This window comes from Candidatus Endomicrobiellum agilis (assembly GCF_020328115.1).
Lineage (GTDB): Bacteria > Elusimicrobiota > Endomicrobiia > Endomicrobiales > Endomicrobiaceae > Endomicrobiellum > Endomicrobiellum agilis.
In genome coordinates, this window is the sequence record NZ_JAIXMW010000005.1 from 61,843 (window position 1) to 119,513 (window position 57,671).

Annotated in this window: 60 protein-coding genes (1 of these 60 running past the window's edge); 26 read left to right on the forward strand and 34 right to left on the reverse strand. The window is 33.4% G+C overall.

Annotated features, from left to right (window positions below):
- Nucleotides 1–675 precede the first annotated feature (675 nt).
- The 22 genes from LE179_RS03980 to LE179_RS04085 all read left to right on the forward strand — a co-directional run bounded on the left by LE179_RS03980 (nucleotide 676) and on the right by LE179_RS04085 (nucleotide 21,431).
- Complete coding sequence (locus LE179_RS03980) at nucleotides 676–966, forward strand: hypothetical protein (RefSeq protein ID WP_374129073.1); 291 nt, start codon at nucleotides 676–678, stop codon at nucleotides 964–966.
- Between the two features lie 128 nt (nucleotides 967–1,094).
- The gene (locus tag LE179_RS03985) at nucleotides 1,095–1,490 is read left to right on the forward strand and encodes a hypothetical protein (RefSeq protein ID WP_374129074.1); all 396 of its coding nucleotides are present in this window, start codon (nucleotides 1,095–1,097) and stop codon (nucleotides 1,488–1,490) included.
- A 119-nt stretch (nucleotides 1,491–1,609) separates the two neighbouring features.
- The gene (locus tag LE179_RS03990; RefSeq protein WP_374129075.1) at nucleotides 1,610–2,065 is read left to right on the forward strand and encodes a hypothetical protein; all 456 of its coding nucleotides are present in this window, start codon (nucleotides 1,610–1,612) and stop codon (nucleotides 2,063–2,065) included.
- 419 nt (nucleotides 2,066–2,484) lie between these two features.
- Nucleotides 2,485–3,654: a site-specific DNA-methyltransferase gene (locus LE179_RS03995; RefSeq protein WP_374129076.1), complete on the forward strand. Its 1,170-nt coding sequence runs from the start codon at nucleotides 2,485–2,487 to the stop codon at nucleotides 3,652–3,654.
- Nucleotides 3,641–4,510, forward strand: a complete 870-nt coding sequence (locus tag LE179_RS04000) for a CfrBI family restriction endonuclease (protein WP_374129077.1) — start codon at nucleotides 3,641–3,643, stop codon at nucleotides 4,508–4,510. The genes LE179_RS03995 and LE179_RS04000 overlap by 14 nt, the downstream gene beginning before the upstream one ends.
- A 115-nt stretch (nucleotides 4,511–4,625) precedes the next feature.
- On the forward strand, nucleotides 4,626–5,198 hold the full coding sequence (dcd, locus tag LE179_RS04005) for a dCTP deaminase (protein WP_374129078.1): 573 nt from the start codon (nucleotides 4,626–4,628) through the stop codon (nucleotides 5,196–5,198).
- 42 nt (nucleotides 5,199–5,240) lie between these two features.
- Complete coding sequence (locus LE179_RS04010; RefSeq protein WP_374129079.1) at nucleotides 5,241–5,600, forward strand: DUF805 domain-containing protein; 360 nt, start codon at nucleotides 5,241–5,243, stop codon at nucleotides 5,598–5,600.
- Between the two features lie 20 nt (nucleotides 5,601–5,620).
- A complete protein-coding gene (gene guaA / locus LE179_RS04015) occupies nucleotides 5,621–7,150 on the forward strand; it encodes a glutamine-hydrolyzing GMP synthase (RefSeq protein WP_374129080.1) in 1,530 nt (509 codons plus the stop codon).
- On the forward strand, nucleotides 7,150–8,022 hold the full coding sequence (locus LE179_RS04020; RefSeq protein WP_374129081.1) for a phosphate ABC transporter substrate-binding protein: 873 nt from the start codon (nucleotides 7,150–7,152) through the stop codon (nucleotides 8,020–8,022). The genes guaA and LE179_RS04020 overlap by 1 nt, the downstream gene beginning before the upstream one ends.
- Nucleotides 8,023–8,293: 271 nt before the next feature.
- A complete protein-coding gene (gene pstC, locus LE179_RS04025) occupies nucleotides 8,294–9,163 on the forward strand; it encodes a phosphate ABC transporter permease subunit PstC (RefSeq protein WP_374129082.1) in 870 nt (289 codons plus the stop codon).
- On the forward strand, nucleotides 9,160–10,014 hold the full coding sequence (pstA, locus tag LE179_RS04030; protein ID WP_374129083.1) for a phosphate ABC transporter permease PstA: 855 nt from the start codon (nucleotides 9,160–9,162) through the stop codon (nucleotides 10,012–10,014). Before pstC ends, pstA begins: the two co-directional genes overlap by 4 nt.
- Nucleotides 10,008–10,760 carry a phosphate ABC transporter ATP-binding protein gene (locus LE179_RS04035; protein ID WP_374129084.1) on the forward strand — a complete coding sequence of 251 codons (753 nt, stop codon included), beginning with the start codon at nucleotides 10,008–10,010 and terminating at the stop codon, nucleotides 10,758–10,760. Before pstA ends, LE179_RS04035 begins: the two co-directional genes overlap by 7 nt.
- 114 nt (nucleotides 10,761–10,874) lie before the next feature.
- Complete coding sequence (gene pstB / locus LE179_RS04040; RefSeq protein WP_374129085.1) at nucleotides 10,875–11,630, forward strand: phosphate ABC transporter ATP-binding protein PstB; 756 nt, start codon at nucleotides 10,875–10,877, stop codon at nucleotides 11,628–11,630.
- Nucleotides 11,631–11,700: 70 nt separating this feature from the next.
- A complete protein-coding gene (gene phoU, locus LE179_RS04045; protein WP_374129086.1) occupies nucleotides 11,701–13,980 on the forward strand; it encodes a phosphate signaling complex protein PhoU in 2,280 nt (759 codons plus the stop codon).
- 51 nt (nucleotides 13,981–14,031) lie between these two features.
- The gene (locus tag LE179_RS04050; RefSeq protein ID WP_374129087.1) at nucleotides 14,032–14,646 is read left to right on the forward strand and encodes an HAD family hydrolase; all 615 of its coding nucleotides are present in this window, start codon (nucleotides 14,032–14,034) and stop codon (nucleotides 14,644–14,646) included.
- The gene (locus tag LE179_RS04055) at nucleotides 14,643–15,053 is read left to right on the forward strand and encodes a peptide chain release factor-like protein (RefSeq protein WP_374129088.1); all 411 of its coding nucleotides are present in this window, start codon (nucleotides 14,643–14,645) and stop codon (nucleotides 15,051–15,053) included. Before LE179_RS04050 ends, LE179_RS04055 begins: the two co-directional genes overlap by 4 nt.
- Nucleotides 15,053–15,742 carry a DNA repair protein RadC gene (gene radC / locus LE179_RS04060; RefSeq protein WP_374129089.1) on the forward strand — a complete coding sequence of 230 codons (690 nt, stop codon included), beginning with the start codon at nucleotides 15,053–15,055 and terminating at the stop codon, nucleotides 15,740–15,742. Before LE179_RS04055 ends, radC begins: the two co-directional genes overlap by 1 nt.
- Nucleotides 15,743–16,241: 499 nt before the next feature.
- Nucleotides 16,242–16,757, forward strand: a complete 516-nt coding sequence (locus LE179_RS04065) for a cob(I)yrinic acid a,c-diamide adenosyltransferase (RefSeq protein ID WP_374129090.1) — start codon at nucleotides 16,242–16,244, stop codon at nucleotides 16,755–16,757.
- Between the two features lie 227 nt (nucleotides 16,758–16,984).
- On the forward strand, nucleotides 16,985–17,767 hold the full coding sequence (locus LE179_RS04070; RefSeq protein ID WP_374129091.1) for an ABC transporter substrate-binding protein: 783 nt from the start codon (nucleotides 16,985–16,987) through the stop codon (nucleotides 17,765–17,767).
- A complete protein-coding gene (locus LE179_RS04075) occupies nucleotides 17,757–18,749 on the forward strand; it encodes a FecCD family ABC transporter permease (protein ID WP_374129092.1) in 993 nt (330 codons plus the stop codon). The genes LE179_RS04070 and LE179_RS04075 overlap by 11 nt, the downstream gene beginning before the upstream one ends.
- 56 nt (nucleotides 18,750–18,805) lie before the next feature.
- Entirely contained in the window at nucleotides 18,806–19,591 is a 786-nt protein-coding gene (locus tag LE179_RS04080) for an ABC transporter ATP-binding protein (RefSeq protein WP_374129093.1), read from the forward strand.
- Between the two features lie 10 nt (nucleotides 19,592–19,601).
- On the forward strand, nucleotides 19,602–21,431 hold the full coding sequence (locus tag LE179_RS04085) for a TonB-dependent receptor plug domain-containing protein (protein ID WP_374129094.1): 1,830 nt from the start codon (nucleotides 19,602–19,604) through the stop codon (nucleotides 21,429–21,431).
- 214 nt (nucleotides 21,432–21,645) lie between these two features.
- On the opposite strand, the gene LE179_RS04090 is transcribed toward LE179_RS04085, so the two are convergent.
- Nucleotides 21,646–22,014 carry a phosphatase PAP2 family protein gene (locus LE179_RS04090; protein WP_374129095.1) on the reverse strand — a complete coding sequence of 123 codons (369 nt, stop codon included), beginning with the start codon at nucleotides 22,012–22,014 and terminating at the stop codon, nucleotides 21,646–21,648.
- Complete coding sequence (locus tag LE179_RS04095; protein ID WP_374129096.1) at nucleotides 22,002–22,265, reverse strand: hypothetical protein; 264 nt, start codon at nucleotides 22,263–22,265, stop codon at nucleotides 22,002–22,004. Before LE179_RS04095 ends, LE179_RS04090 begins: the two co-directional genes overlap by 13 nt.
- A 1,050-nt stretch (nucleotides 22,266–23,315) precedes the next feature.
- Here LE179_RS04095 and LE179_RS04100 point away from each other — a divergent pair.
- From LE179_RS04100 to LE179_RS04110, 3 genes are all read left to right on the forward strand, one after another.
- Entirely contained in the window at nucleotides 23,316–23,603 is a 288-nt protein-coding gene (locus LE179_RS04100; protein ID WP_374129097.1) for a YunC family protein, read from the forward strand.
- A 120-nt stretch (nucleotides 23,604–23,723) separates the two neighbouring features.
- On the forward strand, nucleotides 23,724–24,830 hold the full coding sequence (gene nspC, locus LE179_RS04105; RefSeq protein ID WP_374129098.1) for a carboxynorspermidine decarboxylase: 1,107 nt from the start codon (nucleotides 23,724–23,726) through the stop codon (nucleotides 24,828–24,830).
- Between the two features lie 33 nt (nucleotides 24,831–24,863).
- Complete coding sequence (locus LE179_RS04110) at nucleotides 24,864–26,075, forward strand: saccharopine dehydrogenase C-terminal domain-containing protein (RefSeq protein WP_374129099.1); 1,212 nt, start codon at nucleotides 24,864–24,866, stop codon at nucleotides 26,073–26,075.
- Between the two features lie 655 nt (nucleotides 26,076–26,730).
- Here the strand turns inward: LE179_RS04110 and LE179_RS04115 are convergent.
- The 25 genes from LE179_RS04115 to LE179_RS04235 all read right to left on the reverse strand — a co-directional run bounded on the left by LE179_RS04115 (nucleotide 26,731) and on the right by LE179_RS04235 (nucleotide 51,523).
- Nucleotides 26,731–27,750 (reverse strand): aspartate-semialdehyde dehydrogenase, encoded by a 1,020-nt coding sequence (locus tag LE179_RS04115; protein WP_374129100.1) that lies wholly within the window; start codon nucleotides 27,748–27,750, stop codon nucleotides 26,731–26,733.
- 110 nt (nucleotides 27,751–27,860) lie between these two features.
- Nucleotides 27,861–28,922 carry a 3-isopropylmalate dehydrogenase gene (locus tag LE179_RS04120; protein ID WP_374129101.1) on the reverse strand — a complete coding sequence of 354 codons (1,062 nt, stop codon included), beginning with the start codon at nucleotides 28,920–28,922 and terminating at the stop codon, nucleotides 27,861–27,863.
- A 39-nt stretch (nucleotides 28,923–28,961) separates the two neighbouring features.
- Entirely contained in the window at nucleotides 28,962–29,462 is a 501-nt protein-coding gene (gene leuD / locus LE179_RS04125) for a 3-isopropylmalate dehydratase small subunit (protein WP_374129135.1), read from the reverse strand.
- A 175-nt stretch (nucleotides 29,463–29,637) separates the two neighbouring features.
- Complete coding sequence (gene leuC, locus LE179_RS04130) at nucleotides 29,638–30,900, reverse strand: 3-isopropylmalate dehydratase large subunit (protein WP_374129102.1); 1,263 nt, start codon at nucleotides 30,898–30,900, stop codon at nucleotides 29,638–29,640.
- Nucleotides 30,901–32,457 (reverse strand): 2-isopropylmalate synthase, encoded by a 1,557-nt coding sequence (locus LE179_RS04135; RefSeq protein WP_374129103.1) that lies wholly within the window; start codon nucleotides 32,455–32,457, stop codon nucleotides 30,901–30,903.
- A gap of 1,149 nt (nucleotides 32,458–33,606) precedes the next feature.
- Nucleotides 33,607–33,747, reverse strand: a complete 141-nt coding sequence (locus LE179_RS04140; RefSeq protein WP_374129104.1) for a hypothetical protein — start codon at nucleotides 33,745–33,747, stop codon at nucleotides 33,607–33,609.
- A 305-nt stretch (nucleotides 33,748–34,052) separates the two neighbouring features.
- A complete protein-coding gene (gene queA / locus LE179_RS04145) occupies nucleotides 34,053–35,126 on the reverse strand; it encodes a tRNA preQ1(34) S-adenosylmethionine ribosyltransferase-isomerase QueA (protein ID WP_374129105.1) in 1,074 nt (357 codons plus the stop codon).
- Complete coding sequence (locus LE179_RS04150; protein WP_374129106.1) at nucleotides 35,123–36,253, reverse strand: SpoIID/LytB domain-containing protein; 1,131 nt, start codon at nucleotides 36,251–36,253, stop codon at nucleotides 35,123–35,125. The genes queA and LE179_RS04150 overlap by 4 nt, the downstream gene beginning before the upstream one ends.
- A 78-nt stretch (nucleotides 36,254–36,331) precedes the next feature.
- Complete coding sequence (locus tag LE179_RS04155) at nucleotides 36,332–36,874, reverse strand: epoxyqueuosine reductase QueH (protein WP_374129107.1); 543 nt, start codon at nucleotides 36,872–36,874, stop codon at nucleotides 36,332–36,334.
- Nucleotides 36,871–37,887, reverse strand: a complete 1,017-nt coding sequence (ruvB, locus tag LE179_RS04160; RefSeq protein ID WP_374129108.1) for a Holliday junction branch migration DNA helicase RuvB — start codon at nucleotides 37,885–37,887, stop codon at nucleotides 36,871–36,873. Before ruvB ends, LE179_RS04155 begins: the two co-directional genes overlap by 4 nt.
- Nucleotides 37,888–37,932: 45 nt before the next feature.
- Entirely contained in the window at nucleotides 37,933–40,158 is a 2,226-nt protein-coding gene (locus LE179_RS04165) for a DNA methyltransferase (protein WP_374129109.1), read from the reverse strand.
- Nucleotides 40,159–40,226: 68 nt separating this feature from the next.
- Nucleotides 40,227–40,841, reverse strand: a complete 615-nt coding sequence (gene ruvA, locus LE179_RS04170) for a Holliday junction branch migration protein RuvA (RefSeq protein ID WP_374129110.1) — start codon at nucleotides 40,839–40,841, stop codon at nucleotides 40,227–40,229.
- A gap of 77 nt (nucleotides 40,842–40,918) precedes the next feature.
- The gene (gene ruvC, locus LE179_RS04175) at nucleotides 40,919–41,422 is read right to left on the reverse strand and encodes a crossover junction endodeoxyribonuclease RuvC (protein WP_374129111.1); all 504 of its coding nucleotides are present in this window, start codon (nucleotides 41,420–41,422) and stop codon (nucleotides 40,919–40,921) included.
- 17 nt (nucleotides 41,423–41,439) lie between these two features.
- Nucleotides 41,440–42,195 carry a YebC/PmpR family DNA-binding transcriptional regulator gene (locus LE179_RS04180; protein ID WP_374129112.1) on the reverse strand — a complete coding sequence of 252 codons (756 nt, stop codon included), beginning with the start codon at nucleotides 42,193–42,195 and terminating at the stop codon, nucleotides 41,440–41,442.
- 74 nt (nucleotides 42,196–42,269) lie between these two features.
- Entirely contained in the window at nucleotides 42,270–42,686 is a 417-nt protein-coding gene (atpC, locus tag LE179_RS04185; RefSeq protein WP_374129113.1) for an ATP synthase F1 subunit epsilon, read from the reverse strand.
- A 32-nt stretch (nucleotides 42,687–42,718) separates the two neighbouring features.
- Nucleotides 42,719–44,131 carry a F0F1 ATP synthase subunit beta gene (atpD, locus tag LE179_RS04190; RefSeq protein WP_374129114.1) on the reverse strand — a complete coding sequence of 471 codons (1,413 nt, stop codon included), beginning with the start codon at nucleotides 44,129–44,131 and terminating at the stop codon, nucleotides 42,719–42,721.
- Between the two features lies 1 nt (nucleotide 44,132).
- The gene (atpG, locus tag LE179_RS04195) at nucleotides 44,133–44,978 is read right to left on the reverse strand and encodes an ATP synthase F1 subunit gamma (protein ID WP_374129115.1); all 846 of its coding nucleotides are present in this window, start codon (nucleotides 44,976–44,978) and stop codon (nucleotides 44,133–44,135) included.
- Complete coding sequence (gene atpA / locus LE179_RS04200; protein WP_374129116.1) at nucleotides 44,953–46,494, reverse strand: F0F1 ATP synthase subunit alpha; 1,542 nt, start codon at nucleotides 46,492–46,494, stop codon at nucleotides 44,953–44,955. Before atpA ends, atpG begins: the two co-directional genes overlap by 26 nt.
- Nucleotides 46,491–46,847 carry a hypothetical protein gene (locus LE179_RS04205; protein ID WP_374129117.1) on the reverse strand — a complete coding sequence of 119 codons (357 nt, stop codon included), beginning with the start codon at nucleotides 46,845–46,847 and terminating at the stop codon, nucleotides 46,491–46,493. Before LE179_RS04205 ends, atpA begins: the two co-directional genes overlap by 4 nt.
- Nucleotides 46,828–47,337 carry a F0F1 ATP synthase subunit B gene (gene atpF, locus LE179_RS04210; protein ID WP_374129118.1) on the reverse strand — a complete coding sequence of 170 codons (510 nt, stop codon included), beginning with the start codon at nucleotides 47,335–47,337 and terminating at the stop codon, nucleotides 46,828–46,830. The genes LE179_RS04205 and atpF overlap by 20 nt, the downstream gene beginning before the upstream one ends.
- A gap of 22 nt (nucleotides 47,338–47,359) precedes the next feature.
- On the reverse strand, nucleotides 47,360–47,566 hold the full coding sequence (atpE, locus tag LE179_RS04215; RefSeq protein WP_374129119.1) for an ATP synthase F0 subunit C: 207 nt from the start codon (nucleotides 47,564–47,566) through the stop codon (nucleotides 47,360–47,362).
- A gap of 31 nt (nucleotides 47,567–47,597) precedes the next feature.
- Nucleotides 47,598–48,323, reverse strand: a complete 726-nt coding sequence (locus LE179_RS04220) for a F0F1 ATP synthase subunit A (protein ID WP_374129120.1) — start codon at nucleotides 48,321–48,323, stop codon at nucleotides 47,598–47,600.
- Between the two features lie 836 nt (nucleotides 48,324–49,159).
- Entirely contained in the window at nucleotides 49,160–49,816 is a 657-nt protein-coding gene (locus tag LE179_RS04225; protein ID WP_374129121.1) for a biotin/lipoate A/B protein ligase family protein, read from the reverse strand.
- Entirely contained in the window at nucleotides 49,800–50,123 is a 324-nt protein-coding gene (locus LE179_RS04230; RefSeq protein ID WP_374129122.1) for a methylated-DNA--[protein]-cysteine S-methyltransferase, read from the reverse strand. Before LE179_RS04230 ends, LE179_RS04225 begins: the two co-directional genes overlap by 17 nt.
- A gap of 101 nt (nucleotides 50,124–50,224) precedes the next feature.
- A complete protein-coding gene (locus LE179_RS04235; RefSeq protein WP_374129123.1) occupies nucleotides 50,225–51,523 on the reverse strand; it encodes a GIY-YIG nuclease family protein in 1,299 nt (432 codons plus the stop codon).
- Nucleotides 51,524–51,582: 59 nt separating this feature from the next.
- Here LE179_RS04235 and LE179_RS04240 point away from each other — a divergent pair, with 59 nt between their 5' ends.
- Nucleotides 51,583–51,921, forward strand: a complete 339-nt coding sequence (locus LE179_RS04240) for a hypothetical protein (RefSeq protein WP_374129137.1) — start codon at nucleotides 51,583–51,585, stop codon at nucleotides 51,919–51,921.
- On the opposite strand, the gene LE179_RS04245 is transcribed toward LE179_RS04240, so the two are convergent.
- The 7 genes from LE179_RS04245 to LE179_RS04275 form a co-directional block, all read right to left on the reverse strand.
- Nucleotides 51,862–52,116 (reverse strand): lipid II flippase MurJ, encoded by a 255-nt coding sequence (locus LE179_RS04245; protein ID WP_374129124.1) that lies wholly within the window; start codon nucleotides 52,114–52,116, stop codon nucleotides 51,862–51,864. The two genes, LE179_RS04240 and LE179_RS04245, sit on opposite strands and share 60 nt — an antisense overlap.
- A 219-nt stretch (nucleotides 52,117–52,335) precedes the next feature.
- Nucleotides 52,336–53,508, reverse strand: a complete 1,173-nt coding sequence (locus tag LE179_RS04250) for a UvrD-helicase domain-containing protein (RefSeq protein ID WP_374129125.1) — start codon at nucleotides 53,506–53,508, stop codon at nucleotides 52,336–52,338.
- Nucleotides 53,505–55,121 carry an ATP-dependent endonuclease gene (locus LE179_RS04255; RefSeq protein ID WP_374129126.1) on the reverse strand — a complete coding sequence of 539 codons (1,617 nt, stop codon included), beginning with the start codon at nucleotides 55,119–55,121 and terminating at the stop codon, nucleotides 53,505–53,507. The genes LE179_RS04250 and LE179_RS04255 overlap by 4 nt, the downstream gene beginning before the upstream one ends.
- 365 nt (nucleotides 55,122–55,486) lie before the next feature.
- The gene (locus LE179_RS04260; RefSeq protein ID WP_374129136.1) at nucleotides 55,487–56,374 is read right to left on the reverse strand and encodes an AAA family ATPase; all 888 of its coding nucleotides are present in this window, start codon (nucleotides 56,372–56,374) and stop codon (nucleotides 55,487–55,489) included.
- Nucleotides 56,349–56,615 carry a hypothetical protein gene (locus tag LE179_RS04265; protein WP_374129127.1) on the reverse strand — a complete coding sequence of 89 codons (267 nt, stop codon included), beginning with the start codon at nucleotides 56,613–56,615 and terminating at the stop codon, nucleotides 56,349–56,351. The genes LE179_RS04260 and LE179_RS04265 overlap by 26 nt, the downstream gene beginning before the upstream one ends.
- Before the next feature lie 80 nt (nucleotides 56,616–56,695).
- Nucleotides 56,696–57,082, reverse strand: coding sequence for a hypothetical protein (locus LE179_RS04270; RefSeq protein WP_374129128.1), 387 nt, complete (start codon nucleotides 57,080–57,082; stop codon nucleotides 56,696–56,698).
- A 444-nt stretch (nucleotides 57,083–57,526) separates the two neighbouring features.
- A protein-coding gene (locus tag LE179_RS04275; protein WP_374129129.1) for a DnaB-like helicase C-terminal domain-containing protein crosses the window boundary here: on the reverse strand, nucleotides 57,527–57,671 show its 3' end. It continues 683 nt past the right edge of the window; the window shows 145 of its 828 coding nt (coding positions 684–828); its start codon lies beyond the right edge, outside the window; the stop codon is at nucleotides 57,527–57,529.

Genomic DNA, 57,671 nt, shown 5'->3' on the forward strand with positions numbered 1-57,671 from the left:
TTAAAAGAATTTTTGGAAATAAAACTACTTGGGATGCACTATTTGATTTCTATTTTAAAAAATTTTATTCAAGATGGTAATAAAGCTATATTTTTAAATAGTTAGAGTAATGTTGTTAATAACCCTGATGTCTTTAACTTAGAATTAAATGCCGACCACTAGTTTATATTGACACTCCTTATGTTTCATCAAATTTTTTAGAGGGAATAACTATGATCAATGGGAAAATTTAATTGATGAGAAATCTCAACATAAGAAAATAAAAAGCATGATGAAAAACGTATGATGTAGTGAGAAGATATTCAGAACGCTTTTGGTGCAATTTTTAGGAAATTCAAGAAGTCAATTAGAGTTCTTTCTTATTGGGATGATGGAATTCCAACGATTAATAATCTGATACAAATGTTGTCAAAATACAAAAGAAAAATAAGAGTTAATAAACTAGATTATAAATATGTTTTAAGTAATAGATTTTTAAAAGAAGTTTTAATCATTGCTCAATAAAAGGATGTCAATTTTAAAATAGCTCGTGCGTTGGTGGTATAAAAAACATTTTTGTAAGGAATGTTAGTAACGATATGACAGAAGAAGAATTTTTAAAATTCATTAATTCAACTATAGATAGATTAACAACTACATAAAGATATTTCGGTTAAATGTGGTGCGTATAAGAATATGCTTGATTTGTATGATGAGATAATATCTTATTGTTCTCAAATAAAAGATGCAATATCGAATGTAAAATCGACAATATCGACAACTAAGATTAATTATTTAAATCAGTTCCATAGCGATATTAATCAAATTTTAGTTATTTTTCCGTATATAAATCAGCAAAATTTGGGTTTTATTCAAGGTGATAAGAAGAAAATAAAACAACAAATAGAAAGTAATGCTAAGTGCTTATTGGAACGATTAAAATTATTACAATTTAATCTTGATTTTTTTAAAAAGCTCAATTTTTAGCAAAAATATTGCGGCAATTGGAGCTAATGGCAGCGGTAAAACAACTCTTTCTAACTATGCAAAACGATATTTACCAAATACTGGAATTGTTATTTCAGCTCAAAAAATTCTATTAATGCCCACTTTTGATGCAATTTCTAGTATTGGTAGCACTTCTAAAAAATTGCAACAATCACAAAAATAAGATAAGCCATTTAAAAACCCCTTTTTCTGTAAATGAAAATATTATGTCTATACGTTATGTTTATGATGAATGTGCGATATTGCTTGGCGATTTTCTTGCAGAAAGAAATGTGGCAAGAAATAAATTTTGTGATAGTATCCAAAAGGGAATTAAAGATAATGAGCCACCTCAGACCAATTTAGATAATGTGATGGGAATAAGGAATTCTTTAATCACACATAGAGTTCTTGAAGTTGATGGTGGCATCACTTTTACCTTGAAAATGAATTCTGGCGTTAATTATCCAACATACCAAATGAGTGATGGTGAGAAAGAAAAGATTGCATTTTTATTTACTTAACTCATGATTTAGATTTTGTAATAAGCAGAACATTAGCAAAAAAAGTTTGGATAAAATCTTTTAATTTTCCTGATAAATGAGTAACGGAAGATATTCCGTAAAATGAACTGCCGGAAGCATTGTTGCTTAGATTACTTGGCAGTAGAAAAAATAATTTATTTTGCGGAGGACAAAAAGGTAGTGTCGATGAAAAAATATATAATACTTTACTTCCTGGTTTTACAATAACTCCTGTCGAATTTTGCTTTAATGTTATCAGCTATACAAAAGTTTTTAATAAAGTCTCTAATTTAATTATGAAGGTTTTGGGTTTAATTGATTCAGATTATCACGAAACCGATAGATTAGAAAAGTTAAAATCAGATAATGTATTTTCATTTTCAACGTCCGAACCTGAAAATCTTTTTCTTGACGAATCGTTTTTAGATTTCTTGACGAAAAAATTATTAGTACATAATAAAAATGTTGTGCAAAATATTAAAGTTAAAGTTATGTCACAGCTAAGAAAAAATATGGAGTTACGAATATCTAATTATGTATCAATGAAAATTAATTATTATTTTACCTACATTTAATAAAAGGGAATATATATAAAGATGTAGAGGATAATTATGATAAATTTACAAAAGAAATAGGAATTTCTGATTGAGTTAATCAGCGAAAAATTGAATTAGAAAAAAAGATATAAAAAACTCTTTATGTATTTAATAATAAAGGTTTAAAAGCAATTGCCAATAAGCATTTTAAAATTTTTGACTTTACAGATAGAGCTATTGACTGTTTAGAAAATAATTCAGAGGCACAAAATGCGTTCAAAGAATATTTTTTGAATGGAATTTTGCGTGGTAAAAAATTAACATAGCTTGGAAAACGTTTTGCTGAAAAGCGTATCGTTTATCGAGATTGCAGTTATTCTAAATGTTTTTAGTTTTTTTAAGGATACATGTTTTGCAAAGCAAGAAGATTAAAAGGAAACTTTTAAGGAAGTTTTATTATGCAAAATTCTTTAAAAAGAATATATTATAAAAATAGTATAACTATAGAATATATCAAGCAACTTGGTAAGGAAAAGAGTGAAGAGAATTTAGATAAACTTTTATTATTTTATAATAGCGTACTTCCTTTAGATATAAAAAGGGAAGTAGTTTCGTCTATTGGAAGACAACAAAATGATAAAAAAATTTATGAATTTATAATTGAAGAAGGCTTTAAAAAAACATATATGGAACTTATTTATCAAATGTTTCGTACAACGTTATATAAGTCTGATAATTTCAAATTTCAAGAATTGGGAAATAGATTACTATCTTTTTACAACAATGAAGTAATGTATAAAATGCACGAATTCTTTTTTAATGGAAAAAATATTAAACTGCCAGATAGAAAAAATGAGAAAAGAATTATAAAAGCTACTTTATTAAAAGGCGATAGTGAACAAGCTCTATTAAAAATTCAAGATAAAACTATACAACTTATATTTACGTCCCCGCCGTATTATAATGCCAGAATGTATTCTGATTATACGTCTTATGATAGTTACTTAGAGAAAATGTATAGTATTTTAAAACAGTGTAACCGTATATTGGAAGACGGACGTTTTATTATTATAAATGTTTCTCCAGTTATTACAAAAAGACCCGGACGAGAATTTGAAAGCATTAGATATCCAATTCATTTTGATTTTCATAAAATTTTGGAAAACGCGGGTTTTTATTTCATAGATGAAATTATATGGATTAAACCTGAATGTACGGTTCCAAATAGAATCGCAGGTTATTTACAGACAGGAATGCCTTTGTCATACAAGCCTAATTGCATTACTGAAAGTTTATTAGTTTATAGGAAAAAAACGTCTTTTTTACTTGATAAAAATATAAAACTTTATTCAAGAACATTGGCAAATTCTATTGAAAAGACGGATACATCAAATTGCTGGTATATATCTCCCAAGGCGGATAAAAAGCATCCCGCTGTTTTTCCTGAAGAATTATGTGAGAAAGTTTTAAAGTATTATTCTTTCAAGGGAGATATTGTTTTGGATCCTTTTGCAGGTTCTGGGACTTTTGGAAAAGTGTCAAAAAAAATGAAAAGGGTTCCTGTGCTATGTGAAATTAATAAAGAGTATATAAAAAAACTTGAAGAGGAAGATTATGACGACCTTTGAAAAAGAAGTCATTGAAGATACTGTGAATAAATTGATTCAAGGCAATGATTATCGTAATGGAGTAGTAAATGCAATTAATATATTTTTCCTAGATTTTGCTATAGATTTTTTTAAGAAAATAATCAGTGCAAAGATTAAAGAGAAAAATATTAACTTAGCTTGGTATAAAAAATATTTTATTGACTCAGATACTATTTCTTCCGATGATAAAGCAATATTTGCTGGTATGAATAAGAAAACGATTACTAACATATACGGAAGCGCAACAAAGAAAATTGTTATAGATGTTGCTAATGCAAATTTTGAATATTTAACAGGACTTATTTCTTTATTAGAAAAGGATGGTGAGTCAGGTGTAGGACTTAGTATAGAAATAAGTTATAAAGAAGTTTCAGTTAAACTGTCATTGACAGAAAGTTTGCTTGTTATAAATGCATTAGCTACGAAAAAGATAGCAATAAGGGGTGGGGCATGGAGTTCAATAGGTAAAAAAGTTGAAAAACCTTTATTGTTAAAACTATGTGAATTATGCGGAGTGCCAAAAAAATATATTGATGGTTCAATATTTAAAAAAGACGGGACTTTGAATTTTGATAGGGAAGTTGATTTTAAACTTTATAATAAAACTGGGAAAGAATATAGAGTGGAAGTTAAACTTATGGGCAAAGGAAATCCTGAAAGTGCGGATGTGATATACGCCAGAGATACTGATATATTTGTTGCGGATACTTTAAGTAAACAAAATAAGAATCAATTAAAATCTGAAGATATAAAATACGTTGAAATGAAAGACAATCCACATTGTGCCGATAACTTTAAAGTTTTATTGAAGGAATTAAATATTCCTTGTAAATAAGGAAAGCAAATAGAATAAATGTCAATTATTGATGATCTATAAGTTCAGACTGATGACCTTTGTCTTATTGTTATTCTGAACCTGTTTTAATAATGCTTGCATGAAAGGTAATAAGATGGTAAAAAATGATAGGTGGATAAAGAAGCTGTCTCTTGAATATAAAATGATAGAGCCGTTTGAGATTAGACAAATCAGAGATGGAAAGATTTCTTATGGCACGTCTTCTTACGGGTATGATATGCGACTTTCAAATGAGTTTATGGTTATGAAAGCTTATTTGGGAAGAGATCAACATAAAGATTTTGTTTTAGATCCTAAGAAAGCGAGCGACAATTTATTTGAAACCGTAATAGTTGAAGATTACATAGAAATCCCTCCGAATTCTGTAATTTTAGGTAAAACAATAGAATATTTTAGAATTCCGAGAGATATTATAACGATTGCGTTCGGCAAATCAACTTATGCAAGATGCGGAATTTTTGTAAATATCACTCCGTTTGAACCCGAGTGGGAGGGATATGTTACTCTTTCAATATCAAATACGACATCACTCCCGGCAAAAGTTTATGCAAATGAAGGAATAGCGCAAATTCTATTTTTAGGGGTAAGTGAAACTTGTGAAATCTCTTATGCAGACAAAAGAGGGAAATATCAGAAGCAAAAAATTATAACTTCTGCAAAAATTTGATACAATGCAAAAAAACAAATAAAAAAATGGAGAATAGAGAATATGTTTAAGTTTTTGAAAATGTATTTTTGGGATGCTATCAGTAATCATTATATTGATTTTAAGGGTCGCGCCTCTTTAGTACAATTTTGGTATTTTGTATTAATTAATTTTGTTTTGTGTTTTGTTTTTTGCTTTATTTTACCAAGAATAATTGGTGTGTTTGATTTTTGGGTGGTAAATATTTTGTGGTGGGCATTGTTAGTACCATCGATAGCAATAACCACGCGTAGATTGCACGATACTAATCGGAGCGGTTGGTTTCAATTGGTTGGACTTATTCCCGTTGTAGGGTGGATTGTATTGATTATTTTGTTAGTTTTAGGACCAGTTAATCCGAATAAATTTGACGAAGGAGTATAAAGGTAACATAGGGAAAATAGATGATTTTAATATTGGATTTTGGTTCGCAGTACACACAGCTGATAGCAAGACGCATAAGGGAAGAAAAAGTATATTGCGAACTGTATCCAGGGAATAAACCGATAAAATCTTTTTCCGGATTTGAGGGTTTAAAAGGTATAATTCTTTCGGGTGGTTATGAAAGCGTTTATTCAAAAAATGCTCCTTGGCCTGATCCTAAAGTGTGGGAACTAGGTATTCCTATTTTGGGAATATGTTACGGTATGCAGCTTATAGCAGAACATCTTGGTGGGAAAGTTACTCCGTCAAAATGTAGGGAGTTCGGTCTTGCAAGTGTCGATGTAAAATATGACTGCTTTTTATTTAATGGGCTTAGTTCCAAAGAAACTCTGTGGATGAGCCACGGCGACAAACTTTTAAAAATTCCTAAGGGTTTTAGGGTAACAGCAAAGTCAGATAACTCTCCTTATGCAGCTATAGAAAATGCAGCAAAGAATATATACGGCGTTCAGTTTCATCCAGAAGTGAAGCATTCTGTTAACGGCAGAAAAATCTTAAAGAATTTTATATTTAAAATCTGCGGTTCAGAACGCGACTGGACTATAAAATCTTATATTGTGGATGAAGTTAAAAGGGTTCAGGAACAAGTCGGAAAAAGTAAAGTTTTATGCGCCCTGTCAGGCGGAATCGACTCTTCCGTCGCGGCTGTGATGCTCTATAAAGCCATAGGGAAACGACTTATCTGCGTCTATGTTGATCACGGACTCCAGAAACTCGGTGAGACTGAAAGGGTACGTAAAGTATTTGGTAAAATATTTGATAAAAATCTTATTATAGTCAATGCAAAAAAAATATTTCTGTCAAAACTTAAAAGTGTAACCGATCCTGAACAAAAGAGAAAAATTATCGGTCATACTTTTATAGAAATTTTTGACAAAGAAGCAAAAAAATTAAAAGGCATAGATTTTCTTTTGCAAGGGACAATATATCCTGATATCATAGAGAGTATTTCTATAAAAGGAGCAAAATCACCAATTAAGAGTCATCACAATGTCGGCGGACTTCCTGAAAAAATGAAAATGAAACTTGTTGAACCTCTAAAGTTTTTATTTAAAGACGAAGTAAGGGTTTTAGGAAGAGAACTCGGCATTCCGGCGGAAATTATAGATAGGCAACCTTTCCCAGGTCCCGGTCTTGCGGTAAGAACATTAGGCGAGATAACAGAGGAAAAACTAAATATTTTAAAAGAAGCGGACAACATAGTAACGGAGGAAATAAAAAGGGCGAAACTTTATGAGAAAATATGGCAATCTTTTGCTGTGATACTGCCCGTTAAAACGGTAGGTGTTATGGGCGACGCCAGAACTTACGAATATGTAATTGCTGTAAGAGCCGTAAATTCCGAAGATGCGATGACGGCAGACTGGGTAAAACTTCCTTATGAATTACTCGGTAAAATATCTTCGCGTATTATAAACGAGGTTAAAGGCGTCAATAGGGTAGTTTATGATATTTCTAATAAACCGCCTGCTACTATCGAATGGGAATAATGAAAGTCTTTAAGCTAATCGTAGTTTCTCTGGTGTTTGCACTTTTTTTTGCATGTATGGAACCGCAAGGCAGTGATAGCGGTCACGATGTGTCTATGCAAATCAAAGGTTCTGACACTATTGTAAATCTTATTCAAGAATGGTCAGAAAATTTTATAGAACAAAATCCGATGTTTAATATAAGTATTACAGGCGGAGGCTCGGGGACCGGTTTTGCATCTTTAATAAACGGAACATGTGATATTGCAATGTCTTCCCGTGAGATAGAAGAAAAAGAAAGAATTCTTGCAAGAAGTGAAAATGTGGAACCTATTGAATTTAAAATTGGTCTTGATGGACTTGCGGTGATTGTGAATAAGAACAATCCCGTAAATAAGCTTACATTAGAGCAACTGCGGGATATTTTTATGTCAAAAGTTACAAATTGGAAAGAGCTTGGAGGGGAAGATAGGAGAATAGTAATTCTTTCAAGAGAAAGCAATTCAGGGACGCATATGTTTTTTAAAGAGTGCGTCTTAAGAAATAATGATAAAAATAGTAAAAATGAGTTCTCCACTCAGTCGCTTATGATGTCGTCTTCACAGGCTATATACGATGAAGTTTATCAGAATCCTAATGCTTTAGGATATGTCGGTATGGGTTTTGTAAATGAAGGAGTGAAATCTGTTTCAGTGGCGATGAATGCGGAAAACGAATATTTTTGTCCGACGGCTAAAGACATAGTAAGTGGAATGTATCCTATTTCAAGACCGTTGTATCTTTATACAAACGGAAAGCCGCAGGGTGTTATAAAAATGTTTATTGATTATGCTTTGTCGACTGCAGGACAAAAAATTGTTTTGAAAGCTAATTTTGTACCTCTCGGAAATTGAAATTAAGAGACGGAGTATTTTGTAAAGTAAATCCCATTGTCTTTTGCTTTGTAGATAGCGAGGTATTACTGTCGAGAATTGGCAGCAAGGTAAAATGTTGTCCCCGCTTTCTTGGAGGATGTATGACATTATGTTGTTGCATTGGCAGCAAGAGTACATATTTATTAGTTTAATTTGTCGTATAGCTTTGTTGTGAAGTCTTGAAAAGTCTATTTTAATCGAGTGTGTTCGGGGCTTCTCGATACGACAAACCGTTTGTTGAAGGACTAAAATGAGAAAAATTATAGACACCACAATTGAAACAATAATTTTTATCTGCGGAATATTATCTATTATTTTTGTCGTTTTAATTTTTGGGTTTCTGTTTAAAGAAGGTTTTGCTTTTTTTAAAAGTTTCGGTATTATAGAATTTATTACCGGACGATTTTGGTATCCAACTTCGAATACTCCGTCATTCGGTATTTTTCCTTTTATTATTGGATCTATTTTAGTAACTGTGGGAGCATGTATAATAGCGGTTCCTATTGGCGTTATGACTGCACTTTATATTTCAGAAGTTGCTCCTAAAGGTATACGAGACGTTTTGAAGTCTGCAGTCGAACTTATGACTGCAATTCCAAGCGTAGTTGTAGGATTTGTCGGAATGGTTACGCTTGTTCCTTTTATTAGAACACTTTTCAACATACCCACCGGACTTACGGCTTTTTCTGGATCAATAATGCTTGCGTTCATGGCTATGCCTACAATAGTGACAATATCAGAGGATGCAATGCGCTCAGTTCCTTGGCAATATAAGGAAGGAGCGCTTGCTTTGGGAGCGACTAAGTGGCAGACTATAAGAAGAATTGTATTAAAAGCAGCAATGCCAGGAGTAATTGCTGCAATAATGCTTGGAGTAGGCAGAGTTATCGGAGAGACGATGACTGTTATGATGATAACAGGAAATTCGGCACGTATTCCGCTCTCGATATTTGAGCCAGTGAGAACTATGACGGCAGTGGTAGCTGCCGAGATGGGAGAGACTGTCAGAGGCGGCATGCATTACAAATCATTATTTGCCATAGCGCTTGTACTTTTTCTAATAACGTTTATCATAAATTTTATAGCGGATTTATTTCTTGGGAAAAATAAGAATAAATGATAAAACTAAGCTCTAAGTTATCGCAAAGACTTTCATACACAATTCTCTTTCTTGCGACTCTTTTGGCTATTATTCCTGTTAGTGCGATAATTTTTACAATCATAAAGAATGGAGCATCTGCTATAACTTGGGAGTTTTTGACTGCGATGCCGAAGAACGGAATGCACGGAGGTGGAATTCTTCCTGCAATACTTGGCACTCTTTCAATAGTTACTTGTACTATTGTGATAACTCTTCCAATAGGTGTTTGTGCGGCAATATATTTAAACGAGTATGCAAAAGATAATTTGCTTACAAGAATAATTAAACTTGCTATCATAAATTTAGCGGGTGTTCCGTCAGTTGTTTACGGATTGTTTGGACTCGGCATTTTTGTTATGTTTTTAAAACTGGACGTTTCTATTATTGCAGGAGCTTTAACTCTGTCTATAATGGAACTTCCAGTCATAATAACCACATCACGCAGTGCGTTAAATAGCGTTCCCTATTCGTTTAGAGAAGCGAGTTTGTCGCTTGGCGTAAGCCGCTGGCAGACTATAAGATATATAGTACTTCCGAATGCTCTTCCCGGTATTTTGACAGGAGCGATACTAAGCATTTCAAGAATATCGGGCGAGACGGCACCTGTATTATTCACTGCGGCGGCATTTTCTGTCCCGCATTTGCCGCATTCCATATTTGATCAGGTAATGGTTTTGCCGTATCATTTGTATATTATTTCGACGCAGATCCCTAATATGCCAAAAAATATTATATTCGGCACAGCTCTTGTGCTTCTGATGATAGTTTTGACAATGAGTTTTATTGCAATTGTTGCGAGAATTTATTTCAGGAAACGCAGAAAATGGTAGATAAAATTAAGGTTGAAAATTTAAGCTGTTATTACGATAAAAAATGCGCTTTGGAGTCTTTGAATATTAGCATTGTCCAAAATGAAATTTTAAGTATTATAGGTCCGGCAAACAGTGGCAAGACGACGTTTTTGAGAACTCTAAATAGAATGAACGATTTTGATAAAACTTACTCTCGTAAAGGTAAAGTTTATCTAGTCGGTGACAATATTTTTGATATGAATATGGAAAATTTGAGAAAACGTGTAGGTATGCTTTTCGCAATGCCTATACCGCTTCCTATGAGTATATATGAAAATGTTGTCTATGCTCCGAAACGTCTTGGGCTTATTTCAAAGAAATCAGAACTAGACACTATAGTTGAACAGGCTTTGAAAGATGCTTCTTTGTGGGATGAAGTTAAAGACAGGTTAGACTCGTCTGCAATGAAAATATCCGGTGGACAGCAGCAAAGGCTTTGTATTGCAAGAATTCTTGCGATTAACCCAGAAGTTATTTTATTTGATGAACCCTGCTCTGGACTTGATCCGATATCTACGGCAAAGGTTGAAGAATCAATGATTGAGCTTAAACGAAAATATACTATAGTACTTGTGACAAACAATGTAAAACAAGCGTCGCGCGTTAGCGACAGAACAGCGTTTTTTCTTATGGGTAAACTTGTTGAAATTGATAAAACTGATAGATTATTTGTATCTCCGAAAGAAAAACAGACGGAAGATTATATTACTGGACGTTTTGGTTGATAATTGCAATTTTGTCATTTGTTGTTTCTGTGTATTCAATGATATCGTTTCCGACTGTTACAATGCCACTATTTTTATAGACGTTGTTCTATGCGGTTAATTTTTGAGGAATATATGTCAAAAATAGAGATAAAAAATTTTAATTTATATTATGCGGATTTTCATGCGCTCAAAAATATTAATATCTATATTGAAGAGAAAAAGATTACTGCTATCATAGGTCCGTCGGGTTGTGGTAAGTCCACTCTTTTAAGATCAATAAACAGAATAAACGATACGATAGATAACGTATCTACAAGCGGCATAATCAACATCTTCGGCGAAGATATTTATGGCAGTAAAGTTGACGTAGATGCTTTAAGAAGAAATGTTGGAATGGTTTTCCAAAGACCCAATCCTTTTCCAATTTCAATTTATGAAAATGTCGCTTTTGGTTTAAGAGTTAATAGAATAGCTTCAAATAAGAATATTATTGACGAAACTGTAGAAAAAAGTTTAAAAGCCGTTTTATTATGGGATGATATTAAAGATAAACTGCATAAGTTGGCATTAAGTTTGACTTTAGAACAACAACAGAGACTTTGCATTGCGAGGGTTGTTGCTGTAGCTCCTCATATTGTTCTTCTTGATGAGCCTTGTTCTTCTTTAGATCCGGTTGCGACGCAGAGAATTGAGCAATTGATGATTCAATTAAGAGACAAATATACGATTGTAATAGTGACGCATAATATGCAGCAGGCGGCAAGAGTTTCGCATGATACCGCCTTCATGCTTCTTGGCGAGCTTATAGAATTCGATAAAACTGAAAAAATATTTACAAATCCATCAAAAAAAGAGACTGAGGATTATGTAAGCGGCAGGTTTGGTTAAATATAGAGACTAAAATGGAACGATAGAGATATTGTTTGTTGTCATTGCCAAACAACTTTGAGGAGGAAGTATGCGGCGTTTTGATGTTGAAATGAGTAATTTACAAAATCATCTCCTTGATATGGCAGAGCTTGTTCAGAAAATGATAAAAACTGCAATGCAAGAGCTTGTTGAAAGAGATCCAAAACAGGCTGATACCGTATGCTGCCTTGAAAGGGAAGTTAACGTTAAGGAAATAGTTATTGATGATAAATGTCTAAAACTTATAGCTTTAAATCAACCTGTAGGCGTCGATTTAAGATTTATAACCTCTGCAATGCGTATTAACAGCGATTTAGAGAGAATGGGCGACGAAGCTGTAAATATAAGCGAAATGGCTTTGGATCTAATAAGATATCCCGAACTTAAATCTCTTGTTTATATTCCTAAAATGGTAGAAATTGTGCAGAGTATGGTAATGGACTGTATAAAAGCTTTTAATACAAGCGATTCCAAGCTCGCATTGTCAGTGCTTGCGAGAGATGATGAAGTTGATGATTTAAAAGATAAAGTTCTCGCGAATCTTAAAAATTTAATGCTTAAATCTCCGAATATTGACAACATTCAAAGAACTGTAGATTTAATTTTTGTGGCGAAGAGCATAGAGAGGCTAGGCGATCATGCTACGAATATAAGTGAAGATGTTATTTTTATGATACATGGAAAGGATGTGCGCCATCTGTATAACGATGTAGAAAAACTGTCTTTCGAAGATGTAAAGAAACAGATAAACACAAAATTTATAGATCAAGACTGGATAACGGTTTTTAGTCGTAATTTTGAAGACAATTTTAATAGTGGCTTGTGTAGTGCGATAGTAGATATTGATAAAGTTGGCAAGGCGTTGCAAGATTGTAAATTGGAAATAATTGGATGTGATCATCATGGGCATGCAGAGTACTATAGAGGTAATAGAAAATATAGAGAAGAGTATCATAGATTTAGCATGGAAGGTTTTGAGCCGTTAATTTATTGTCGAGAATTTGGACGTAAAGGTGGGTATTTAGAATTATCAGAAGAGTTTAGGCTTTACCACAATTTATATGAGATTTACAACTCTCCGGATAAAAGAGAATATTTATATTTTGATAGTAATGGGGACGAAGAAATAGTTGCAAAAGTTGATAAAGATGAGGTACTTATAAAATTGAGATTCTTGAAAGATTATATTTCAGTGAGAAAGAAGCATTTGTTTATCTATTTTGATTTTATGAGATTTAGTAAAAAGACAGTAAAAGAACTAGGAATAAGCGAGATAAGTGAAAATAGTTCCTCTGAGGAGTATTTTTATAATCATACAATTGATGAGGATACATATTCGTCTTATTGGAGAACCAAAAGCTGGATTAGGGGCAAAGTTCTGATTAAAAATATTAAAGATTATAGACCTAATATAGAAGAAAATGATAAATTTGAAGAATTTATTATTGGTTGTGATGAGAATGGGAAGTTTGTATCGTTTTCGTGTGATGAGAAAAAATTGGGGAATGATTTTGGAAAAAATCCTAATGCTCCACAATATATTACACCTGTATTTTTTAGTAAAGATGTGTTAAAAAAATACTATGACAATCCAGATAAATATTTAGTAGAACATTGTCACATTTCATGCAAGGGAGCATGGTCTATTAGATTGGATGACAATTGTGATGATTATGTAATAGTCCTACTCGGAGATTTAGGAAATCTCCATCATAAAGAACAGCTGTACTGGAAAAGCTTTAATATCTCTCCGCGCAAGGAAGGGTTTAGCGTTACAGGATATAAACGTTTTGTCGCTGGAGAATTTTGCGATCCTGTTAAAGCGGATTTTTACTTAAAGATGAGATTAGAACAATTTAATGAATTATGGATTAAGAAATATAACTGGCATTTATTCAAACCTTTATCCAAAGAGGATTCTCATTATTTAGAAGCCCTTCACTTATTAACCAGTCAAGACAATAGAAAAGAATTTGATGAGCAAATACTTGCTTTAACTAAGATTTTTATTGATTCGTTAAATGAAAAAGAGTTGGTTAAGCAAATAAATTTAGATTCAACAAAAATAAAAGATATCAAAGGAATAAGTAAATTTGAATTATTTTTAAAGAATAATAATGTGAGAATTCCTGATATGATTGAGCTTTTAAGGAATCTTCAGGATTTACGTTCTTCAACAGTTGCCCATAGACGAAGTGAGAAACTAAATAAAAAGATTTCATCTTATTTTAAACTGGACGAAAAGAAATTAGATGAGATACTAAAGGATGTTTTTGTTAAATTAATACAGATAATTGATGTGATAGAAAAATATTTATTATTGAATTAAATATGAACGGACTTTAAATTAAAATGTAAGTAATGTAAATATGGAAATTATATGTCAATAAAAATTGCGGTTTTTGATTTAGGAAATGTCATTTTTAAGTTTGATTTGTCAAAATTTACTAAAGCGTATTTAAAAAAGACTCGCAGGCGTAAAGTAAACGATTTTGACGAGCTGATTTCTGTCTATTCAGACGTTGCTTATTCCTACGAAAAAGGAAATATGTCATCTTTAGATTTTTACAATGCAATGGCTAAAAGAACCGAGTATAGCGGGGCTTATAATGAATTTTCCGCTATATGGAATGATATTTTTAAGCCTATACCTGAAACGATAAAAATTGTTACCTCTCTGGTGCAAAATTATCAAATTGCTGTGCTTTCAAATACAAATGAACTTCATTTCAATTATTTAAAAGAGTGTTATCCCGATATTTTTCTGCTTTTTAATAAATTTTTTCTTTCGTACGAAATGCACTTGAGGAAACCGGAAGATGAGATTTTTAAGCGTGTAGTACGGTATTACGGCATCTTGCCGAGTGAAATGTTTTACGTTGACGATATAAAAGAAAATGTAGAATCTGCGAGAAATAATGGAATAAATGCTCACTTGTTTACGGATCAATTAGAACTTACCAGACAGCTGAAAAGTCAAAAGGTACGGATATGACGGATTTCGGAGTAAGTCCAAAAAAACAAGGGAAACTTAATAGAAAATTTGAAAAATATGGGGTTGAAGAATCGGATATTGAAGAGAAGTTTATCCGTTCTCCGGGGAAAGGTGGACAGAATGTCAACAAAGTTTCGACAACCGTTTATTTGAAGCATTCTCCGACGGGAATAGAAATAAAATGTCATAGAGAGAGAACTCAGGGATTAAATAGATTTTTTGCAAGAAAGCTGCTTGCAGAGAAAATTGAGGAAAAAATTTCAGGGAAAATATCCGAGAAACAGCAGAAAATAGAAAAAATCCGCAGACAGAAAAGAAAACGCTCTAAACGCGCTAAAGAGAAAATACTTGCGGAAAAGAAGAATGTATCTTATAAGAAAGAGATGCGGGAAAAAGTAATTTATTAATGGATACAAGAAAATTAAAACCGCATTACCTAGGACACAGATATCGTCTGAGAAAAAAATTTATTTCCGGAGGATTTAATAATCTTGCGGATTACGAGATATTGGAATTGGTATTGGCATACGCGTTGCCCAGAAAAGATGTAAAAGTTTTAGCAAAAGAAATGATAAACAAATTCGGCAGTTTAAAACAAGTTTTTGACGCTGACACAGATGAATTAAAACAAATTAAAGGCATTTCGGATTATTCTGCAGAGTTTCTGTTATTTTTGAAAAAGTTTACTTCTTTATATTTGTCTTTGGACATAAAAGAAAAAGACAGGTTGTTGTCGCCCGAAAATGTGAAAGATTATTTAGTTTCAGCCTTAAGCGGCGAGAAAATAGAAAAATTTTACGCGATAATATTAAATTCGGGGAATAGGGTTACTGACTGTTTAGAAATTGAGAGCGGTACTGTAAATAAATCTTTGCTTATACCGAGAAAAATTGCAGAAATTGCATTAAAACACAGAGCAGCTTCTATTGTAATAGCGCATAATCATCCCGGTGGTACTTTAAAGCCGTCGCAAAGCGACATAAATGCAACTGCTGCTGTAAAGAAATCTTTGGAATCTATAGAAATTTCGCTTTTGGATCACATAATAATTTCCAATAACAATTATTTTAGTTTCAAAGAATACAATTTGATATAGAATTAAAGTGGTACATCGCACAATTATGTAAACGGAAAGAATGATAAAAATTAAAAGTTTTTTGTATGTTTAATCCTGCATGCAGCTTAAAAAAGTGAAGCAGTTTCAGAGTTGTTTGTTAAAAAAATAAAGTTCTATAAAAATTGTAAATTACTCTAATTCGAGTGCCATTCTGCATGGACAGCTTGAGGTCGAGTTTCATCAATTTGTTTATTCATTATCCATGTATTTATGATTATTTTACACATCTTGTAACTTCCGAGGAAAAGATGAAAATATGAATATTAAAGTCTGCTTTCTTTTTGGAAAATGGACTTTTTTATTATTTATATATATTCCTCTAACTCCATACATTTAAAGTGTCAATTATTTTTATGGTTTATTCTATTACGGTTTTGTAATTTTGTTATATGAGAAAAAGTAGAGAAAAGAAAAAGTCTATAGCTAATATCAACTTGTTTACTGCGTATAACAATGAACATCATATCGGTGAGTATTTATGATAATTATAAGCATGGGTAACGGCAAAGGAAAAACAACTTCTGCTATAGGACAGATAATTCGTTCTTTAGGACATGGATTTAAAGTTTGCTTTATGCAATTATTTAAAGGCGAGGGTTTTTACGGTGAGCAGAAAATTTTAGTTAAGCTGGATAATTTGATTTTTTTTGCTTTTGCAAAGGAACATCCTTGTTGTGTTAAAGATGCCAATCTTGATGAAGTCGTAAATCAATGCTATTTTGCTATGGAAAAGTTAGAAGAGCTTGTTAATAGTTCCGAGAGGTATGATTTGATTGTTTTGGACGAATTTAACGTTGCGTTAAGAGATAAGTTTATCGATGAGAATAAATTCATTGATATTGTAAAACAATTATCGCGGAAGTCAAATGTGATTGTAACTGGCAGAGGTGCTCCGCAGTCATTGATTGATATGGCGGATTTAGTTACTGAAATGAAAGAGATTAAACATCCTTATAAGAGCGGAATAGCGGCACGGAAAGGTATAGAATATTGAAGTTTGAATTGTTGTAAGGACGAAAGGAAAGGTATAGAAACAGTAAAGATAGTTAATCAGGTCTAAAATGGTACTTGAATGACTTGGATGTCGATACAATAGGAATATACATTAGTCATTTCAGACAAATTCGGTTTATCTTAAGTTTTTTTACTTTTATGAGAAAAATTATTTATATTATCACATTTCTGTTCTTAACAGGTATTGCCTATTCAGAGCTGAATAATTTGTCAGCGAAAAAATATAAGCGTATTATTTCTCTGTCGCCATCAGTTACAGAAAGTCTCTACGAGCTCGGAGTTGAACAATTTGTTAAAGGTATAACAATTTATTGTTCTAAAGGAGTGACTGAAAAGGAAATTATAGGTACGCTTTTGGAACCCAATATAGAAAAAATAACTTTACTTAATCCTGATTTGATTATTTCGACGAAAGAGGGAAATAGTAGAGCAATAGTTGAAAAACTTGAACGTCTCGGTTTTGAAATATATATTATGGGAACAGTAAAAAATTTTAGCGGGATATGCACTGATTATTATAATCTGGCGAAGAAACTTGACAGAGAAAAAGAAGCAGGAAAAATAATAGATGTGGCAAAGCATTCAATAAAGGAAGTTTACCATAAGATAAGCGGTTTCAGTAAGTTAAAAATATTTTGGGAAATAGGAGCAAGACCGTTGTATACGGCAGGAAAACAGAGTTTTGTAAGCGATTATAACCATTATACTAAAACCGTAAACATATATGGGGACGTTGATATGCGATATCTTGCTGTTAATATTGAGGATGTTGTTAAACGTAACCCTGACATTATAGTGCTTGTAAATATGGGAGATGTCAGTAGCGAAGAAATAAGAAATTGGAACAAATATAAAACGATAAAAGCCGTAAAAAATAATAAGGTTTTTATGATTTCCGGCGATGACATGTTTGCGCCGACGCCATTGACGTTTGCGAAAGGCGTGGCGATGCTTGCAAAAGTTATTTATGAGGATTTTGATGACAAATAAGAAATTTCTGTTTGTTTATATATTAATGCCGGTGTCAGTTCTTGTAGTGTTTTTATTTTCTTTAGTAATCGGTTCAAATGGTATATCGTTTGTTGATGCTGTAAAAGCATTGTTTGGCGGCGCAGACAGCAATGTTACCATAATAATAAAACAGATACGTTTTCCAAGAATTATTATGGCTTGTGTTTCAGGGGCAGGACTTGCCGTAAGTGGTTGTGTATTTCAGGCGGTATTAAGAAATCCACTGGCAGATCCCCTTACTTTAGGCATTTCAAGCGGTGCGGCTTTCGGAGCAGCGGTGGCTTTTGTTTCCGGTCTTGCGACTGTAACGAGTTTTTTTATTCCATTTTGTACTTTTGCCGGCATGATGATTTCAGTGCTGGTTGTATATTTATTGAGTATGCAAAAAAGATTTGATTCCAATGCAATGATTTTATCAGGCGTGGTTGTGAGTTATGTTTTTTCATCCGCTGTTATGCTTATGTTTGCGTTATCGCCTGCAAACAACGTGCAGGTTGCTTTTGTATGGCTTATGGGTAATTTTTCAACTTTTGATGAAAGACTGCTTCCGTTTGTTACAGCTATTGTGCTTACAGGCATAATAATTTTGTCTTTGGCTGGTAATATTATTAACGCTGTATCTTTGGACAGGGAAAAATCAAAAACTTTTGGTATGGATATTGAAAAAATTATAAAATTTTTATTTCTTACAGCATCTTTTGTTACAGCGGCAACAGTTTCAACTTGCGGTGTTATAGGATTTGTCGGTTTAATGATACCGCATACAATGAGAAAAATTATAGGGACAAATAATGTAATTTTGATACCGGCTTCGGCTTTTGCTGGAGCAGTTCTTTTGCCACTTTGCGATACTTTAAGCAGAATTTTATTTTCACCAATATTAATACCTGTAGGCATAATTACGAGCATAATAGGCGGGTTCTTCTTTATTTGTCTATTGTTAAAACCAAAAAGAGAATAAAGAAGAGCGGGATTAACCGCAAAATAAGCAACAGATTTGAAAGGGATTAGAATATTGTGATAAAAATAGAAAGCATTTCGGTAGACTACTTAAACAGAGAAGTTTTAAAAAATGTTTCATGTAATATAGATAAAAAAGATTTTTTCGGGATAATCGGAAAAAACGGCACGGGTAAAAGCACTTTATTGAAAGTTCTGTGTAGTTTAATTAAACCACATTCTGGAAATGTGTTTATAAATGACGAAAATGTAAATTCTTTTTCAAAAAAAAAATTTGCAAGAACAATTTCTTTTATGCCTCAACACATAGATACTTCATTATCTTTTACTGTGTTTGAATTTGTTATGTTTGGAAGGTATCCTTATATGAATATTTTTAAAATTCCGTCAAGAGCCGATTATATTGCAGTGGAAAAAGTTATAGATTTTTTGCAGATAGCAACCTTTGTAAAAAGAAATATTAATGAGCTTTCGGACGGGGAAAAACAAATAGCTTTAATAGCGCAAGTTTTAGTTCAGGAAACTGATATTGTTGTTTTTGATGAACCTACATCGCATTTGGATATAGGCAGTCAAAATGATATTTTGGAGATTTTAAGAGATTTAAATGAAAAATGTAATAAAACAGTAATTTTAACTTTGCATGATTTGAATGCAGCGGGGGAATTTTGCAATAAGCTGGTTTTAATGGAAGACGGTTCAATTTGCAAGCAGGGAACAGCCGAAGAGGTTTTGAATTATAAAGATATCGAAAGAGTTTATAATACGACGGTTATTGTAAAGACAAATCCGATTTCAAATAGACCGTATATTATACCGGTGAGTAAAACCAGAAAGAGATAGAAAATGAAAAATGAAGAAAATATTAAGTACATTGTTTTGTCTTGTTTTTGTGGTAAATATTGTTTTAGCGCGTGATGTTTTTCTAACTTTGACAAAACATGATAATAGTGCGAAAAAACTTCCTATAAATGTTTCAGTTATTACGCAAAAAACTGTAGAAGAAAAACACTTTGAAACGCTTGGTGAACTTTTGCAAAACGAGGTTAGTGTTAACTTTAGAAGCGTAGGGACAGTAGGTGCAAATACAAGCATTTCGATACGCGGAGCATCATCATTGCATACATTAGTATTAATTAACGGGCGCAGAGTTAACGATATAGGGCTAGGCAGCGTGGACTTTACGTCGATACCGGCTAATATTATTGAAAGAGTTGAAATTATAAGAGGTTCAGGAACAGCAGTTCATGGAGCGGGTGCTTTTGGAGGAGTTGTCAATGTTATAACAAAGAAAGCAACTGAAACCGCACCGATTGTTGATTTTGTAGTATCTTATGGGAGTTTTAACACATTAAATCCTGTTTTGACAGTGGCGTGTGCAACTGACAAATATGGTGCTTTTGCTTCAGTATCCAGTATTTCGAGTACTGGATATAGGAAAAATTCAAAGTTTACAAATGTAAATGCTTTTTTTAGCGGGCAGCTTAATGTATCTGAAAAATCAAAGTTATCTTTAAGCGGAAATGTTTACGAAAGCAAATGTGGTGTTCCTGGACCATTGTCATATTTTACTCCCAAAAATGAGCAGGAAGATGATAATAAATACATAAAGTTTGATTATGATTTTAGCATATCTGATACAGGTTTTTTGAATGTCAGTGGATATCTATCCGATAATATAAGACTTTTTTATGATGCTAATGGAAATCCGTATGACTCTGTGGTATTTGCTGAAAGTAAATATAAGTATACTTCCGATATTTATGGCGTTCATGCCGATATTCATTATAAAGAAATTGCTCTTATTGGATTAGAATTTGAAAATAAATATTATAAGGAGAATGAGGATTTATCAGGGTACAGTTTAGATAAAAGTATGAGAAATTATGCATTTTATACAAAGCTTACTTCGCAGGTCGGAAAGGTTATAATAATATCGGCAATGAGATATGACAACAATTCGCAATATCAGAATGTTTTTATTCCTTCGATAAGTGCGATTTTTAATGCGGATAAAAGAGTTAAAATTTCTGCAAATATAGGAAAGGTATGGAGAGCGCCTGTTTTTACTGAGCTTTACTGGAATCAGTCAAGTTATAGAATGTACGGAGAGGCAAATTTAAAACCTGAACATGGAATATCAAGTGACATTGGTATTGAGTATTCGCACAACAAATTACGATTAGCAGGTAATGCTTATTATATCGACGGTAAGGATTTAATAAACTGGTATTATTCTGCTAATGGAGAGTTTCAAGTTAAAAATATAGATAAAGCAAGACAATATGGTTTTGAGTTTGAAGCAGTGTATATTGTGATGCCGTTTCTTGATTTCAGGTTAAATTATACATATCTCAAATCGGAAAATAAAAAAACAAAGAAGATTTTAGCATACAACCCTAAGAATACTGTCAATTGTGGCGTAACCGTTAAACCAATGAAGAACTTGTCGGTCTCTGCGAATCTTTTTTATAAAGATGAAGTGTTTGCCAATGATGCAAATACACAAAGTCTGGACAGCTTTATTACGCTTAGCATGGATTTGAATTATAAAATAAACGATAATTTAAGTTTATGGGTGAAAGGACTTAATGTAGGCAGTGCCAATTATGAACTTATAGCAGATTATCCGATGCATGGGACTGCCATATACGTTGGCGTTAATGTAAAAATGTTTAAGTAGAATACACATCTGGTTGTCAGTAAAGACTGCTTTGCTTGTAAATGATTCAAAAAGATGAATATGAAATGTAGATAAACATGTCAAAAAGTTTATATTAACAACAACCCGGAGTTTCTTTCAATGTCTGTGAATTTTAACAAATAATTCTCTTAATGGTTAGAATATCTGGAATTGCTGTGTATTTTGAATATGATGTAAAGATAACGTGACGATATTATATTTTTATTTTAGAATACTTCCTAAATAAAGTAACCGTTACATAAGCAGAAATCATTCCTATTACTGCTCCTACCATGACGTCAAAAGGGAAATGATGTCCTGCATATATTCTCTCAAAACTTGTTCCTAAAGCCAAAATTATGTACCAATACCAATATTTTCTTACCATTATAAACATAAAAGTGCATACAGAAAGTACAATTTGTGTATGTCCTGATGGAAAAGAATTATTATATAGTTTCTCGAAAAATATATTTACATTTCTATCTCCAAATACTTTTAAAGGGCGTGGTCTTTCAAAATAATATTTTAAAGGAAACATTATGAGAGATCCTACTGCCATTGTGCTTACTAAAATGACCAAAGTAGTCCAAAAACGCTCTCTTTTATTGTTCCATAGTATTTTACTGCAAATTCATTATTGCCGAAAATAGATGTTGATGCTTTAATTAAATATGTTGTAAACAATGAGTGGTCAAAATAAGAAAAACCTAAAGACTCTGTGTATAACTGATAATGAACTTTGTCTATATTGAGATTAATTTTGCCTATTATCAGGAATCTTAAAGCTGTTAAAACAATATTTACAATCCAGAACCATAGTTTATAATCCATTTAATTCGTTTTTCGGTTATTATTTTTAATTTTAGAACTTTGTAAAACTAGCAAATTTTGATATAACAGTCAAACTTTGTTTGAAATGATTTAAATGAAGGATACTTTTATTTATTAAAAACTGTCATATAATTTTGACTGCATGTATCTATATTTGTGATTTTAAATGAGATATCGTCGATGGAAATAATCATGTGAATAATCCTCTTTGGCAAGGATATAAACGAACCCTCAAATATTGTCGCCGGAATGCAATTTGCAAGCAACTTTTTTGTCGTTTTAAATACTCAATGACAAACTTACCTTTGCTTACGCTTGCTGTCTAGCGCGGAAAACGCGAGATGTGCAAATGTTTACAACACAAGAGTAAATTTGGGAAGAGGAGCTAGTTTTTTTATAGAATATAAAAAAGCATTGTTTTTATTTGGTTTTTAATTTTGTGGACGTGCTAAAGATACGACAGTTTTAAGATGAAACTTATAGATATTATCCCAAAAAGAAAGATTGTAATGAAGTGAAAAAAGCGCTAAAAGACATTCTTTGTGAATTTTTATATGGATTTTGAAGAAAAAGAAAATGCTTGAAGAATCGAATGACTTGACACTAGATGCTGCAGTACTCAAATAAATAGAGGAAGAGGTCAATGGAAATAACGCAATCGAGCAAATTTGCTGTAACCATCTGGTTGATTTTGCCCACGAAAACGGACGTTTCCCAATACTAGTAGACCAATAGCTATAAAAAACACGGGATGGGAAATGGAAAAAACGATATAACAGAATCATATCAGACTATCCTTTCATCGTATTAGAAGCAGGTTTTTCGTCCGCGATAGCGATGATAATCGCAATCTGCGTTCTAGAAACGAGAAAAGCAACGTATTCTTGAAAAAAATGGACGCTGCCATGGAAAAGGTTGAGGAGCATAACGAGTATTTGTTTATTTTGTCTAACGGAAATGGGACGAATGTAAAGGAGGTGATATTCTCACTGCAGCAGTGGCAGAATTGAAAGTGGATAGTATAAACTAAACTGAGCAAAAGAGGGGAAAATGCAATTAAAGGAGTTTGTTATAAACGAAAGAAAATATTGTGGTTTTGAAGGGGAATTATTTCCAGGTAGTAACTTAGTTTTTATAAGAGGAAATAACGGTTTTATAATGTGCGGATATTTGAATCTTGAAACTGCTGAGAGAGTAGGAAGTGTTGCGGCAATTGCCACAGGGGTAAAAACTGTTGATGATATGCTGAAAAAAAATATTATAAATTCTACTACGCATGCACAGAAAGTTGGTATAAAACCCGGAATGTCTGTTTTAAAAGCACTCGAGAAAATTTAATGTTTTTAGTATATAAGTTGTCAGACGATAGTGGTAGCAGCGGTTATTTTTTTAGCATTTTCGTTAAATAACATATTTTAGATAAGGAGAGCAAGATAGATATAAGTCTCTATCCTAACAATGAACAAAGAAATAGAAACGCCGTATTATTTGATTGATGAGAAAAAACTACTCAAAAACCTAAAAAAAATTCAACATGTGAGAGATCATAGTGGAGCTAAATTGGTTTTAGCGTTAAAATGTTTTTCTACGTGGTCTGTATTTGACTTAATGAGTAAGTATATGGACGGTACAACGAGCAGTTCCTTTTTTGAAGCAAAACTTGGTTATGAAAAATTCGGGAAGGAAACACATGCTTTCAGCGTCGCTTATTCTGCAGACGATATTAAGGCACTAAAAAACATTTCTGACAAAATCATATTTAATTCTGTATCGCAACTTAAAATGTTTTATAATGAAGTAAAGCATATTAAGGTTGGCTTGAGAATAAATCCAGGAATAAGTTATTCACATTTTGATTTGGCTGACACTGCAAGGAAATATTCAAGACTTGGTGTGATATCGGAAAGAGATATTATATCAGTTTTAGATAATATAAGTGGTTTAATGTTCCATTATAACTGTGAAAATGATGATTTTGAAAGTTTTAGCGGTATGCTTGATAAGTTAGCCGAAAAATATAAAAGAGTTTTAAATAAAGTCGAATGGGTTAGTCTTGGCGGTGGATTATACTTTACAAAAGATGAATATCCTTTAGATGAGTTCTGTAAGAAGTTGAAGAGTTTTAGCGAAGAATATAATGTTCAGATTTATTTAGAACCCGGGGAAGCTGCGATTACAGAAAGTTGCGAACTCGTTACTAAAGTTTTAGACATCGTAAAAAATATAAAAGATATTGCAATAGTGGATGCTTCTATTGAAGCACATATGCTTGATTTGCTTATATATGGAACTCCTGCAAAAATCAATGCTAAAGCTGGAGGAAACAGATATATTATTGCTGGAAGATCTTGTCTTGCTGGAGATATTTTCGGTGAGTATAAACTCGCGGATAAGCTTGAAATTGGTTCTATTGTGCATTTTATCGATGCCGCAGGATACACAATGGTTAAAAAAAACTGGTTTAACGGACTTAAAATGCCTTCTATTGTTGTTAAAAGACTTGACGAAAGAGTAGAAATTATAAAGGAGTTTTTATATAATGATTTCTTAAAAGATTTATCATAAATTTAAAAGGTTGGTGAGGAGGATTTATAGGAAATGGAAAAAAGGAACATACTTCTTTTGGGAGCGGGCGGTGTAGGTCATGTTGTTGCTCATAAACTTGCGCAAAACAACGATTTATTTGGAGACATTTGTTTAGCTTCGCGTTCACTTGAAAACTGTGAACAGATATTGGAAAGCATAGAACGCAAAAAAAGTTATAAAGATACTTCAAAAAAAATACAAATCAAACAAATAAATGCTTTAGACATTCGTGAGATGATAAAGTTAATAAAAGACCTTAAAATTTCCATTACACTAAATTTAGCGTCAGCATTTTGTAATATGTCAATATTAGAAGCCTGTATAGAAACCGGCTCAGCATATATAGATACTGCAATCCATGAGGAACCGGATAGAGTATGCGAAGATCCCCCATGGTATGCAAACTATGAGTGGAAACGCAGGGAACGTTGCCGAGATAAATGTGTAACGGCGATTTTAGGTGCTGGATTTGACCCGGGTGTTGTAAATGCTTATGCGGCATATGTAAAGAAGCATTTTTTCGATGTAATAGATACGATAGATATTATGGACGTTAATGCTGGGACTCATAATAAGTATTTTTCAACAAATTTTGATCCTGAGATAAATTTCAGAGAGTTTGTAAAAGTTTGGTCGTGGATAGATAGACAATGGGTGTGCAAACCCGTTCATTCTGAAAAGAAGGTTTACAATTTCCCTGTGGTAGGTAAACAAACTATATATTTGAATGGTCATGACGAAATTCATTCTCTTTCAAAAAATATTGATGCTAATTCAGTGAGATTTTGGATGGGATTTAGTGATCACTACATAAATTGCTTCAATGTACTTAGGAATATAGGACTTTTGTCGGAAAAACCTGTAAAAACAGTTGAAGGGCTTGAGGTGGTACCCTTAAAAGTAGTAAAAGCTTGTCTACCTGATCCTAAAACTCTTGCTCCCGATTATACAGGCAAGACTTGTATAGGGGATTTGGTAGTAGGAGTAAAGAATGGACATAAAAAAGAGATTTTCATATATAATGTATGCGATCATAAAGCCTGTTATGAGGAAGTTGAATCTCAAGCTATAAGTTATACTGCAGGTGTCCCGGTTGTTGCAGCTGCTATTTTAATTGCTAATGGAAATTGGGATGTCAAAAAAATGGTAAATGTTGAGGAACTTGATCCTGATACTTATCTTGATTTACTTGGAAATATAGGTATATCAACTGAAATAAAATAATTACTACTCTTAGCTACTTTCTCTCGACTACATAATATCGTGTCCTATCTGGTTATGAGGGCTTCTAAGCAGCGTATATAAGTCCTGAGGAGTTGCGTGTGGTTTGCGCCTGAAATAAGTTTGTCAGTGCCTTGAGCTTGCAGTTCTCAGGGTGTTTTTTCATTCTCACATAACTGTATTCACATGCGTGTCCAGAGGCTTTACAGCCTACATGCTCTTTGCCGCACCCGCACATCTCTTCCAATCCAATATTTGCACTACTTATTGCGTACGTTAGAAAAGCAAAAGAAAAGACAAACAGTTCATACGTTTTACAAACAGGCGACATTGGGCTGTAGTTCATTATAATTGCAAGTGTCCGATAATCAATATTATGTTAAGTACAGTACGCATCCCAATGAGTTATAAACAGTAAAGTAAAATATTATGATTATTAAAATTTACATTTATAAATATAAATAATTTTAACTATGATTGTATTTGTCTTTAATTGTTATTAAATAGCAAAATATTAAAATTAAGAAGCATTAGAAGCAACCATTCAAATCAAATCAAAAGAAAGATTGAAAGAAAGATTGTCAGAATATTTTCTGCAGACAAAGGCTTGGGTTTTATTGGGTTTGATGTTTATTTTGATGTTTTTATTGAGAGTTTTTTATATGAGTTTGTTTTTTACAAGCACTTCTGCAATTTGGACTGCATTTAATGCAGCACCTTTCAAAAGATTGTCAGATACTATCCAAAGTGTTAAGGCGTTGTTTTTTGTTGAAATATCAGAACGAATTCTTCCAATATAGGTCATCTGCATATTTTCTGCAGACAAAGGCATTGGATATTTATTATTTTTAGGTTCATCTAAAAGTTGAATTCCATTAGCTTTTGAAAATAACTCTTTTGCCTGTGCCGGAGAAATCGGTTTTTCAGTTTCAATCCATACGCTTTCTGAATGCGAACGGAATACTGGAACTCTTACACATGTTGCACTGACTTCTATTGAATTATCACCCATAATTTTCTTTGTTTCATTTGTCATTTTCATTTCTTCTTTTGTATATCCATTTTCCGTGAAAACATCTATTTGTGGTATAAGGTTAAAGGCTATTTGATACTGGAATTTATCTGCAGCTAGGATTGTTTCACCTTTAGCCCATGCTTTTGTTTGTTCAGCAAGCTCATTTATGCCTTTTTGTCCTGCTCCCGAAACTGCTTGGTATGTTGAAACAATAATCCTTTTTATTTTTGCAAAATTATGCAAAGGTTTTAAGGCCACAACCATTTGAATTGTCGAGCAGTTAGGATTTGCGATAAGCTTTTTCTCTTTTTTCAAATCATGTGGATTTACTTCTGGAACAACTAAAGGAATATCTTTATTCATTCTCCACGCACTTGAATTATCTATGACAAAACATCCGTCAGCCGTGAAAAAAGGAGCGAACTCTTTAGAAACTGCTGCACCCGCGCTAAAAAGTGCGATGTCGACACCTCTACCGCCGTTTTTTGTAAGCAATTCGACTGCAACTTCTTTACCATTATATGTCAATTTTTTACCTACAGAGCGTTTTGAAGCTAAAAATTTTATACTTTCCACAGGAAAATTTCTACTTTCAAGCATCTTAATCATTTCAAGCCCTACTGCACCGGTAGCGCCAGCTACTGCTACTTTGAATTTCTTCATTTTTTTTCCTCGTTTTTAAAAAGAATCAAGCACTATGGTATGGGAATTAACCTCCTCAATAGTGCTTGTGAATAAACAATTCTTTTCTTTCTTATTTGAGACTTGTTTTACTATATTAATGAAGCGATTAAATCACCGACTTCCGTTGTTGAAAGTCCCATTTTTCCAGCTGACATGCTCTTAATTTTGCCCGATTCTAAAGCTTTAATAACTGCATTGTCTATGTCTTTTGCAGCTTTAGATTCACCGATTGTTTCAAGCATCATTGCACCTGCATTGATTGTTGCTATAGGATTTATTATATTTAATCCTGTATATTTGGGAGCAGATCCACCCATAGGTTCAAACATTGATACGCCTTCAGGATTGATATTTCCTCCTGCTGCAATGCCCATACCACCTTGAATCATAGCAGCTAAATCCGTAATAATATCACCGAAAAGGTTATCGGTAACAACAACATCAAACCATTCGGGATTTTTTACGAACCACATACATGCTGCATCGACGTTTACATAATTGCCTTTTACCTGCGGATATTCTTTTGCAACAACATTGAAAGTACGCTGCCATAAATCTGAAGCGTAAGTTAAGACATTTGTTTTACCACACAATGTCAATTTATTATTCTTCGCTCTTTTTTTGGTAAGTTCAAATGCGTAACGGATGCATCTTTCAACACCAAATCTTGTGTTTATGGATTCTTGAATTGCCACTTCTTGTAGTGTATCTTTCTTCAAAAATCCGCCTGCCCCTGTGTATAGACCTTCTGTGTTTTCGCGGACAATTATCATATCTATATCTTCAGGTTCTTTATTTTTTAAAGGAGTTTCAACATTGGGATAGAGTTTAACTGGCCGTAGATTTATGTACTGCTCGAGTTCAAAACGAAGTTTCAAAAGAATACCTTTTTCAAGAATTCCTGGTTTTACGTCAGGATGTCCTATCGCACCGAGATACATTGCGTCGAATTTTTTAAATTCTTCTATAACACTATCGGGGAGAATTTCACCTGTTTTTAAATATCTACTTCCGCCGATATCGTAGTTTGTAAAATCAAATTTAAAACTATTTTTCTTTGCCGCAGTTTCAATTACTTTTATGCCTTCTTTTATTACTTCAGGTCCTGTTCCATCACCGGGAAGAATCGCTATTTTATAAGTTTTGGGCATTTTATAACTCCATATTTTAAAATTTTATACAAATTTTGCTTAACTCTGTTCTCCGCCTGTGCTTTTTATATAGTCCAAAAGTCCGCCTGCTTTTATGATTTTCTGCATAAATTCTGGAAAAGGTTGTGACTGATAAGATTTATTTTTAGTCACATTTTTTATAATGCCTTCATTTAAATTTATCTCAATAGTATCGCCACTTTTTATTGCTTTTACAGCTTCTGGAGATTCCAAAATCGGAAGTCCTATATTTATTGAATTTCTAAAAAATATCCTTGCAAAAGAGTTTGCTATCACAGCTGAAATGCCTGCGGCTTTAATTGCTATCGGAGCGTGTTCTCTTGAGGATCCGCATCCGAAATTATTTTCTGCAACTATTATATCTCCTGGCTTTACATTTTTTACGAAATTTTTATCTATATCTTCCATACAGTATTTTGAAAGTATCGCAGGATCTGTTGTGTTTAGATATCTTGCTGGTATTATTTCATCTGTGTTTACATTTGAACCATATTTATGAGCTTTACCTTTTAGAATTATATCAGACATCATATACTCCCTTTTCGATATTTGATTTGAAATGTATAATATTTTCATTTTTCATGGCAATCTGATTCATTAAAAAACAAATCTCCTCGCTGTATTTATCGCACTTAATGCAAAGATATAATATTTTTATATAGCGCGCGTGAAGACCGACCTGAGAAACCATGTTCTAAATTTCGTCCGGTGTCGCTATATAACCTTTTATCGCTGATGCTGCTGCTATTGCAGGGTTTGCCAAGAATAATTGCGATTCAACATGTCCCATTCTTCCTACAAAATTTCTGTTTGTAGTTGAAACGCACTTTTCTCCCGATGCAAGTATTCCCATATGTCCGCCGAGACATGGACCGCATGTCGGTGCGGAAATTACAGCTCCAGCATCCATAAATATTCTGAGCAGTCCTTCATCTAAGGCTTGAGAATAAACTTCTGGCGTAGCAGGGATTATAAACGTTCTGACGTTAGGATTTACTTTTTTGCCTTTTTTTATAATCGATGCGGCAATTCTTAAATCTTCAATTCTGCCATTAGTGCAAGAGCCTATTACGACTTGATCTATATAAGTTTTTTTGATATCTTTTACAGCTTTTGTATTTGACGGTAAAAAAGGAATTGCTACTTGAGGCAAAATTTTATTGCAGTCTATTTCAAATATTTTCAAATATTTTGCATCTTTATCACTTGTATAAAATTTATATTTTCTTTGCGCTCTTTTTGCCACGTAATTTTCTGTAATTTCATCAGGCGTAAATATACCGCTTTTTCCACCTGCTTCAATAGCCATATTAGCTATTGTAAGTCTATCGGCCATTGTAAGTTTTTTGCATAAAGGACCAGCAAATTCCATCGAATTATAAAGCGCTCCGTCAACACCGATAAGTCCGATTATATAAAGGATAATGTCTTTGCCACTTACCCATTTATTTAATTTCCCAGTTAAAACAAATTTAATTGAATTGGGAACTTTAAACCACACTTTTCCAGTTGCTATTGCTGCTGAGACATCTGTTGAACCGACTCCTGTTGAAAATGCACCCAATGCTCCATAGGTACAAGTATGCGAATCTGCACCTATAACAACATCTCCAGGAACTATGATACCTTTTTCAGGAAGCAGAGCATGTTCTACGCCAACATTTCCACCTTCATAATAATGTTTTATTTTATGTTCTTTTGCGAATTCTCTTACAAATTTAACATGTTCTGCACTTAATATGTCTTTATTTGGCGTAAAATGATCCATCACAAAAGCTATTTTGTTTTTATTGAAAACCTTTTTTATTTTGGCTTTTCTGAACTCTTTTACTGCCAAAGGTGCTGTAACATCATTTGAAAGCGCTATATCAACTTTTGGCTCTATAAACTCATTTGGCTCAACAACTTTTTTACCACAGTGTGATGCCAATATTTTTTCTGTAATAGTACTGCCCATTTATTTCCCCTTTTTTTTATTGTTATAGAACGATTTTGCTTTATTAATTGCCTGCATATAAGCTTTTGCGCTTGCTTCAACTATATCTGTTGAAGTTCCTTTACCTGAATACATCATTCCCATATACTCTATTTTTAAAATAACTTCTCCGAGTGCATCTTCTCCCGAAGAAACAGATCGTAATGAAAAATCCGTAAGTTTGATATCCATATTTATTATTTTATCTATTGCTTTGTATACTGCATCAACAGGTCCTGAGCCGCAGGCTGCTTCTTGAAAAATCATAGGTTTTATTTTTTTGTTGTCTTCTTCACTTTTTAGAATTTTTACAGTTGCTGTCGGTATTGTTCCAGTACCTGAAGTAGCGCTTAAGTAATTCAAAATGAAAGTCTCTTTCCCTGAAGAGGAATCTTCTTCAATCAAAGCGATTATGTCATCGTCGAAAATCGTTTTCTTTTTATCAGCTAAAATTTTAAAATTTTCAAATAATTGTTCTAATGTTTTATCCTTTAATTTATACCCTAGATCTTTAATCCTTTTGAAGAACGCATGTCTGCCTGAGTGCTTGCCTAAAACCAATAAACTTTCGGGAACACCCACATCGGCCGGACTCATAATTTCATAAGTTTCTCTTGCCTTAAGAACTCCATCCTGATGAATTCCAGATTCATGAGCAAAAGCATTCGCACCTACAATGGCTTTGTTTACCTGTACTGGAATTCCAGTTAACCTTGAAACAAGCTTACTTGTATTGTATATTTCATTTGTTTTAATTGAATGTTTTGCATTGTAGTAATGAGGTCTCACTTTCAATGCCATTGCGATTTCTTCAAGAGATGCATTTCCTGCTCTTTCTCCTATGCCGTTAATTGTACATTCAACTTGTCTTGCGCCATTTTCAATTGCGGATAAAGAATTTGCGACCGCAAGCCCCAAATCATTATGGCAATGAACACTTAAGATTGTTTTGTCAATATTGGGAACTTTTCTTTTAATTTCAGCTATTTTTTGTCCGAATTCAACAGGAGTTGTATAACCCACAGTGTCTGGAATATTTACAGTAGTTGCACCTGCGTCTATAACGGCTTCTACAACTTTACACAAAAAGTCCATATCTGACCTTCCTGCGTCTTCAGCAGAAAATTCTATGTCTTTACATAAACTTTTTGCATATTTAATGGACTTTATAGCCATATCTAACACTTGTGATCTGGTTTTTTGAAGCTTCTTTTCCATATGCAAGTCGGAAGTCGCCAGAAATATGTGTATCCTAGGTTTTTTTGAATATTTTATGGCATTCCAGCAAGCATTGATATCTTTTTCAGAAGCTCTACATAATCCTGCGATTGAAGATGTTTTAATTTGCTGAGATATAGTTTTTACAGCCTCAAAGTCTCCCTGACTGGAAATTGGAAAGCCTGCTTCAATAACATCAACACCTAAAGCTGCAAGCTGATTTGCAACAATTAGTTTTTCTTTTAAATTCATGCTTGCGCCCGGCGATTGTTCTCCATCTCTCAGTGTTGTATCAAAAAATATTACATTGCTTTTTTCCATCTTTATTTCTCCCATAATTATTTTTTTAGTATAACAAAAATAATCACAGACTAAGTTGACAATACTCTAAAGTATTGTTTAATTTTAATAATCATTTTTATTTCACTTTTATACATATATAAATTGCGACTTTTAGCATTAGCTAATTATACCGTGTTGCAAATTTCTTTTTTATATATTTTACATTAAGTTGTAGCGTTTTGCAATATACTCACTTATTAACCATTAATAATTTTACGGGATTATCATTATATTTAGAGCTATTGTATTTATTGTTGTCAGATAAAGGTCAGACAAAGTATTGTTTATATGTGCGATGAAACTGGTATTTTGGCTCTGCTAATTTATCGAACCGCTAAAATTTATTTTTGTTCTTGATTTGCCACGATTACAAATTATTTCTTACTATGACTTGCTATTTCATAAATCACATTTCATCTTATATTATACTGGAATTCTTCCTGTAATTTGATATCCTAAGCAACTCATTTTATATCTCATTCACTACACTTCATTTCCCAATACTTTATTTTCGCTTATCACGTCTTCTACGTTGACGAGTATCAATAAATTCTAAAGGTTGGTCGTCATCGTTTGTCCGTTTAGTGTGCGTTTTCACATAACTATATCATCTGTGGAAATTTGAGCACATAACTGAAAGTTTGTTCTTCTCTCCAGTGAGTTTTTTTATCACGACATAATTTCTTTGGTTTATGTCAACCAGCTATTATTTGCTCTCGCCATCGTTCTTCGCTCTTTTGTGAAGCGTCTGTACTCACCTTGAGAAGAGGTTTCATGTTCAACCGTTGTACTTCGATTCACTACTCTCCCAAATTGATATCTTAACCGTTCAATTTCTTTATGCATGGTTGATGCAATACCTCTTCAAATCCGCAGGCTCTTTCTCTATTTTTCCTAATTTAAGACGACGTTCATATCAGTAATCTCTACCTGCCGTCATATCTAAGAAGTTTTTTCTTAAAGCGTAGTTCGTTTCTACAACATTGCTTTGCATAATACGAACTCTATTTAGTTCTTTGTATAATAGTATCCACACTCTAGCGATATTTGCGGTGCAATAGTCGACGATTTTTAGTTCTGTTTCCCCCTTGCTTTCGTTTTATAACTCGTCTATTGTTTGTGCTTTATTTAATTTATAGCTCCTATTTTGTCAAAATATTCGGTTTCTACTTTGTCAGCTTTTGCCTCTATTCTATCTGCTCTTTCGTTCTCGCGAGTGCTAATAATTCTATCATTCGCTTTTTCGGTGTGTCTTTTGGCTTTTGACATAAGTATGTAATCAAACACGCTACAACTGCTACAAAACTGCTTAACAAAACCGCTATTGAAACAGCCATTGCCTTAGCTGCTAGCCTGTAATATTCTTCGATTTCTTTTCTTTATGCGTCAAATTCTCCCTAAAAATGGGAATTCGAACGGTTTCTCAAGCTTCAAACCTAAGGCATTTTTGAGTTTCTCTCTTTTTTAATTCTTATGATTATCAATCAAATATACGTCTTGAAATCACTTAAAACCTTTTCAAAATTGGCAGCCATCATTATAACGTAAATCTGCCAAACCAGAATCTATGTACTCTATAGAATAAGCATAGAATCTCCGTAGGAAAAAAATCTGTATTTTTCTTTTACAGCTTCTTTGTAAGCTTTGAGCATAATTTCTCTTGAAGAAAGAGCGCTTGCCATTATGAGAGGCGTCGATTTAGGAAGATGAAGATTGGTGATTAAAGTATTTATTATTTTAAATTTATATCCAGGATATATAAAAATTGAAGTTTCGCCAGAGATATCTTTTATGAAAAATTTGTCATTTTTTAGAAAACCAGATTTGCTTGCGGCAAATTCGAGTGCTCTTACCGAAGTAGTCCCCACTGCAACAATTTTTTTATTGTTATTTATCGCTGAATTTATAATTTTCGCATTTGTTTTGTCTATAATAAATTTTTCCGAAAGCATAATATGATTATTTAGCTTTGCAGTGTTTATAGGTTTAAAAGTTCCCCATCCCACATAAAGAGTTAAAGTTGCGATATTTATGCCTTTTGCTTTTAGTGTTCCTAAAATATCTTCGGTAAAATGGAGACCTGCTGTAGGAGCTGCAATGGCGCCTAAAGTTTTGGCGTAAATTGTTTGATATCTTTGCTTGTCAAAATCTGACAGTTCCCATGCAAGCTTGCCTTTTCTATTTATATAAGGCGGTAGTGGCATAATGCCGTGTTTCTGCAGGAATTCTAAGATTCCAGACTTATTAAATTTAACTATGGTCTCACCTGTTTCTGTTTTTGACATTATTTCACATTCATAGCCGTCTTCAAAATACACTTTTTTTCCGCTGCTAATAAAAGGTTTTATCAAAACTTTGTATTCCCCATCTTTTTGGCGCGGGTCGAGAAACAATATTTCCACTTTTCCGCCACCGCTTTTTTTACCGAAAAGTCTTGATGGTATAACTTTTGTTATATTAATTGTAAGACAATCGCCGGCGTTGAAATATTCAACAATGTCAGAAAATTTTCTATGATAAAATTTTTGTGTTCTTCTATTGACGACAAAAAGTCTTGAATCCTGCCTATTTTCAACTGGTTTTTGCGCGATTAACTCTTTTGGAATTTCATAGTCATAATTAGATAAAAAATTATCTGCATCTGTCATTTATAAACAACCTTTTCAATTTTTGTCTCGGGATAAAAGTGAACTAAAATCTGTTTATAAGTTTTACCTTTTTCCCCCATACCCTTGGCACCCCATTGGCACAAACCTACTTTGTGTCCCCATCCTTTGCCTTTAAAGTGAAATTTGTTGCCATTTATTTTTATAGAATCAAAAGAGTGGCTTTTTATCTGCCATGCATCAACAGCGAGGCGAAATTGATAGGCATTAAGCGTAAGTTCACCTTCTGAATGTATTATTTTTAATTCTTTTGCGGAGCCTGCCGAAGTCTTCCCCTTGATTTTAATCTTTTTAATTTCCCCTATATTATTATCTGAAAGTTGTTTCCTTATGAAACTTTCGTCCAGTGCTTTTTCCCAGTTTGTATATGGAGCTGCGGCGCAGTAGTCGCACTTTACTCCTTTTAAGTATGGAGGCGTATCTTGCCAATTCCATACATATTGCGGATCTTCTGTATGTCCGCCGCAATTTGCATGAAAAACAGTCTGCGCAAGTTCCCCGTTATAAGTTAAGACTTCGCATTGAGTTTCTAAAATTGCTTTATTGCATGGAGTGACTTCAACACCTGCACCGCCGTAAACCTGACAATGAGTTGTAGAGCATATATCAAATCCTTGACTCGAATGCTTGTTTAAATTTATGATTGCGTATGTTCTGCTTATTACGGCTTGGGCTTTTAATGCCTCTATATTCCAATCAACCGATGCTTCTTTAGGTAAAACACCTTTTATGTAATCTTCTAAAGTTAGGACATTGATAATATTTAATTTATTTCCTGATTTTTCTACTATTAGATATCCTCTGTAAGGTTTGGAATCAGCAAAAATGACGCCGTTTGAAGGTTCTATTTTTAGAGGTGGTGACAAAAACAGTTTTTCTACTTGAATACCTTTTTCAGAGCAATAAATGTCGGTGATACCTTTAGTAAGTTTTAGTTTTTTGTTTGATGCGTCAGAGATAAAAAAATCTTTTGAACTTCCTGTCCTAAAAGAAGGAGTATCAAGTATTATGCCGACATTTATGTTTTCCTGTACATCCGCCGCCGCATAGACGTTATAGCAATAGCATAAGAAAAAGACAGTAAATATTAATAAAACTTTAATTTTCATTTTGATTCTATTAGTTTATCGAATAATAAAATCCTTAAAGCGTCCTGATTCTCTGGATTATTCGATTTTATAACTCTATTATTGCGTAGTGTCTTCTTTAAGTTTCAATCTTTCGTTCAAAGATTTATTGCAACCGCAGTATTTCTGTACATAATATCCTTTTTGCCTTAAAGAATTTTTACCTTCATAAAAACCTGTTCTAAAATCGCTGGACAAGAATTCTATTACGTATTTATCGGCAAAATTATCTGCGATTTGTTTTATTAAGTCTTGTTTTTGGTAGGGACTTGAGAGAAGTGAAGTGCAAAAAAAATCAAATTTATTTTGTTTTGCAAACGTTGCGGTTTTTTCTAGTCTCAATGTATAACAAAGATTACACTTTTCGGAACTTTTATTTTTCCAGTTGTTATAGTTGTAAAGAAAATCTTTTTCTTCATAGAGCAAAACGTTTAATTCTTCCGCGTATTTAGTAACCGCATTTTTTCTGTTCCTATATTCTTGTTCGTCATAAATATTGGGATTGTACCAATAGAAAGAAATAGCGTATTCATCACGGAGCATTTTTACTGCAGCCGCTGAACATAGAGCGCAGCAAATATGAAGTAAAACTTTCTTTTTCACTTTACAATATCTCTTTTTGGAAGTTCAAGACCGACATGTTTATATCCAGTATCGGTAACAACTCTGCCTCTTGGCGTTCTTGCTATAAAACCGGATTGTATAAGATATGGTTCATAAACATCTATTATAGTATCTGGCTCTTCAGATATGACTGCTGCAATAGTGTCAATGCCTACAGGACCGCCGTCAAATTTCTCAATCAAAACGGTAAGAATAAGTCTGTCTATTTTATCGAGTCCCGCACTGTCAACTTCCAAAGCATTAAGTGCTTCTTTTGCTATAGTGTGCGTAATTTTGCCTTCTCTTACTTCAGCAAAATCTCTTACTCTTTTTAGAAGTCTGTTTACTATTCTTGGCGTTCCCCTTGAGCGTCTTGCAATTTCTTTGCTTGCATCTTCGTCCACAACAATATTCATTACTGTGGCAGAACGGTTAACTATATGCTCAAGTTCTTTTGTACTGTAAAAATCCAGATGTTCTATGATACCAAATCTGTCTCTCAAAGGACTTGATAAAAGTCCTGCCCTTGTTGTTGCGCCTATCAATGTAAAATGAGGAATAGACAGTTTAATTGTTTTTGCCGAAGGACCTTGTCCTATTATAATATTAAGTTTAAAATCTTCCATGACTGGATATAAAGATTCTTCAACAAGATGATTCATTCTGTGGATTTCGTCTATGAAAAAGATATCGCCCTCAGAAAGATTTGTAAGTATTGCCGCCAAGTCTCCGACTCTTTCTAAAACCGGTCCTGCCGTTATTCTTAAATTACCACCCATTTCTTTTGCAATTATATGCGAAAGAGTTGTTTTTCCTAGTCCGGGTGGAGCATAAAGTAAGCAATGGTCTAGCGCCTCGTGTCTTTTTTTTGCAGCTTCTATAAAAACTTTAAGATTATTTTTGAGTTTGTCCTGACCTATAAAATCGTCAAGACTTTGCGGTCTTAGGATATTTTCTATTCCGTCTTCTTCAATAAGTTTTGAAGTTTCGACAATTCTTTCTGTTTCGTCCATGATTTAACTCTTGAGTACTCTTATAAAGCATATTTATCGTATGTATTAAAATCCGCCTAATGAAAGTTGTCCATCTTGTTTAAGTTTCCAGTTGCTTTCGCCGACGCGTTGCCCGATGTCCTCAAGCACGTTTAAAATTGTCTGTTCTTCAGGTGTTATTCCATTTTTCAAAAGAGGTAATATACGAAACACTATCTCGTTAAAAGTCGGAGCTTTATTTTCACTTTCCATTCTGCGCAAGTAGCTGATTAAGTAATATCTAATGCGCAATTTAACATCAATATGCGTTTGAAATTTTGCATTTTCTTTTATGCTAAAAATTTTTGTTTGTTTGTCATAGTCAAAATTTTCAAGAAGAAAAGGTGTAATATCTGAATATTCTTTCTTTAATAAATCAAGAAAACCAAGCTCCAACCCCTTAATAATTAACTCGTCGTTTATCTGCTCTAGAGTCGCTCCGTCATTTTTGGCAATTATTCCTTCTATAGTCTGCGTAATCATATCGGTTATATTCATACCGCAATTTGCTTTCATTATTGTTTTCGGATTTTTTACCTTATGGAAATTTATAATCAACTGTCCTGATAAAACCGTGAAAGGATTTTGGCGTTTTTTAAAACTTGTCTGTCCGTTTTTTTGAGAAACTGCCCCGACATATTCAAAACCGCAACTTTCAGCTGTATTGACTATCAAATGCCAAAATTCTGGATCCTTGTGGGCGAATACAAACGAAAGCCATCTGTCAAATCTTAATACTCTATACATTTCCATTATGCTTTGTGCTATGAGACTATTATAATCGTTTTTGCTTTTGTGGTGTTCACCGCCTTCTATTGCCTCTTTTTCATAGTCTTCTTCTGTTACGTCTAAGTCAAGCCAGGCATTCCACATTACAGATAAATCTAAATAAGGTATTTTTTTCCCATAAGGAGGATCAGTATAGATGTAATCAACGCTTTCATTACCCAAAAAAGATAAGTCCGCCGCTGTTCCTTTTAAAATCTGGGCGTTTAAAATTGTCTTATCAGTTATAAAATACTCTATTTCCTTTTTTGCTTCGCTCACTTTTTGATAGCGAAGATCAAAAAACTTAATAAAATCTATATTCTTAGGATCTGGAGCTATTCTATACCGATAATATCGGAATGCGGCGCAATCACCTCCTCCTCTTGTTTTTGAAGCATGATAAGTTAAGTTAATTCTTGTGACCATTCCTGAAAACATCAACAACAATGAACTCCTAATATTTTCATTTTTTTGTTTTTTGATTAATGACTTCAATAGCGCAAGTTGCGATATTTGTTTTTTGTTAAATAATTTATCTACAGTATCGACGTCCGACCCTTTAGGAAGCGCAAGTTTTTTGGGACCTGGATATTTTTTCAAAATCTTTTGAATTTCTTCTTCTGTTTTTGGCTCTTTCCTAATATACTCATTTTTTACTTCTTCAAATGCCTGCGCTAATTCGAACTGTTTAACAGGCGCAAGTAATGACTTCACTAAAAAAACTGCCATAGGGTTTAAATCTACACTTACAGCTTTTCTCCCGTTCATTAAAGCTTCGATAGCAGTGACACCGCTGCCGCCAAAAGGATCAAGCACTAAATCGCTAGACTTACTGTAATTTTTGATGTATTCAGCTACTACATTCCAACTCTGTTTTGTAAAATATCCATGAACACCGAAATGCCTTTTTGCAGCTTGTTTTTCTACCTTTATTTCTTTGAGCAGAGTTCTGTTGTTATAATCAAATTGTACAGATGTTTCTCTTACTTCGTAAACAAAACTTTTGCCATTTTGAAAACTTGAAGGAGATAATAAAGCTATTAGTTTTTCCAAATTTTCATCTATATCTTCAATTTTAAAATATAAAATAGGCTCATCTGTTGACAAAGTCCTGAAAAGTGAAAACTCTAAACCATTGCAAAGTGCAAAATAAATGCTTTTTATTTCAGGATGAAAAGCATAACTATAAGCTTGCTCTACATTATCACTATTTATAACTTTTTGATTTGGTGCTTTTGCTTCTAATACACATACAAAATTATCTTTTACTTTTAAAACATAATCGGGTATAAGTTTTACGCTCCGTTTTTTACTTCCAACCTTTAAAAAAGGATGCTTCAAAGATTTACTGCGGATAATATTTTCTCGCTTATATCCAAGTCTTTCAAGAATAGGTAAAATTATAATCTCTTTGACGCTGTCTTCTTTAAAGTCAGGATTAGAAATTTTATTTAAAGTGGAGCTAGAAAATAGTTTTTCTTTCATTGTATTCTTTTCTTTTTTTAAATAAAATCGGTTTGCAGTAACAAATTTTGAAAATGAGACAGTATAAACTACAAATATTGCAAAGATTTTCTTATTAAGTCTTCAAGAGTAATATTTTCATTGTGTTCGCAAGCGTTGGTTACTGCAACTCTTGCCTGCTGCTCTCTATACCCTAAAGCTATAAGACCTGTTATGGCTTCTGAAATAGTTGTATTTTTAATTGTTTTTATGCTTATCCATTTTTCTTCGCCAGAAATATTTACTGTAGATATTTTATCCTTTAAAGCGACAAGAAGTTTATCCGCTGTTTTTTTTGTAAAACCGAATATCTCGTTTAGCATTGCCGGATTTTTTGAAATTATTGCAGCTTTAAAATCCGCAAATGATTTTGAAATTTTATCGATATATTCCATGGCTTTTTTAGCGCCAGTTCCCGGAACTTCGTCTTTTATAAGCAGATACATATCTCTTTCCTCTTTTGTTAAAAAACCGTAAAGAGAAGTAATTCCGCCATACAGTCCTACGGCAGCCTCAACTATATATATTTTTATTGGATTTCTAATTTCTGGAAGTTCTAGAAATGTGGAGAGCGGAACTGATATTGCGTAACCGATACCGTTGATTTCAACAGTTATGCCGTCTTTTGATTTTGAATCAAGAATTCCATGAAAATAATCTATCATTATAAACCCTTGCTTTCGTTTTCATCTTAAAAAGAGCATAGTTTTTTGAGAGATGTAGTTTTGCTCTTTAAAATCTTTTAACTTTTCACAATAGTAGAGGTATTGTTCCAACTCATAGTATTGACATGACATACTGCAATCGCAAGGGCGTCTGCGGCATCATCAGGTTTTGGTATTTCTTTAAGTCTTAAAAAGGTTTTTACTATATGCTGCATCTGATGTTTATCTGCCGATCCATATCCTGTTAATGCTATTTTGACGCGTTTTGGATTGTATTCAAACAAAGGTATTTTGTTCAATGATACGGTTAAAATAATTGCACCTCTTGCCTGTCCAACTGCCGTAACGCTTTTTGCTGCTTTCAAAAAAAATAGCTCTTCTATTGCGACAGCTTCAGGTTTATATTTATCTATGATAGACTGGAGTTCTGCATTGATATTTTGCAATCTTTGCATGAGCGATACCGACGGCGTTGTTTTAATACAGCCGTACCGCACGGGATTAATTTTATCTCTGGAAAACGCTTCAAGGACACCCCATCCGGTAAGTGAAAGGCCGGGGTCAATTCCAAGTACTATCATTGTATATCAAAAAGTGCTTAAACACTCAATTTCTCCATTTCTTCGCTGGAAATATCAAAATTTGCATAGACATTTTTAACGTCATCGTGTTCTTCCAATGCATCTATAAGTTTCAGCATACACTTTGCATCATCACCTGTAAGAATGATATGAGTCTGCGGAACCATTGTAACTTCAGCTGATACAACAGGTATATTTTTTTCTTTTAGAGCATTTTTTACAGTTTCTAAATCTTGAGAAAACGTAATAATTTCATATACGTCGCTGCCGGTTTCGCTTTTAAAATCTTCTACCCCCGCATCTAAGGCTGTGTTCATCACGGTTTCCTCGTCTGCCGCAGATTTGTTGATGATTATGTAACCTTTTCTGCCAAACATCCAGCCTACGCATCCGGTTTCTCCAAGATTTCCTTTGTGACTTGAGAGCATTTTTCTTATATCTGACGCTGTTCTATTTTTATTGTCAGTCGTTACTTCAACAATCAACGCTACTCCTGCAGGACCGTAACCCTCATAGACCATTTCTTCGTAAATGGCTCCGGGTATTTCGCCCGCGCCTCTTTGTATGGCTTTTTTTATATTATCCTGAGGCATATTTGCTTCTTTAGCATCTTCTATGGCTTTTCTCAAACGAGCATTGTTTTCAATCTGCGCGCCGCTTTCTTTGGTTGCAACTACAATTTCTCTGATAATTTTTGTAAAAACCTTGCCTTTTTTTGCGTCAGTTGCAGCCTTTTTGTGTTTAATACTCGCCCATTTATTATGACCTGACATACTTTAACTCCTCAAGCTTGTTCCTTATATCTTAACAAGTTTAACATAAAAACAGCAAAATTGCTTTTTTATAATTATATTTTTTTCCGTTTAAGTCCTAACCTAGATTTTAACTCAACTGCTGATTTTTTCAACTGAGACTCAATAACGGATATATCAACAAATTCTTTTCTCTTATTTTTCATATCTTTTGCGAGATCTATTGCCTGCTTTATTTTTTGTTTGCTTATTTCATCAGAGTGCGCCGCAAATTCGGCAACTACATTGACGTTGTTGTTGGTAATTTCTATAAAACCGCCGCTGACAGCAATCTTTTTTATATCGCCTGAAGTTTCAATTGTTATTTCGCCGTTATTTAATTTTGTTATAAAATTTGTATGCCCGGACAGCACAGTAATCGTGCCTCTTGTCGTCGGGAAAGAAACCGATGTTGTTTCCCCTTTAAAAACAATTCCTTCCGGCGATAAAATTTCTATTTCAAACTTATTCATATTTTCCCGTTAAATTATTTGTTTCTTTTATTTTAAGGAGACTTTTTAGCTTTTTCGATAACATCTTCTATTGAACCGACCATATAAAAAGCTTGTTCTGGCAGGGAATCGTATTTCCCTTTAATAATATCTTTAAATCCTTTTATAGTATCTTCAGTTTTAACATATCTTCCTTCAAGTCCTGTAAACGTTTCGGCGACAAACATAGGCTGGGTCAAAAATTTTTGTACTTTTCTCGCTCTTGAAACGGTCAGTTTGTCTTCATCTGAAAGTTCGTCCATACCGAGTATCGCAATGATGTCCTGCAAATCTTTATATTTCTGTAAAATCTTTTTAACAGACATTGCTGTGTTGTAATGATCTTCGCCTACAATGTTAGGGTCCAAAAGTCTTGAAGAAGAAGTAAGCGGATTGACGGCAGGGTATAATCCTTGTTCCATAATTGATCTGTCAAGCGTGAGAGTCGCATCTAAGTGCGCAAAAATTGCTACAGGCGCCGGATCGGTATAATCGTCTGCAGGGACGTAAACTGCCTGAACAGAAGTAACCGAACCTTTATTTGTCGATGCGATTCTTTCTTGTAAGTCACCCATATCCTTTGCGAGATTGGGCTGGTATCCTACTGCGGATGGCATTCTTCCAAGAAGAGCGGACACTTCACTGCCAGCTTGAGCGAATCTGAAAATATTGTCGATGAACAACAAAACATCTTCGCCTTTTTCATCGCGGAAATATTCGGCCATTGTAAGAGCCGTAAGCGCAACTCTCATTCTGTTTCCTGGTGGCTCGTTCATCTGTCCGAAGACCAAAACAGTTTTATCCATAACTTTTGATTCCACCATTTCCATCCACAGGTCGGTTCCTTCTCTTGTTCTCTCGCCCACTCCTGCAAAAACTGAATGTCCTTTGTGGACTGCGGCAATATTTCTTATAAGCTCTTTGACTATAACGGTTTTTCCTACTCCAGCGCCACCGAAAATTCCTATTTTCCCGCCTTTCGTAAAAGGAGAAACCAAGTCTATTACTTTAAGTCCTGTTTCAAGCATTTCCGGAGTTGTTTTCTGATCGACAAAAGCGGGCGCGGGTCTATGTATAGGGTATCTTTTGACGGAATTGTCAATTTCTCCTAAAGCATCAACAGGTTCGCCTAAAACGTTAAATATTCTTCCGAGTGTTTTTTCACCTACGGGAACTTTGATGGGAGCAAAGGTTCTTACAGCCTTCATTCCTTTTTTCATTCCATCTGTTGATCCCATTGCTATCGTTCTTACTTCGGAATTATCCATTTGGAACATTGTCTCGAGAACTAAATTGCTCCCGTTAGACATCTTTAAAATCAATGCCTCATAGACTTCAGGGACAGTATTTTCAAATTTAAAATCTACAACTGCGCCCTGAACCCTTATAACAGTGCCTTGTGAGTTTACGTTTTCTTTATTTTCCATTTTATATTCTCTGTTGTCCGTTAGCAAGATCTAAAATTTCATTCGTAATTTTTTCCTGTCTGGACTTATTATAAATATTAGTTAAAGATGCTGAAATATCGCTCGCATTATCTTTTGCATTTTTCATAGCGGTCATTCTTGCAGCTTGTTCTGAAGCATAAGCATTCATGAATGCACTGTAAAATTCAACTTCAAAATAGTAAGGAAGCATATCTTTGAGAATACTCTGTGGATCAGGCTCAAAAATGTAATCCATTTTGTTTTCTTGAAAGTTTTTATCGGGTTTTATCGGTAAAATTTCCTCGATGACCGGCTCCTGTATAAGCATATTTTTAAATTCCGTATATATTATGCTTATTTTTGTGACTTCGCCTGAGACGTAAAAATTTTTTGCTATGTCTATTATGGGGTATATGTAGTCATATTTAGGAAAATTTGTTCCCATACTGAAAGACGCGAGAACGTCATAGTTGTACCTTGCCACATTGTTTGCAGCTTTCTTGCCTATGGCAACGACATAGTCACTGGGCTGCACATAAAAACTTACTTTTTTAAGGAGATTTACAACAAGTCCTCCGCAAAGTCCTTTATCCGGAGAAATAATGTAAACAAGTCTCTTGCCATCCCTTTCTTTAGAAAATTTTTCTATTTCATCATATAAATCTTTATCTGTAAGAATTCGTTGAGTTATATACTTAATTTTTCTTGCGTACGAATTGTGTTTTTCAACGGAATCTTGAGTCTTGCGTATTTTAGACGCAGCTATCATCTCCATAGCTTTTGCTATCTGTGCTATGCTGTCTGAGGTTTTTATTCTTTTTTTAAGCTGTTGTAGGTTCTGTGCCATAATTATTTATCTTTTTAAACTCTTTTAGTTCTTTTTCAAGCTCTGCTTTTAAAGCATCATCTATCTTTGCACCTGTTGAAAGTTTTTTAACGGTTTCAGGATATGTCCTCTTTACATATTCTATTATCTGTTGTTCAACTACAGCAACTTTGTCAATGTCTATGTTGTCAAGTAGACCTGATGTTACGGCAAAAATTGATAATATTTCAGAAAGTTCGTCATAAGGTTTATACTGTGCCTGTTTTAAAATTTCTGTAATTCTTCTGCCTCTTTCAAGTCTTTTCAGTGTATCCTCGTCTAAATCGCTTCCAAACTGCGTGAAAGCCTGTAATTCTCTGAATTGTGAGAGTTCGAGCCTTAAAGGTCCCGCCAATTGTTTCATTGACTTAGTCTGTGCCGCTCCTCCTACACGTGAAACGGAAAGTCCGACGTTAATTGCCGGGCGTATGCCTGAATTAAATAAATCGGCTTCAAGATATATTTGTCCGTCTGTAATTGAGACGACGTTTGTAGGAATATAGGCGGACAAGTCATTCCCTTGAGTCTCGACGATGGGGAGTGCTGTGAGAGTTCCTCCGCCTTTTTCGTCAGACATTCTTGCAGCTCTTTCCAAAAGTCTTGAATGTAAATAGAAAATGTCGCCCGGGTACGCTTCGCGTCCTGCGGGTCTTTTAATTAGAAGAGATATTTGTCTGTATGCCCACGCATGTTTTGTTAAATCATCGTAAACAATCAAAACATCTTCGCCCTTATCCATAAAATATTCGCCGATTGCACAAGCCGTAAGCGGTGCAATGTACTGCATTGAAGCGGGATCTGAAGCCGTAGCCGCAACGATGATAGTATAACTCATTGCGCCTTCTTCTTTAAGCTTTGTTGTAATTGAGGCTAAATTAGATTTTTTCTGTCCTATTGAGCAATATATGCATAGAACTCTTTTCAAGCCCATATCGGGTTTTTTCTGGTTTATTATAGCGTCAACTGCTATAGCTGTTTTTCCGGTACCTCTATCTCCGATTATGAGTTCTCTCTGTCCTCTTCCCACCGGTGTCATTGCGTCGATGGCTTTAATGCCAGTTTTTAATGGTCTATCCACAGAACTCCTTTGAATGATGCCGGGAGCTATTTTTTCAATCGGATAATAAACGGGATTACTGTGTTTTAATTTGTTGCCGTCTATGGACTGCCCCAGAGTGTTTATTACTCTTCCTATTAATTTATTGGAAACCGCGACGCTTAGAACTTTTCCCGTAGATTTTACTTTCATTCCGCGCACGATATGTCCTGAATTTTTGAGCAGTACTATTGAAATATAATCTTCATCAATATTTAAAACGAAACCTATAGATCCGTCGTCGAACTCTATTGCTTCATAATAACCTGCACCGGAGAGCCCTGAAGCTTTTACAATTTCATCGCCGACACTCTCAACAACTCCAAAGTTTACTAATTCGGGCTTTAGCTGTGCAGAATACAGTTCTTTTTCAATTTTTTGTATTATTTCTTCTGGTTTCATAAACTCTCTCTTATATCATTTAATATTCTTTTTACTATTCCAGAAACGCTGTAATCCAAAACAAAATCGCCATATTCAAATCGCACTCCGCCTGAAATATTATCGTCGTCGCGCTTAAATAAAATTTTTTTGTTTGGAAACATCGCAGTAATTTTCCTTTTATTTACATCATTTAACTCGCCGGCAAAACTTGCGGTGACGCTGCTGTTTTTTATTTCTTTTGACAACAAACGCATAAACACTTTAAGCTCTTGTCTTGAAAGATTGGAAAGAATCCAGTCCAAACCTTTTATACTAAGTTCATCATGTTTAATAATAGAGTCTACAAGTTCTTTAATTTGTGATATTTTCATCTATTTTTTCTAATGCCCGCGATATAAGTTTTTGTTTCTCATCCTCAGTAAATAAATTTGATAGGACTTTTGACATAACTTTTCCCGAAATATCTACAGACATCTTTCCGATTTTCTTATTCATATTTTCAAACTCTGTTGCCGCTCTCTGCTTTGCCTCTTCTACGATATGTTCCGACCGACTCTTTGCTTCTATAGCTGCTTTTTCCTTTGTTTCTTCAATCGAAACTTTTGTTGTTGCCATCATCATGTCGGCGCTGCTTTTAGCTTCCGCAAGAATCTTTTTTTTCTCTTCAGCTGCATTTCCCAAGATAATTTTTGCGTTTTCAGCATCTTGCAAAGATTGTTCAATCTTACGTTTTCTTTCATCAAGCATTTTTTTTAAAGGCGCAAATAAAAACTTTTTAAGAACAAATACTATGATTAAGAAATTTACAAGCTGAAACAAAAATAATCTTGCTTCTAGACCGAATTTTTGTATTATTTCCATTTTTATCTCTTGCTATTAAGTTTTACTTAGTAAATGCAAAAATGAGAGAGTATATCGCTATAGCTTCGGCAAATGCCATCGCTATAAGCATATTCACCATTATTTTTCCAGCTGCTTCAGGATTACGTCCTATAGCCTCAACAGCTTTTGCACCGATGAAACCAATTCCTAAAGCCGGTCCTAAACCACCGATTGCAATGATGATTCCACCTGCAAGCGTAAAAATCATTTCATTTCTCCTTTTTTACGTATACTATTAATTAATGTGATTTGTCTGTCATTATATGCATAAAAGCCATTGTAAGCATTGCAAAAACTATTGCCTGAATAAGAGCGACCATGATCTCAAGAACTATAAAAGGAAGCGGCAAACCAAACGAAAACAATCCGTACATAGTCGACATAACTCTTTCTCCTGCGAAGATGTTTCCGAATAAACGAAAAGAAAATGAAATAAGTTTTGTTATTTCGTTTACAAATTCCAAGATGCCGACGAATAAAAATATAGGAAACATTCTGAATGTAATGAACCTTCTGAAATAAGCTTTGATGCCAGTGTGTTTTATACTGAAGTAATGCGTTACGACTACGGAAATGACGGCGAGTGCAAGCGTGAAATTTAAATCGCTTGTGGCAGCTCTTAGAAATGGTACTCCATGATGTTCTAATGCCGCTGTTTGGAACCTTATTGATTCAAACCCAGGAAACTGCGCAACTAAATTTGAGATTAGTATAAACAAAAAAAATGATAAAACCCAAGGATATATAAACGAAGCTCTTTCTCCGGCAATTTCCTCAGTGGTTTCTCTAAAATAATCAATAACTGCTTCAATGGCATTTTGTGTGCCGCCGGGTTTAAGCGCAACTGTCTTGCTTACCATAAAAACTAATACAATAATAACAATATCGGTAATAACTGTAGCAATAACAGTATTTGTTACTGGAAAACCTGCTATTGAAAATAATATTTCGGGACTTATTTGCATCTCGATTGCCTCAGTTTTGTGACTGACTTTTTTTTAGAATGAATATTTATTCCTTGTTTCAAGTAGCCGTGATTTTATATTATGCCGCTCCCGCATAGCGCGTGATGATAATCACCCGCAGTCAAACATGTAATCTTTATTGATTCCACCTGCATTGTTCAGTTTGATTTAATGTATCTCGATCCGTTTGCTGGTTTGATTTTGCCTTATTTTTGAGTTTTGCATAAGCTGCATACAAATCTCTTTAACAAATTATATACTGCAGAATGAAACTCCGCTGCTTTTACGCATGTGTCTTGCGACTCCAGCTTTACTATAAACTAAATACAAGTTGGCAAACAAATAATTTTCCGCACAGTCAGTCATTTTCCTTAAAGTTCGGTTCTCAATCCAAAAATTATGCAGTAGATTCTTCTGTAGCCGAAAGTCTGTTTCCATCTATAAATGCTTGTGCAGGAAATAAAGAAATAATCAATTACCTGAAAAAGTCTATATAAGCGTATAATATAAGTCGATTTTTTATTCTCAATGTTTTTTTGTCATTGTCAAATTGTTTATTGGCACAGAAACAAACTCGTAATACGCAATATGAGCTGTATTATATTAATAAAAGTGCGTTTAGTCAACATTGAATTATTGATTAAATGCATATATAATTGGGCATTTTAAAATTCTGAAACATAATATTTATTCGTTATCATTACTTTTTCTCCACTGCTTTATCTTTGCGATACGCATAGAGAATTGATGTCAATAAGAATTTGAGCGGTTTTATTTGTGAATTTACATTTATTTCTGCTCTTTTTTTTCTGTTTTAGTCGGAATAATCTTTTATATTAAAATTTATTATTCCACTGTAGATTTAAATACTTTTCCTCAACAATTTTTTCTGCATATTTAATATCATCGTTATTGAAATTTGAAGTTTTTATTTCGGTTTTAAGAAATTCTGCCATATTTTTTGCAAAATTTGAGGAAAAAACTTTTCTGTCGGTACTATTTAGATTTATATGAATTGATCCCTGCACCATAAGTTTATTTCCCCGTCTGCGTAAACACGAACCTGTGATTTTTCTACCGTTTAAAATCAAATCGTTTTCACAAAAAGTCTGAACGCATATATTGCTTGCATTTCCTGCCTTCTTATCTAAAATTGTAGAATCAATACCAAGCAACTGTAAAGCTTTCCGTATTGCTAAATGAATATTTCTGTAAGTTTCTTGTTGATTATACACATTGAGAAAATCTGACGATATAATGAAACTATAAGAAATATCATTGTAATGGTTTACCGTAAGTCCGCCGGTAAACCTTCTTACAAAAGTGCTTGCTGCAATATCTTTGGTTTTTTGGAAATAGCCTATTGTTGTATATGGATTGTCCCAATAATATGTTCTTAAAATAGGTTCATTTTTGTATTCATTAAACAGTGTTTCATCAAGCGCCATATTCATTGCTGCATTTCTTGGAATATCGTCAATCCAACGAAGCATCTTTTCCTGTTTCCTTTTCGTATTTAAGCATCTGCAATTTTTTCTTTATTCCGCCCGCCGCAGAATAACCGCCCATTTTCCCATCGCTTCTTATAACCCTGTGGCAAGGCACTATCGGAGCAAAAGGATTTTTACTTAATGCCGTACCTACCGCTCTTGCGGCTTTAGGCGCTCCTATCTTTTTTGCAAGTTGCAAATAAGTTAAAGTTTTTCCTGCAGATATTTTAAAGCAGGCTTTCCAAACTTTTACATAAAAATCAGGGTAGGTTTTCATTTTTTCAATAATATCTTTTGGTATTTTTTTCATGGGTTTTCCTATATTGGGAAATTTGGTTGCGTTGTTGTTGGCGAACGTTCTGGAACCGTCTTCTTTAGCACTCATAAAATAGCATAATACAATTTTGATTTTTATATTCCAAACTCTTTTGCTCTAAGTTTCCTATGATAATTTACGGCAAATCTATGCGCTTCATCTCTTACGGACTGCAAAAGTCTTAAAGCTGGCGAATGTCTACTTAAAATCAACGGTTTGTCTTTGTTTGGTAAAAAAATTTCTTCATTCTTTTTTGCAAGCGAAATTATCGGAATTTGCGACTGGATATCTTCAAGAGCGTCCAATGCGGCGCTAAGCTGTCCTTTTCCTCCGTCGATTAAAATCAAATCCGGCATCTTTTCATTCTTTCTTATCAATGCCGAATATCTTCTGAAAACAACTTCTCTCATACTTGCAAAGTCATCCGCTCCCGCGACAGTTTTAATTTTAAATCTTCTGTAATTCTTTTTATCCGAAATGCCGTTTTGAAATCTAACCATAGAAGCGACGGCATTTGTGCCTTGTATATTTGAATTATCAAATCCTTCTATTATTGCAGGTTGGCGTTTTAATCCTAAAATATTTTTTAATTCGTTTATGCTGTTTGCTCTCTGCACAGACTGAGTTATTTCATCTTGTGTGATTTCATTTATCATGACTCTTTCGGACATATTTTGCAGCGCGTAGAGTCTATCTCTTATTTCTCTTGCTTCTTCATAACGCATATTTTCGCTTAAATCAAGCATTTGTTTTTTCCATTTATCTTCAAGTTTTTTAAATTTCCCGTTTAAAAATAACTCAATACCTTTAATTTTTTCTTTATAATCTTTCGACGTAATTTTACTAAGACACGGACCGGTACACATTTCCGTATGATAATAAAGGCATGATTTAACCTTTTTTTCTTCAGGAAGAGATTTCTCCGCAATATCCATTTTACACGGGCGGATTTTAAAAAGTTTTACAAGCCAACGGACAAATTTTTTTATGTAAAAAACTTGCGGATATGGACCGAAGTAAAGAGCGCCGTCTTTAATTTTTTTTCTTATAAGTGTCAAACGCGGGAAATCTTCATTTATTGAAAATTTGATATACGGATAAGATTTATCATCTTTCCACATTGAATTGAAATACGGTTTGACTTTGTTTATCAGCTGTCTTTCAATTATCAATGCTTCTCTTTCGGAAGTACACAAAATGTAATCAATTTTACGCATTGCCGTTATAATAGTGGCGGCTTTTGAATTTATATCGGCGTTAAAATATGACGATATTCTATTTTTAAGACTTTTTGCTTTTCCGATATATATAATATTGCCGATTCCGTCGCGCATTATATAGACGCCGGGAAGTTTTGGAATATTGTTGAATTTTTTATTTTTATAGTCTTTCATTGTGAGTGTTCCGTCTGAAATTGTAGCAATTTACGCTGCGCCTGCGATAATTGATTAACTTGTATTCCTTTGCTCGTTTTTATTTTTTTAAGAGAAACTGTAAGAATAGATTTAATTCTCCAGATTTTAAGTCGTATGAGACTGCGACAAATACAATTAAGCCTGAAGATATTGAAGTAGGAACTGAAATAAACAAGTTTTCTGAAATTCTGCATACATTTCAAGCCGTTATGCCGGTGATAACGGATGCGAACCGAGCTTTTAAAGATGAAAATGATATTTGTTTAAGACCAAGTTTGCCTATGCGTTTTTTAAGATATGCGGCAAGTAAAATAAAGTTAAAGCAAGATGCCGCAGCTGTTGCAAAAGCAAACCCGCCGCCCCATCGGACGCATTAATAAATTATACAAGATAACATATCGAATCATTGTCATCATAACCATTTTGGCGGGTGTTTTTGTATCTTGGAACGCATAAAACGCATTTGCAAAAATTCTTGCTAAAGCATAAGCAGGAAATCCTAAAGAATAATAAAATAATGCGTTGTTTGTCGTGAGTGATGTTAACGAATTAAATTTGCCGCGTTCAAACAACAGCTTTACTGCATGATGACCTATAACAGCGAGACAAGTGTTTTATTTTCCATAGTTATATTTTATTATATCTTTTAGCTTTTTATAAAAGGTGATATAAGTATGTTATACGAGATATTCTTTATAACATTGAATAAATATTGCCTACTATCGATAATTTACATTTTCAGTCGGGTATAATTGGTAGTCAATTCTATATTTTATTGATTGAGACATGCCTTATTCTCTTGGTGTCCATATTTTTAAATCGGGACTTCCATTAATTTGAACACCATCATTTACAACGATAGCCGCGCTATATTTAGCACGCGTAATTGCTACATAAAATTTGGCCCTCGTTTTATTTTTTAACTTAGTTCCATGATTAAATATCCATTCTTCCATTTTTTCTGTTGGGTAAATAAGAACTCCTTCAAAAGTTTTTCCTTTAGATGCTCCAAAATTAAAAGCAGGACATAGTGTATTAGATGATTTTTGCTTTTTATTCAATCTGAGAATTACAATATTATATTTATCTTGAGAAGAATATAATTTAACATCTTTTTTCTGCACCAACCAAACACCGTTGTATGTGCCTGTGTTATCACGGCAACATGCACACGGTTTACTTTTTGGAAATTCTGGATAAAGAGCAGATGAAAAGTTACATATTTCTTGATTATTACGGTGCGATACTTTTAATGAGTCTTCATCAATATCAATTAATTTTTTACACTTTTTAAGAAAAAAATCTTTTATTTTACCATCTGCATATTTTTTATGTTTAGATTCTTGATGTGTCGAATATGTTGTTTGGCGGGGATCTGCAACCAGTATAATATTAGAATTTGTATTAAGCAATAGCTTTACAATTTCTAAATCATATCCTGCCAAATCTTGAGCCTCATCAATAAAGATATGAGTATAAATTCTTGCAATTCTATTTATTACTTTATTGTCAGAAGATTTATTTGCTTTAAAAACAAATTTTGATAATTTATCGGAAAATATTCTGTCCCTAATATCAAAAAAATGTTTTTTAATATCCTGTTCTGGCCAATATGAACGATGTTTATTTACAATAATAGGCTTGTCATTCTTATCAATTTTATAACCTGACTTTTCATTAACTAATTTTAAACCTTTTATATCATATCCAAACATCTGCTCATTATATGAACCTTGATATGGTTTTGCGCCATGTTTAATTAAAAAAGAAAACCAAGTCTGTATTGTTATGAATTTTGGAATATATTTATATTCGCTAATAAATTTTTGTTTTATTTCACCGGCATTGTTATCCGTATATGTTGTAAATAATACCTTCCCATTTTTAATCTTCATTGCTTCATCTATGAGTAGTGTTGTTTTACCAGAGCCAGCAGCCGCTATGATTAATTTATTATTATTCATTTACACCAGCCTATTGCTTTGTTGATATATTCAGGGTATAGAATTTTCTCTTTTGCATCAAAAATATTTAACGCACATTTAGTTTTATTCCGTTTCATATAATCAGCAATTGATTCTTCCGTTTGCTTATTAGGATCAATTTTCAAAACATCGCGAAGAAGTTTTAAATTTTCTTTGTTTGCATCCGCTATTTGAAGTTCTAAAGTATGAAATTCATCTCGCTTATCAGCAAATATTTCGATAGACGGATATTGTTTATACTTAGTATACTTATCTTCAATCTTTTTCTCATAATTTTTATCATTGTCAGTGACAACAGCGACAGATTTTTCTATCATCTTTGCAATGTCTAAAAATCGTTCAAAAGCAAGACCTTCTACAGAAATAACATCTATCTCTTTTTCTATTGGCAACATGCCTTCGTTTTTATCCATAAATGCTCTTTGGATAATTAATTCATCTGAGCGACCTTCCACAAGTATTGCTTTTTTACATAATATCATTCTTAAAGTATCATAACCCGGCAACTTCTTGAAGTATTCATAAGTTTCCTTTTCTAAAGAAGTGAATGCGGTTGTCTTTTTATCATTAAGCAAAATTAGATTTTTAAGTCCCAACTTATTTGCAATAAAATTACTATGCGTTGTAATAATTATTTGTTTATCTTTGAGTTTATCCTCAATATTTTTAATAAATTGGTTTAACTTTGTATGTGACAAGTGATTCTCAGGTTCTTCCATCAAAATCAAGTTAGACCCTTTTGTTTTTTCATGTGCCAATGCAAGATTGGTTTTAATTAAGCATTGTTCGCCTTTGCCTATTTGGTGGAATGGAATATCATCAAAATAAGTCATTAAAGCGTTCTCCCAAGAATTTTTTGGCGATAAATCAATAGATATTTCAATCTTTTTTGTAGAAAAATCTGCATTTTTAGTAACTTTTTCATTTATCATTTTTATTGATTCTTCTTCCATAAACGATTCTTTTGTTTTCCTGTAGGCCTGTGATAATTCAACTGATTCTTTTACAGTTAAGTCATCTTTTATAATTTTAGATATATATACGTCGGAGCCATTTTGGAATCGGGTGGATGCAGAATCTATTAGAACAGATTTTATTGGAATGCTCTTTATGCTAATATTCTCACGAGCAAAAGATATCCATGTAATTTTATAATATTCAATTGGAATAGTAGCGACTTTTTTTGTTTTTATCAATTCTTCGTAATCTTCGTTGTATTCATCATTGAAGCCAATCTTTAAAAGAAATCCGCAAGCTTCCTTATCGCTGCTTCCATTTCCTTCAAATTCCGGAAAATCGTTGTTATCAAAAAAAACCTCAATTGAAATCGTTGGAGGCGGTTGTGGAGTACCTTCTTTCAAACTAGACAAATAGTTTTTCTCTGTTTCTTTATTGAAAATATATTGAGATAATTCATTTTTTAAATATTTACCATTGAGTAAACCTGACAAAGCAAGATGAATCGCCTCAAGAATAGTTGATTTACCCGATTCATTATTGCCAACTATAATATTCGTACCTTTCTTTAATTCAAATGAAAATTCTTTAAAACATTTGTAATTCGTTATTTTGACTTTTTTAATATAACTCATCTTTATAACCTCTTAATTGTCAATTTAACTATTGATATAATAGAAAAAATTTTCATTTTTCAATAATCGTTTATTTTTCCATTGTATTAAAACACAAGACTTTTAAATTTTCCTATAACTTATTTTTCGAAAACTATTTTATTATACTTAATCTAGCAAGAGTAATTTCTTTATAATACTGGTTCTGTATAAACTTTGTCTTTATTTAATTAACCTTGTGATTAATATTAAAACATCTTTTCTATCAGCTAACAGCTTTAACAATTTAACTTTTGTTTTTGTAGTCTCTTTTACATAATGTGATATTTTACAATGTTTTTATAATTTTAATGCGGTTCTTATTAAAAATAAAATATCAATGTCAGCTAATCATTGTATAATAAATAATGGTTAATATAACCGCTTTTCTCGAAAACTAAATTGAAAGCGTCTTTAAAGCAACCATGCTCAAATTCTCCGTTATCAAAGATATTAATTCCATCAGAATGCGATTCCCTATTCATATATCTAAAAAAAGCTTCATATCTATTTATATTTAAATCTTTCTTTTCCAACACTTCTTCTAATTCTATTTTTTCAATAAACCCAAAGAAATACTCAATGATATGCCTCATGCAGTTAGCAATCAATGCGGGGGGCTGGTTTACATCTTTAATAATCTGCCAAAAACTTTGGTAATCGTTCTGTATTTCTTCAAGATTCATATCTTTCAATTCTGAACCGTTCTCGCTTTTGATCAATCTAAACAATTTCGGGTTTTTAGCTTTAAGATTCTGTTCTTTAACTTTAAGAATCTTTGTTAATTCATGGAAGAAATATAGGGAGTGAGTAAAAATAAATACTTGACTATATTTTTGGTCATTTATAAAAATTTTTTTTATAATTTGTGCAATATCGAATACATATATATGTGAAAGAGACGATATTGGATCGTCAATAATAATAATTTTATTTTGATTCGTATCAGCTTCATTTTGTTTCCCTTTGCATAATTCAATGAAGTAAAGAAAACTTATGATCATTTTTTCACCTTCGCTAAGAGTATGAAAAGTATTTTCTTCTTCTCCTTTTTCTGACCTAACAATTCTATATAAGATAGCTGAACCTGAATTTTTATCTTTTTCTATAGAAAAAGATTTGATAGCCAAATCAACAAGTCCTTTATTTATGTTACGAATTGGCTCATCGCTGAAGTTGCGAGAAAATTCGGCGGAAAATTGCCCAAAATTAAGCGAGAAACTTCCTTTTTTTATTTTGTCTTTCTGCGATTTCCTGTATTCTTTTCATGTCCATTCCGTCCAATCGTGGCGTTCTGCTCACGGCGATTTTATAGCAATCTCCATCTATTTCAAACGTTTGTTTCGGGAATGTTTTTGCTCCCTTCATTCTGCCTTTCGCAGTCATATCACAGAATATGTAGTTCATCAATTCAATGTAACCGCTGACTTGTTGTCTATCTCTTATGTATACTTCTCGTTCTTTGTTATCTAACATGCATGGAATAACATGTAGCCATAAATCTTTTTGATTGAGGTTTAGGCACGTTATGTCTTTTTGAGAATTATCGTGTAGATTTAGGTATAAGAAATACCTGCGAAGTTGCTGAGAAGTAAGTGATATATTTGTATTTTTTTCAGAGATTCTCTCAGTGTTTTCACGGTTTTAGATTGAAATGCTGAGGGTATGGGAAACCATGCCTTTCCTTTACCATCTTTGTTTGCAAAAAAATGATTGAAAAGAGAACGCAAAAAGAAAATCTCAATTTCTATTCTTGGCAATTTGTATTCAATCTCGCCTTCGTTGCTTTTCCCTGAGATGTTGAAGAGCCTTGTTAGTTTAGACGAAGATAGTTTTTCCTGATTTTCTCGTCTTGTTCCTATTATGATAGGTGCTATACAAACTACCTTATCAGGAGTCAGCGGAACACATTTAATTAAATCTTTGAGTGGAGTTGATTCCATTTTGCAAAGTTCGTGTTTTAAAAAAGATGTCCGTTTTCTATCATCTCCTATCGCAAAATTAACGAAATCTTCAAATGGTAAAATTGTTCGGTAGTACGACGTATCGACATCTCCCGCCAGCTGAACTATACGTTCCTTTTTGTATCGTTTGCATAGTTCTTTCTCATATGTACAAATGTAGCATAATGCGTCAAATATATAGGGATATGCTCCTGCCGCTGAAAAAAGAGATTTCTTCAAGTTATTTGTTTGCTCTTCGCTGAGTGGTTGAAAAGAATTTTCTAATATTTAAGTATCTGCAGCGACATTACTATTTCGGATTTCTACTTCATTTACTCTTGCTGGTTTTTGACTATTGAAAAGTTCATAATATGCTCCTTTTTGGGGATATTTGACTCTTCCTTTAAGCTTCATTTTGCTCTCGGAATATTTCTGCAATTATTTTCACGACCATTCCTTTCCATCGTAAAAAGTCACCCTTTTTTCTTTTTCGTCAGCCTTGTTCTTGTTCACCTCGCCACTGCTTCTGCCATTGCCACTATCATCATCATCATCATCTTCTTCTCTGGTTACTTCCCAATGGATATAT

Excerpts from the sequence above, each read along its gene's own strand:
- pstB (WP_374129085.1), top strand. The coding sequence starts at position 10,875 with ATGTCAAAAATAGAGATAAAAAATTTTAATTTATATTATGCGGATTTT.
- LE179_RS04150 (WP_374129106.1), bottom strand. The coding sequence starts at position 36,253 with ATGAAAATTAAAGTTTTATTAATATTTACTGTCTTTTTCTTATGCTAT.
- LE179_RS04120 (WP_374129101.1), bottom strand. The coding sequence starts at position 28,922 with ATGCCCAAAACTTATAAAATAGCGATTCTTCCCGGTGATGGAACAGGA.
- LE179_RS04225 (WP_374129121.1), bottom strand. The coding sequence starts at position 49,816 with ATGCTTCGTTGGATTGACGATATTCCAAGAAATGCAGCAATGAATATG.
- LE179_RS03980 (WP_374129073.1), top strand. The coding sequence starts at position 676 with ATGCTTGATTTGTATGATGAGATAATATCTTATTGTTCTCAAATAAAA.
- LE179_RS04085 (WP_374129094.1), top strand. The coding sequence starts at position 19,602 with ATGAAGAAAATATTAAGTACATTGTTTTGTCTTGTTTTTGTGGTAAAT.
- ruvA (WP_374129110.1), bottom strand. The coding sequence starts at position 40,841 with ATGATAGATTATTTTCATGGAATTCTTGATTCAAAATCAAAAGACGGC.
- LE179_RS04265 (WP_374129127.1), bottom strand. The coding sequence starts at position 56,615 with ATGTTAGATAACAAAGAACGAGAAGTATACATAAGAGATAGACAACAA.
- atpE (WP_374129119.1), bottom strand. The coding sequence starts at position 47,566 with ATGATTTTTACGCTTGCAGGTGGAATCATCATTGCAATCGGTGGTTTA.
- LE179_RS04135 (WP_374129103.1), bottom strand. The coding sequence starts at position 32,457 with ATGGAAAAAAGCAATGTAATATTTTTTGATACAACACTGAGAGATGGA.
- ruvB (WP_374129108.1), bottom strand. The coding sequence starts at position 37,887 with ATGGACGAAACAGAAAGAATTGTCGAAACTTCAAAACTTATTGAAGAA.
- LE179_RS04235 (WP_374129123.1), bottom strand. The coding sequence starts at position 51,523 with ATGAAAGACTATAAAAATAAAAAATTCAACAATATTCCAAAACTTCCC.
- atpG (WP_374129115.1), bottom strand. The coding sequence starts at position 44,978 with ATGGCACAGAACCTACAACAGCTTAAAAAAAGAATAAAAACCTCAGAC.
- pstA (WP_374129083.1), top strand. The coding sequence starts at position 9,160 with ATGATAAAACTAAGCTCTAAGTTATCGCAAAGACTTTCATACACAATT.
- LE179_RS04095 (WP_374129096.1), bottom strand. The coding sequence starts at position 22,265 with ATGGATTATAAACTATGGTTCTGGATTGTAAATATTGTTTTAACAGCT.
- LE179_RS04010 (WP_374129079.1), top strand. The coding sequence starts at position 5,241 with ATGTTTAAGTTTTTGAAAATGTATTTTTGGGATGCTATCAGTAATCAT.
- LE179_RS04020 (WP_374129081.1), top strand. The coding sequence starts at position 7,150 with ATGAAAGTCTTTAAGCTAATCGTAGTTTCTCTGGTGTTTGCACTTTTT.
- atpD (WP_374129114.1), bottom strand. The coding sequence starts at position 44,131 with ATGGAAAATAAAGAAAACGTAAACTCACAAGGCACTGTTATAAGGGTT.
- leuC (WP_374129102.1), bottom strand. The coding sequence starts at position 30,900 with ATGGGCAGTACTATTACAGAAAAAATATTGGCATCACACTGTGGTAAA.
- LE179_RS04055 (WP_374129088.1), top strand. The coding sequence starts at position 14,643 with ATGACGGATTTCGGAGTAAGTCCAAAAAAACAAGGGAAACTTAATAGA.
- LE179_RS04250 (WP_374129125.1), bottom strand. The coding sequence starts at position 53,508 with ATGAATAATAATAAATTAATCATAGCGGCTGCTGGCTCTGGTAAAACA.
- radC (WP_374129089.1), top strand. The coding sequence starts at position 15,053 with ATGGATACAAGAAAATTAAAACCGCATTACCTAGGACACAGATATCGT.
- nspC (WP_374129098.1), top strand. The coding sequence starts at position 23,724 with ATGAACAAAGAAATAGAAACGCCGTATTATTTGATTGATGAGAAAAAA.
- queA (WP_374129105.1), bottom strand. The coding sequence starts at position 35,126 with ATGACAGATGCAGATAATTTTTTATCTAATTATGACTATGAAATTCCA.
- LE179_RS04035 (WP_374129084.1), top strand. The coding sequence starts at position 10,008 with ATGGTAGATAAAATTAAGGTTGAAAATTTAAGCTGTTATTACGATAAA.
- LE179_RS04065 (WP_374129090.1), top strand. The coding sequence starts at position 16,242 with ATGATAATTATAAGCATGGGTAACGGCAAAGGAAAAACAACTTCTGCT.
- LE179_RS03985 (WP_374129074.1), top strand. The coding sequence starts at position 1,095 with ATGCAATTTCTAGTATTGGTAGCACTTCTAAAAAATTGCAACAATCAC.
- atpF (WP_374129118.1), bottom strand. The coding sequence starts at position 47,337 with ATGGAAATAATACAAAAATTCGGTCTAGAAGCAAGATTATTTTTGTTT.
- LE179_RS04110 (WP_374129099.1), top strand. The coding sequence starts at position 24,864 with ATGGAAAAAAGGAACATACTTCTTTTGGGAGCGGGCGGTGTAGGTCAT.
- pstC (WP_374129082.1), top strand. The coding sequence starts at position 8,294 with ATGAGAAAAATTATAGACACCACAATTGAAACAATAATTTTTATCTGC.
- guaA (WP_374129080.1), top strand. The coding sequence starts at position 5,621 with ATGATTTTAATATTGGATTTTGGTTCGCAGTACACACAGCTGATAGCA.
- LE179_RS04230 (WP_374129122.1), bottom strand. The coding sequence starts at position 50,123 with ATGAAAAAAATACCAAAAGATATTATTGAAAAAATGAAAACCTACCCT.
- LE179_RS03995 (WP_374129076.1), top strand. The coding sequence starts at position 2,485 with ATGCAAAATTCTTTAAAAAGAATATATTATAAAAATAGTATAACTATA.
- atpA (WP_374129116.1), bottom strand. The coding sequence starts at position 46,494 with ATGAAACCAGAAGAAATAATACAAAAAATTGAAAAAGAACTGTATTCT.
- LE179_RS04115 (WP_374129100.1), bottom strand. The coding sequence starts at position 27,750 with ATGAAGAAATTCAAAGTAGCAGTAGCTGGCGCTACCGGTGCAGTAGGG.
- LE179_RS04165 (WP_374129109.1), bottom strand. The coding sequence starts at position 40,158 with ATGAAAGAAAAACTATTTTCTAGCTCCACTTTAAATAAAATTTCTAAT.
- LE179_RS04180 (WP_374129112.1), bottom strand. The coding sequence starts at position 42,195 with ATGTCAGGTCATAATAAATGGGCGAGTATTAAACACAAAAAGGCTGCA.
- LE179_RS04050 (WP_374129087.1), top strand. The coding sequence starts at position 14,032 with ATGTCAATAAAAATTGCGGTTTTTGATTTAGGAAATGTCATTTTTAAG.
- ruvC (WP_374129111.1), bottom strand. The coding sequence starts at position 41,422 with ATGATAGTACTTGGAATTGACCCCGGCCTTTCACTTACCGGATGGGGT.
- LE179_RS04140 (WP_374129104.1), bottom strand. The coding sequence starts at position 33,747 with ATGTCAAAAGCCAAAAGACACACCGAAAAAGCGAATGATAGAATTATT.
- LE179_RS04075 (WP_374129092.1), top strand. The coding sequence starts at position 17,757 with ATGACAAATAAGAAATTTCTGTTTGTTTATATATTAATGCCGGTGTCA.
- LE179_RS04000 (WP_374129077.1), top strand. The coding sequence starts at position 3,641 with ATGACGACCTTTGAAAAAGAAGTCATTGAAGATACTGTGAATAAATTG.
- atpC (WP_374129113.1), bottom strand. The coding sequence starts at position 42,686 with ATGAATAAGTTTGAAATAGAAATTTTATCGCCGGAAGGAATTGTTTTT.
- LE179_RS04220 (WP_374129120.1), bottom strand. The coding sequence starts at position 48,323 with ATGCAAATAAGTCCCGAAATATTATTTTCAATAGCAGGTTTTCCAGTA.
- LE179_RS04205 (WP_374129117.1), bottom strand. The coding sequence starts at position 46,847 with ATGAAAATATCACAAATTAAAGAACTTGTAGACTCTATTATTAAACAT.
- dcd (WP_374129078.1), top strand. The coding sequence starts at position 4,626 with ATGGTAAAAAATGATAGGTGGATAAAGAAGCTGTCTCTTGAATATAAA.
- LE179_RS04100 (WP_374129097.1), top strand. The coding sequence starts at position 23,316 with ATGCAATTAAAGGAGTTTGTTATAAACGAAAGAAAATATTGTGGTTTT.
- LE179_RS04270 (WP_374129128.1), bottom strand. The coding sequence starts at position 57,082 with ATGGAATCAACTCCACTCAAAGATTTAATTAAATGTGTTCCGCTGACT.
- phoU (WP_374129086.1), top strand. The coding sequence starts at position 11,701 with ATGCGGCGTTTTGATGTTGAAATGAGTAATTTACAAAATCATCTCCTT.
- LE179_RS04255 (WP_374129126.1), bottom strand. The coding sequence starts at position 55,121 with ATGAGTTATATTAAAAAAGTCAAAATAACGAATTACAAATGTTTTAAA.